Below are 57,671 nucleotides of genomic sequence, written 5' to 3'. Positions count from 1 at the left end.
ACTTTCGCAATCCATGGCTCTTCCCCGCACACGCGGGGGTATTTCCAGGGCCAGGAATTTGCCCGATAATATCAAGTACTCTTCCCCGCACACGCGGGGGTATTTCCGCTAACCCCTCAAATGTTGTAAAAAGGGTGAGCTCTTCCCCGCACACGCGGGGGTATTTCCCCGAGCGTCGCCGTAGACCTCAGCGTTGCCGGCTCTTCCCCGCACACGCGGGGGTATTTCCCCAATACGCACCGGCAGTCATAATAATGACGGCTCTTCCCCGCACACGCGGGGGTATTTCCATCATCAAAACTCCTTATCGTCGGGGTCTGCGCTCTTCCCCGCACACGCGGGGGTATTTCCGGTAGGGAGTCATGGCGGTATATCCCGTCATGCTCTTCCCCGCACACGCGGGGGTATTTCCGGGATAGGGCGAAGCAAGCTGGGTGGCTCCACCTCTTCCCCGCACACGCGGGGGTATTTCCTGCCCGATGGATGGGGCTTACTGGTAGGCGAGCTCTTCCCCGCACACGCGGGGGTATTTCCCAGGCCCCGGTGAGAAGCCTTGCTGTGAAGCTCTCTTCCCCGCACACGCGGGGGTATTTCCTACCAGTACCGCCACGAACCTATCCTCTACGGCTCTTCCCCGCACACGCGGGGGTATTTCCTAGCTTCAAGACCATGCTACAGAAGCTACAGACTCTTCCCCGCACACGCGGGGGTATTTCCACGCTCGCCGCTTCTGCTGAGGCCGCCACCGTCTCTTCCCCGCACACGCGGGGGTATTTCCAGGTTTGTGATCTCAGCAGGGCATACGGCCACCTCTTCCCCGCACACGCGGGGGTATTTCCATGGTGGTGTTGAGTGGCATCTCAGCGTCTACCTCTTCCCCGCACACGCGGGGGTATTTCCAGTGTTTTTCCCGTTGGCTGAGTCCTGGGCCTCTCTTCCCCGCACACGCGGGGGTATTTCCCGTGACCATGCCACGGAAAGGGTTAGCTTCACCTCTTCCCCGCACACGCGGGGGTATTTCCAAGGGCTACGCATCCGGTGCCCCCGTTATCATCTCTTCCCCGCACACGCGGGGGTATTTCCAGGCGGCGGCTAATCGAGATAGCCCCTAGGTTCTCTTCCCCGCACACGCGGGGGTATTTCCAGTGCCCACCGAGAAGCTGACACCAGCGTTCACTCTTCCCCGCACACGCGGGGGTATTTCCCTGGCACCCCTGGTCATCAAGGCCAAGAAGGGCTCTTCCCCGCACACGCGGGGGTATTTCCCTGGTACCGACGAGCCGGAGCATACAAAAACGCTCTTCCCCGCACACGCGGGGGTATTTCCCGCAGAGGACTCTATTGGACGAATCCGCATTTCTCTTCCCCGCACACGCGGGGGTATTTCCTTTTCACCGGCAAGACCGGTAGCATGTTTGGACTCTTCCCCGCACACGCGGGGGTATTTCCGAGCCGGAGACAGTGCACTGCTACGCATGTGGCTCTTCCCCGCACACGCGGGGGTATTTCCGCTATAACCCTGGTTCAAGAAGCAAAGCTGGGCTCTTCCCCGCACACGCGGGGGTATTTCCCTACCTACCCGCCTACCTGCCTACCTACCTACCTCTTCCCCGCACACGCGGGGGTATTTCCTTTCAATAGGGTGTTTGCTATCGGACAAGATGCTCTTCCCCGCACACGCGGGGGTATTTCCGTTTCGGGCTGCAGGTAGCGCTATGTTCGCTACTCTTCCCCGCACACGCGGGGGTATTTCCCTAGAATTTAAAGTAATCCGCGAAAACCCCATCTCTTCCCCGCACACGCGGGGGTATTTCCCACCGCTACATCGTAGAAGTTAAGCTAGACGGCTCTTCCCCGCACACGCGGGGGTATTTCCTATCAGCCCTGGAGCTGAGGAATGGATTTCAGCTCTTCCCCGCACACGCGGGGGTATTTCCATCAGCCCGGCAGGGTTGAAATAAGGAAAAACCTCTTCCCCGCACACGCGGGGGTATTTCCACTCACCTTAAGGATGTTCACACCCTGCTCAGCTCTTCCCCGCACACGCGGGGGTATTTCCAACAGGTCAGTGTTCTTTCCCCTGACAGTGGGCTCTTCCCCGCACACGCGGGGGTATTTCCTATTACCCCTAATGCGAATGTAAGCACGGGTACTCTTCCCCGCACACGCGGGGGTATTTCCCGGGTGGGCATCCGCGTTGCCGCCGTTAGCAACTCTTCCCCGCACACGCGGGGGTATTTCCGGAGGTGATGAGACCCCAGACCCCGTTGAGGACTCTTCCCCGCACACGCGGGGGTATTTCCCATAAAATTCTTGCCTCACCTTCTGGTGGGGCCTCTTCCCCGCACACGCGGGGGTATTTCCATCTGATCACCTGCAATGGGTCCAGGTGTAGGCTCTTCCCCGCACACGCGGGGGTATTTCTACTGATGGGCTCGGGTTCAGTTAGTTTCCATACTCTTCCCCGCACACGCGGGGGTATTTCTAAGAAAGAAGTAAGAAGTAAGAAGTAAGAGGGCTCTTCCCCGCACACGCGGGGGTATTTCCGCGCCGCCAATGTGCTGTACGCGCAGGGTGGGCTCTTCCCCGCACACGCGGGGGTATTTCCCATCAACAACCTACGTGAGCTTGACCGGGCGGCTCTTCCCCGCACACGCGGGGGTATTTCCCCCGTGATATTGAAGGTTCGCGGTGATAGGCGCTCTTCCCCGCACACGCGGGGGTATTTCCTATCCGGCATCCGCACCGGACGCACCGGACACCTCTTCCCCGCACACGCGGGGGTATTTCCCTCATCATCGTCTTGGTGATGATTCTTGCCGTCTCTTCCCCGCACACGCGGGGGTATTTCCGAAGAAATCTTCGTGTGAATCGGTAGCGGTTACTCTTCCCCGCACACGCGGGGGTATTTCCAAGCTACCCAAAGACTTGCCCTGGTGGGTGTACTCTTCCCCGCACACGCGGGGGTATTTCCAGGGTAGACCATGACTGCTCATTCTCACGTTGCTCTTCCCCGCACACGCGGGGGTATTTCCAGGTTGTTTCCGCGGTGCGTGCCGCCCTCATTCTCTTCCCCGCACACGCGGGGGTATTTCCATACCAATAAGCATCCCGTTAGCCGCCTGGCCCTCTTCCCCGCACACGCGGGGGTATTTCCCTGCTGCATCTGCTACCTAGACGGGGAAGGGACTCTTCCCCGCACACGCGGGGGTATTTCCGCAGAAGCGGCGCAATCATCTTTCACTGGAGCCTCTTCCCCGCACACGCGGGGGTATTTCCTTGCAAGAGAAATCACCGAACCACGGAAGACTCTCTTCCCCGCACACGCGGGGGTATTTCCCATAGATAACCTAGTACCTCATCATCGCCGGTCTCTTCCCCGCACACGCGGGGGTATTTCCCCTACCTACCTGCCCACCTGACTCTTCCCCGCACACGCGGGGGTATTTCCACCCAGCGGGCTTTATACCCCGAAGGCACGATCTCTTCCCCGCACACGCGGGGGTATTTCCCTGAACCGGCGCATAATCAGTATTAATCATCTCTCTTCCCCGCACACGCGGGGGTATTTCCGTGTTTTTAGCGCAGGTCTTGGTGAATATCGTCTCTTCCCCGCACACGCGGGGGTATTTCCATCTTGGGCTGATTTCGGCTGAATCATCATTTCTCTTCCCCGCACACGCGAGGGTATTTCCTGGAAGAGGAACGCCGGCCCCCGAATTGACGACTCTTCCCCGCACACGCGGGGGTATTTCCTCAAAGGGTGTGCCTACTGAGTCAGTGGAAATCTCTTCCCCGCACACGCGGGGGTATTTCCCATTCCACCAAATTAGCCGACGCTGATACTGTCTCTTCCCCGCACACGCGGGGGTATTTCCTTGTCCATGTCGCCGCTGGCGGCTTTAGCGGCCTCTTCCCCGCACACGCGGGGGTATTTCCTTCTCAAAAAGCGGTACTCAGGGGTCAGCTCGCTCTTCCCCGCACACGCGGGGGTATTTCCGTGCTGTGTGATGACCCTGTGGTGATCCTGGCCTCTTCCCCGCACACGCGGGGGTATTTCCACCATCGCACTCCAATCTGGCGGTAGCTTGAACTCTTCCCCGCACACGCGGGGGTATTTCCTCGCGGGTGATTTGGATGTAGCGCTTATTCGGCTCTTCCCCGGACACGCGGGGGTATTTCCTCGCGGGTGATTTGGATGTAGCGCTTATTCGGCTCTTCCCCGCACACGCGGGGGTATTTCCGTGAGATTGAGGGCGTGGCTATCCACCATTGGCTCTTCCCCGGACACGCGGGGGTATTTCCAAGCCCAGCTCGCTAAGAGTGCTGGCGCTAAGCTCTTCCCCGCACACGCGGGGGTATTTCCCAGCCAATGGCCCGTGTGCCGGTATAGCTGGCCTCTTCCCCGCACACGCGGGGGTATTTCCTCGGGGTTTCCCTCAGCGTTAAAGCTGGTCACCTCTTCCCCGCACACGCGGGGGTATTTCCCAGGTTTCTAGAACGGCGAGCGCCGCGTGCCCCTCTTCCCCGCACACGCGGGGGTATTTCCCAGGTTTCTAGAACGGCGAGCGCCGCGTGCCCCTCTTCCCCGCACACGCGGGGGTATTTCCGTTGAAACGTTTTCCCACTCGACTTCTGTTGTCTCTTCCCCGCACACGCGGGGGTATTTCCAAGCTCTTAGGCGTATGGGCACTTATCAATACCTCTTCCCCGCACACGCGGGGGTATTTCCAATCACACCCCGCCCCACGCATAGGGGCACAGCTCTTCCCTGCACACGCGGGGGTATTTCCCACAGAGTGCTTTAACTGAAGGTAATAGCATCTCCTCACTAAGTAAGGAAGGTATTCGAGCTTATTTTACAACTTAGATTTTGTGGATATTAACAGCAAAAGACCCCCACCGTGCGTGGAGGTCTTTTTGGAAAATGTGCGCCCCCTCGGACTCGAACCGAGAACCCATTGATTAAGAGTCAATTGCTCTGCCAATTGAGCTAGAGGCGCTTATTTATTTATCATCACCGGCAAGCTTTCGCTCTCTGGCAACGAATAAATACTATACGCACCGATTTGACCCACCGCAACTTGAAAACTGCTTTTGTGAGCACCTACACATGAACCTTTTCAAAGACCGCTCAGTTGCACCCCTAGTAGAGGCCCTCCACGGTCCTTAGTATGAGACCATGACCAAGGAATCACAGCTGCCAGCCAGCATTAATCGCATAGCGTGGCGCACCGTTTTTATCAGCCTCATCATAGCCCTCCTGTTCTTTATAGCCGCTCCGCTGATGCGGGCGTCCAGCTCCCAACAAAACCTTGTTCTGATGTGACCGCTTGCTTTGGTTTGCTCTTCTTGGTCGCGCTCTTCCTCACTGGCATCTACGGCCTCCTACGCCCGGCTCCGCGGCGTCCTGCCCCGGCAGCCCTTCAGGAAGCTTAAGTCATCTAGCTGTTCACGGTATTATGGGTTAGAAACTATGTTCGAAACCGATTGATGAGGTCCCATGGCTCGCCGCACCAAAACCGCGCACGATGACTACCCCGAGGGCATTGTAGAAAACATCGTCGATATTGATGTCTCAAGCGAGATGGAAAACAGTTTCCTCGAGTACTCCTACTCGGTCATCTACTCCCGTGCTCTGCCGGACGCCCGAGACGGACTCAAACCAGTGCAACGTCGCATCCTCTACATGATGCAGCAGATGGGCCTACGCCCAGACAAGGGGCACGTCAAAAGTGCCCGCGTCATCGGTGAGGTCATGGGTAAGCTCCACCCCCACGGCGACAGCGCTATTTACGATGCCATGGTGCGACTCGCCCAGCCGTTTGCGATGCGTCTGCCCATGGTTGATGGGCACGGTAACTTTGGTTCTTTGGACGACGGCCCGGCGGCCTCCCGTTACACCGAGGCCCGCATGGCCCCGGCAGCCCTTGCTATGACAGCTGATCTGGGCGAGGACGTCGTAGACTTCGTGCCCAACTACGATAACCAGTTCATGCAGCCCTCCGTGCTACCGGCTGCCTACCCCAACCTGCTAGTGAACGGTTCAGCCGGTATCGCGGTGGGCATGGCAACTAACATGGCGCCGCACAACCTGCGCGAGATCATCGCCGCTGCCCGCCACCTGTTGGAGAACCCCGACGCCAGTCTCAAGGACATCATGAAGCTGGTGCCCGGCCCCGATCTGCCCAGCGGCGGCACCATTGTGGGCGCCACCGGCATTAAGGACGCCTACGAGAAGGGCCGGGGGATCTTCAAGACCCGCGCCAAGGTATCCATTGAGCAGGTAACTGCCCGCAAGCAGGGCATCGTGGTCACCGAACTGCCTTACATGGTAGGCCCCGAGAAGGTCATTGAAAAAATCAAAGACGGGGTCAATTCTAAGAAGCTACAGGGCATCTCTGACGTGGTTGACCTGACCGACCGCAAAAATGGTCTGCGCATGGTCATTGAAGTCAAGAACGGCTTTAACCCCAAGGCGGTGCTAGCTGCTCTCTACAAGCACACTCCTCTAGAAGACTCCTTCGGCATTAACAACGTTGCCTTGGTCGACGGTCAGCCTCAAACCCTGGGTCTGCTTGACCTCCTGCACGTTTATGTTGATCACCGCCTTGAGGTGGTACGCCGTCGCACCAACCACAGGCTTGGCAAGCGCCAGGACCGTTTGCACCTGGTCGAAGGTTTACTGATTGCCATCGTCGATATCGACGAGGTCATTCAGATTATTCGATCATCAGACGAAACTGCCCAGGCACGCACCCGTCTGATGCAGGTCTTTGATCTAACCGAGGTGCAGGCTAATCACATCCTGGAGCTACGTCTGCGCCAGCTCACCAAGTACTCCCGCATTGAGCTGGAGACCGAGCGCGAGGACTTGCTGCGTGAGATTGCTGAGCTGCAGGAAATCCTGGGGTCAGATGCCAAATTGCGTGCCCTGGTCTCTGCCGAGCTGCAAGCTGTAGCTGACGAGTACGGCACCGACCGTCGCACCAAGATTGTCACCAAGGACGATTTGGCTGATGCTGTCGCAGCGCTCTCTGCCACTGCGTCCAAGGCGAAAAAAGAGGCGGGGATTTCACTAGAAATCGCTAACGACCCCTGCTGGGTTCTGCTCTCTACCTCTGGGCAGGTGGGCCGTACGCGCGGTGAAGCTGGTGGCCGCAGCGAGCTGGTTGAACCAGGTAAGCGCCTGAAACACGACGCACTGACCTCTTGGGTGGCGACCACTGCACGCGGGGAAATTGGGGCGGTTACCTCAACCGGCAGGCTGGTGCGCGTCTCGGTACTGGAACTACCGGTGCTAGAAGATTCAGCGGGCACTCCCCTGCTAGCTTCCGGTGTGAAAGCCGCAGAAATGATCACTCTGGGACGAGGGGAAACCCTGGTTGCTCTGGTGCCACTTGATCAGGTGCTGGCGCTCGCAACTGAACGGGGCGTGGTTAAAAGGGTCAACCCTGATTACCCTCTGAACGCAGGGGACTTTGAGATTATCAAGCTCAAGCCCAAGGACCGCCTGATCGCCGCTACTGCCTGTGACAGCAATGATTTGCTGCTAACTTTCGTGACCGAGCAAGCCAAGCTACTTGTCTTTGATGCAGCCAAGGTTCGCCCGCAGGGCAGGACCGGTGGCGGCATGGCGGGCATGAAGATTGCCGACGATGACCGGCTCATCGCCTTTGGGGTGACTGCCCCTGGCTCCCCCGCCCAGGTGGTAACCATTACCGATGGCGGGGCTGAGGGCGCTTCAGCTAAGGTGACCGAGCTGGCTGACTTCCCACAGAAGGGTAGGGCAACTGCCGGTATGCGCGCCCACCGCTTCCTCAAAGGTGAGTCTTCCCTAGCGCTTGCTTGGGTAGGTATTGGCCCCGCTAAGGCTGTTTCTGCAGCCGGTGTGGCTCGTACCCTGCCCGGTGAGTTTGGGGCACGTGATGGCTCCGGTGTGCCGCTGGCTCAGGCCGTGGACGCAATAGGCCCAGCCTATGCGGTCACCGCGGCAACACCGGTAGCAGCAACCGAAGCTAATCAGTTCGGTGCGTTAGCAGCCGTTGAAACTGAACGTGGCGCTCAGAGTGCAGAGGCAGGTGAGGCGGCCGAAGAAGCACTCTTCTGAGCCGTCTCACACCTCAGTAAATAAAAGTGCCCTGGCAAGCTAGCATGCTTGCCAGGGCACCGCTCTTTTGAGCGGTTTTAGAGTTTGACGACGGTATCGCAGGCAGCAATATCTTCTGCACGGTGCGATACCAGCACAACAGCGGGCAAGGTAGTTTTACCGGACGGTTGATCTGCTGAGGTACGTTTGGTGCCGCGAGCAACCTCATCAATCAGTGCCACAGCGGCTGGAGCGTCCAGATGGGCGGTGGGTTCGTCCATGAGGAGCAGCGGAGAATCCACCAGCAGGGTTCGAGCGATGGCTATGCGCTGGCGCTGACCGCCAGAGACGAAGGAACCTCCAGCGCCCACGGGAGTCTGCAAGCCCGCCGGTAGCTGCCGCACAAAATCTCCGAGCCCCACGCGGTCTAGCACCTCGTACATTTCAGTTTCAGTGGGCCTTTCCTCAGACGAGCGAGCAATTGCCAGGTTGTTGGCGATGGTCGATTCAAAGATGTAGGCAGACTGAGGGCACCAGGCTGCATAGCCCCTGAGCGCCTGGGCATCAAAGACCTGGCCGTTGACCCGAATCTCACCTTCTTCAAGCGGTAGGAAGCCGAGCAGAGTAGCCAGCGCCGTGGTCTTTCCCGCGCCTGATGGGCCGGTGATGCCCAACCATTCGCCGGAAGAAACTGAGGCGCTCAGACCGCTAAAGACCGGTTGCTGCATGTCTGGCCAACGGGTTGCCAAAGATTCAAGCTCAAGGGTGATGGTGCTGTGGGCACTTCGCTGGGAGCAACCAACTCCAGGTTCCCCCAGAATATCGCGCATGTTCTGGCGCTCCTGAGCCTCGCTTTCTTGGTCGCCTTGATCCGCTTCAACGTCAGCCAGGTGCTCGCGGGTACGTTCTACCAGGATTGCAAAGGCTGGCCAGTTGCGTACGGCTTCCACGTGGGCAGCGGTGGTCTCAAAGAGGGCAGTGAGCATCAGAATAACCACTGCAGCGGTGGGGGCAGTAATACCCCCATCACGTACCGAGGGCCACACACAGATGATGGTAGCGAGCGCGGCTCCCCACCAGGTAGCGACCATGAGCCCCTGCCCCACACCGATGGCACGCGAGCTATGGATGCGTGAGCGCACGTTCAGGCCATCCCGGCGAGAAAGTGCTAAGGCAACCGTTTGGTCCAGGTCGTTATTATGTAGGTCGGGGGCAGCGTCGATGGCGGATACACCTAGCCTCAAAAGGCCCGCGGTTTCCCTGCGTGCCGCGGCGTCCGCACGTGCATCAGCACGGACGACCACTGCGGGGATGGTGAAGGTGGCGATGAGTACCGCTAGCCCTACGGGTAGGAGGGCGATAGGGGTAGCTAGCGCAGTCACAATGAGTACGAGGCCCATGACAATGAGGTGGGATGCTACGGGCAGCAGAACGCGGGGGGCGGTGTCTCGCAGCTCATCAACATCACCCACCAGACGGTCTAACACCCGGTCACCGCGCAGGAGGGAGCGCACCGATAGGACGCTACGCCCTGCAGCATCCCAGGCACGTATTCTCAGAGCGTTGGCTACTTTAAGCACGAGGTCATGGGTCTTGAGGCGTTCGGCGTAGCGGCTCACCGCACGGCCCAGGCCAAAGAAACGCACGCCGCTCACCGCTACCAGGAGGTACATCATGGCAGGCTGCTCGGCAGCTCGCACAATCAACCAGCCTGATAGAGCGGTGAGGCTGACGGCAAAGACCACGGTCAGAACCGAGAGGAAGACAGGCAGCAGGGTCTGGTGAGCTTTGATGCCGGTGAGTTTCCGGGCGGTGCCCAGGGTGCTCACGATGCCGGGGATACGGCGGCGATGCGGTGCTCTTGGCTCTTCAGCTTGCGCCGCTGGGGCTGAGTCTTCGAGCTCACCGGTGGCCACCGCTTGGGCTAAGGTGCCCAGGGCATAGCCGCTCAACCCGGTTGTATTTTGAGAGGTCAGCTGCCATGTCACCCCGTGCGGGCGCCGGGTGGCGTCCAGACGGTTGTTGGTAGCAGCAGCGAGCTGGGTGTCGTGGGTGACGATAATGAGGGTGGCGCCCGTTTCTTGGAGGGCAGCGAGCGCTACGTTGATTTTGGCTGCTGAGACAGGGTCAAGGTGGGCAGTAGGTTCATCAATGAGTACGGTGACGCGGTGGTTCTCTGCCTGTAAGGTGGCGACGCGGGCAAGAGCTCGGGCGATAGCTAGGCGGCGCATTTGCCCGGCGGAGAGCGCTTCGGGCGGCAAATCTGCCAGGTCAGCTAGGCCAACAGCGTGCAGATAGCTGGTGAAAAATTCACGGTCTTCTTCGGTAAAAGCAACGGTTTCACCGAGCAGGGTTGAGGCGTAGTGGATGCCTTCAAGGGCCCCTTCACCGCGCGTCACGGCGGCGTAGAGAGCAACCTCTGCCAGAGCTGTGGGGGCGATGAAGGCTGGAGACTGGCTGATCCATACGGTGGAGCCGGTGCCGCTAACCAGCCCGTTAACCTTGACCGGTTCTGTGGTGCCGGTGGGAACCAGCCCCTGACGCAGGGAGCCGCCCAGCACACCCAGCAGGGTAGATTTGCCGCAGCCTGAGGGGCCGGTGATGGCGGTGGTGGTGCCGTGCTTTAGATTGAAACTCACACCGGTGAGGACGCGATCACGCCCGGGGTAGCTCAGTGAAAGGTCTCGTACCGAGATATAGTCCCCGCCGGGGGCAACCGTGGGTTTGGGTACCGGTTGATCAATAATTGCTTGGGCACGGCGCTGGGCGGCAACTCCCTCTTCTGACTGGTGGTAGGCGGTACCAACGTCCCGCAGTGGCTGGTAGCATTCAGGGGCCAGTAAGAGGGCGAGCAGGGCGACGTCCAGACCCATGTCTCCCTCCACCAGACGTAAACCGATGAAGACAGCTACCAGTGCGATAGAGATGGTGGTAATGAGCTCTAGGGCAAGCGAAGAGAGGAAGGCACTACGCAGGGTGTACATCGTAGCTTTTCGGTAGCGTTCGCCCAGCTCCCCCAGCGCTTTAGACTGTGCGCGCGAGCGCCCCAACCCTACCAGAACCGGTAGCCCTTTAACCAGCTCCACGATGTGGTCAGATAGACGCAGCAGATCCTTTTGGGCACGCGCTGTATCTTCACGGGTGGTGCGGCCAATCAGTACCATGAACACCGGGACCAGGGGCAAGGTGAGCACGATAATGAGCGCTGATACCCAGTCATAGAACGCTATCACCAGCAGCAAAATGCTGGGGATAACAGCAGTGGACACAAAGGCTGTTAGTGTCTTGGTGTAGTAGTGATCCAGTGAATCAAGGCCGCGTGAGAGCAGTACAGCGGTAGCGCCGGTACCGTCAGGTGTATCGATGCCTCCGGTAGCTAGCACTCGCCGGATCACCTGACGGCGAAGAGTAGTTTTAGCACCGGTAGCAGCTTTTTGTGCGTAGTAGGTGAGATACCAGTCCGCTGCTGCCCGCACAGTGAGGGCTAGGGTACCTGTCAGGGCGAGTGACAGGACGCTGGGCTCCACAAAAGGGCTGGCAAAAAAGATGCCCTCAACCTCTGCTCGCCCGTTGCCTGCGAAGAACGCACGCTGAGCCTCCACCGCGCTGGCGTAGGTCGCCCCTTCATGGAAGACAGCGAAGGTCAGCCGCGCAAGATAGGTGATAGCAGTACCGAGGACGGCAGCGAAGACTACCAGTGCCAAAGTTTTGATGGCAATCAGCAGGGAAAAAACCGCGAGGTTTTTCTTGGCATCGGGCCCCAAGGGTGGCCTGCTGTTCTTAGGGTTCGCCATGAAGGTTTCTGCCTTTGCTGCCGCGAATAGTTTGTTCACCATTGTAGTAGCATCTCTACCGGTCTGCCGAACCGGGACTCGTGCTTCGGCCTCTCAGAAAATCACGGCCTTACTTGCTGATTCTGCGAGCAAGCTCCGTGACATCATGGGCTGTGGGTATATGATCAACGGTCAGGCGCTGACGGAAGACCCAGTAGGTCCAGCTCTGATAGATCAGTAGAATTGGCACTCCAAAGATAGCCACCCAGCTCATGACAGTTAGGGTGTAGTCAGAGCTTGATGCGCTGGAAATCGTGAGGTGATGTGCTTCATTCAGGGTCGAGGGCAGGACGTTGGGGTAGAGCGCCAGGAAGATAGCACTGACCCCAAAGACCGTGAAACTGGCCAGGGCTGCAAAGCCCTTCCCCTCGTGGCCGGCTTTGAGCAGTGTCCAGGCCCCGACCGCAGCAATGGCCGCAACTACGGTAAAGGCCCAAGAGAGGGCTTTACCCGAGGTGAACTGCAAGTAGAGAACCCAACCGGTCACCGGCAGAAGTAGCAGCGGCAACAGCCTCAGTAACAGCGTATGTGCGCGGTGGCGTATCTCGCCGTCGGTCTTGAGGGCGACGAAGGCCAAACCCATGACCAGGGACAGCCCCACCATTGCCAGACCACCCATCAGCACTGCGGGAGTTACCCAGGCAAAGGCGCCGCCCACTCGGTCTCCGTTGGCGTTGAGAGGAAGGCCGGTGCTGGTGAGGGCCAGCAGGGCACCAATCATAAAAGCAATCACTAGTGAGCCCAGAGAAATGGCTAGGTTCCAGCCCGCAATCCACCGAGCGCTGTCTTTTTTGCCTCTGTATTCAATACCCACTGCACGGAAGATGAGGGCTATCAGAGTAAGGGTCAGCGGAATATAGAGGGCAGAGAACAGCGAGGCGTACCAGAGCGGGAAGGCTGCAAAAGTCGCGGCACCAGCCGTCACCAGCCACACCTCGTTACCGTCCCATACAGGGCCAATGGTGTTCAGCAGTAGGCGGCGTTCCTTCTCGTTCTTAGCGAAAAGGCGACTCATGAGCATGCCCACCCCGAGATCAAAACCGTCTAGAGTGATATAACCAATCCAGAAGAAGCCAACAACGGCAAACCAGATGGTGGGTAGGAGGGGCTGGTCGGCAAAGAAATCAAACATTGTTCTACCCTTCTCTAGTAAGCAAACGCGAGAACGTCGCGGTCATCGTGGTCATCCTGGTGAGGGTCTTCAACCAATTCAGGCATGGCGGCTACCACCCCGGCCTTGACGTATTTTGCGAGCAGGTAAATTTCAACCACCATCAGTGCGGCATATACCAGTGCTAGGGAGACCAGTGAGAAGAGAATCTCAAACCCAGAAACCCCGGGCGATACCGCGGCTGCAGTGAACATCAGAATAGCGGGGTTGCCATCCGGATTGGGAGCCACCACGAAAGGTTGCCTGCCCATTTCAGTGAAGACCCAGCCCAGGATATTAGCGCCAAAGGGTGCCAGAATACCTGCTATCGCCAGGTTAGAGATCCACTTCGCTTCTGGCACGGTACCCTCACCCTTTTTGCGGGTCACCCACAAAACGTAAAGGAAGGACAGGGCACTTACCCCACCCAGGGTAATCATGCCGCGGAAACCGTAGTAGGTGACCTCCATCAGCGGCAGATAGTCGATTTCTGAACCGGCGCGCTCGCCGTAGAGTTCGGGGTCATCGGGCAGGTGGGTGCCGTAGGTTTCTTCGTAGATGGGCATCAGAGTGGTGATGCCGGCGACGTTGGTGGTGAAGTCCTCATAGGCAAGGAAGGAGAGGAGACCGGGAATCTCAAGGATCGCTTGAACCTCATCGCAGTTCTGGGCTCCGGGTGAAGACAGCGATAGGACCGAAAAACCTGTGCCGTCGTGGCAGGCAGCCTCAGCTGCTGCCATTTTCATGGGCTGCTGTTCTATCATGAGCTGTGCCTGGGAATGGCCGGTGAAGGCGGTACCCAAGAAGCCGATGAGACCTACCATCGCACCAATACGCAGGGACTTGAACCAGACCGTGAAGTCAGTGGTATCACGTGCGCCTTCTACCTGCTGACCAACGACTACTTTGCCGTTCTCACCGATAGTATCTACGCCATCGCGGCGACGCTTCCAGAGCTTGTACCAGGCGATACCCACTAAGAAACCGCCCGCGACCTGAACGGCACCTGCAAGAGCGTGGGGGTAGGCAACCATGGCAGTGTTGTTGGTCAGCACAGCCCAGACGTCATTGAGGACGGGGCGTCCGTCCACCATCTCAACGCCAACGGGGTGTTGCATCCAGGAGTTCGCCACAATAATGAAGTAGGCACTGAGCCAGGATGCTGCAACCGCCATGAAGAGGCAGGCTGCATGGATTTTGGGTTTGAGTTTGTCCCAACCAAAAATCCAGAGACCTAAAAAGGTAGATTCTACGAAGAAGGCAAGAAGACCTTCCATGGCAAGAGGGGCACCGAAAACGTCCCCAACGAAGCGGGAGTACTCGCTCCAGGCCATACCAAACTGGAATTCCTGCACCAGACCGGTGGCCACGCCCATGATGAAGTTAATGAGGTAGAGCTTGCCCCAAAACTTGGTCATGCGCTTGTATTCGGGCTTGTTGGTGCGGATGTAGGCGATATAGAAACCTGTCACAACGGCGCCAAGCCCCAGAGTGAGGGGGACCATCATGAAGTGGTAGACAGTGGTGATACCAAACTGCCACCGGGCAATTTCTAGGGGATCCATCGGTGTCCTTGTGAAGTGCGAAGGGGTGAGCAAGCGGCGCTACCGATGCCCGGTAGCCTGGCGTTGCTCTGGTGATTTCGCACCATGGTACACACCCAAAATTGGAAGTCACTTAAGGTCACTTACACCCTGTCAGAGCAGGATTTGACGCATGACTAAAGGTGCCTTAAACGCTAAGACCCGCTGTGACCTTCAGATGCACAGCGGGTCTCTATAAGGCTTCTCCCTGCGCATTCACAGGTGTGGGTAGAGCCCGAGGTCAGAAAGGTTAACGCTGACCTAGCAAGCCCAGCTGGGCCACAGCCTCACGCTCGTCAGCAAGCTCAGCCACCGACGCAGCAATCTTGTACCGCGAGAAATCTGAGTGCTCAAAAGAATGAATAATCTCATATTTTCCTCCCGCACAGCGCACTGGGAAAGAGCTAACGAGGCCTTCAGGCACCCCGTAAGATCCATCCGAGGGGACAGCCATGGAGGTCCACCGCTCCCCTGTACCCAGCGTCCAATCATGCACGTGCATCAAAGCTGCATGAGCGGCAGAAGCAACTGACGAGCCGCCTCGCACCGCGATGATTTCGGCACCGCGATTAGCAACCGTTGGGATAAAGGTTTCCTCTATCCAGCTCTGGTCCAGACCCTTTTCAGCCAAAACATCGAGAGCCACACGCCCACCCACCGTGGCATGGAAGAGGTCGGGGTACTGGCTGGCGGAGTGATTACCCCAGATAGTGACCCCATCGATGTCCTGCACTGCCGCCCCGGTTGCTAGGGCTAGCTGGCCGACAGCCCGGTGGTGATCCAAACGGGTCAGGGCAGTAAAGCGCTCTAGCGGGACGTCAGGTGCGTGCGAGGCTGCAATGAGGGCGTTGGTATTGGCAGGGTTTCCCACCACTGCCACCCGCACGTCATCAGCCGCACGGTCGTTAATCGCCTTACCCTGCACCGAGAAAATACCGCCGTTGGCTTCCAGCAAATCGGCGCGTTCCATGCCCTTGGTGCGGGGTCGTGAACCGATCAACAGAGCAACATTGGCACCCTCAAACCCAATAGTGGGATCATCAGTAACCTCCACCGACTGCAAAAGCGGGAAGGCGCCGTCAGTCAGTTCCATAGCGGTTCCTTCGGCTCCCTTGAGCCCTTGAGGGATTTCGAGGAGTCGCAGGCGAACTGGGGTGTCAGCTCCTAACATCTCACCGGCGGCAATGCGAAAGACCGAGGCGTAACCAATTTGACCGGCAGCACCGGTAACGGTGACCGTAACAGGATTCTTTTTTGTAGGTGTCATGGACAACATTATATAGTGACTTGCGTAACTCTTACCGGTTGGACTCCCGGTGTTTAGGAAGCGAGTAATAGGTCCTTAAACGTCGATAGCAGCAGCATCGAGCTTGTGGGCGCCTCGAATAATAAAGTCCTTGCGGGGGGCGACCTCTGATCCCATCAAGAGGGTAAAGGCACGCTCAGCTGCCTCGGCATCTGAGACCCGCACCCGGCGGAGCATGCGGTGGCGGGGGTCCATGGTGGTTTCAGCCAGCTGATCTGCATCCATTTCACCCAAGCCCTTGTAACGCTGGATGGGCTCTTTGTAGCTCTTACCCTCAGCTTCAAGGCTAGCCAGCAACTGGTGTAACTCTTGTTCGGTGTAGGTGTAGACCATTTCGTTGGGTTTACCGCGGTGCACCACCTCAACCCGGTGCAGGGGCGGCACAGCAGCGTAGACCTTACCTGCCTCAACGAGGGGTCGCATGTAACGGTAGAAGAGGGTCAGCAGAAGCGTGCGAATGTGGGCACCATCCACGTCCGCGTCGGTCATCATCACGATTTTGTCGTAGCGGCGGGAGTCCAGGTCAAAGCTTCTGCCTGATCCTGCACCAATGACCTGAATAATGGCGGCGCATTCGGTATTGGCCAGCATATCGGTAATAGAGGCCTTCTGAACGTTCAGAATTTTGCCACGAATGGGCAGCAGCGCCTGGTAGGTGGATGACCGCGCCAGGCGGGCTGTTCCGAGCGCAGAGTCGCCCTCCACAATAAAAAGCTCAGACTTCTCAACGTCCGTGGTGCGGCAGTCCACCAGCTTGGTGGGCATGGACGAGGTCTCTAGCGCGTTCTTGCGCCGCTGGGTTTCCTTGTGCACCCGTGCCGAGACACGGGATTTCATCTCGGCAACAACCTTTTCGGACAGCTGGGTGGCCTGGGTCTTATCGGCCCGTGACGTGGCTTTCAGCTTGTCAGCTAGCTGTTTGGCAACCACCTTAGAAACAATCTGGCGCACCGCTGGAGTGCCCAAGATTTCCTTGGTTTGGCCTTCAAACTGCGGTTCGGCCAGCCGCACGGTCAGCACCGCGGTAAGGCCTGCCAGCACGTCGTCCTTCTCAATTTTCTCGTTGACCCCCACCTTGAATTTGCGGGCATTATCGGTCAGGTGTTTACGGAAGGTCTTCAGCAGACCCTGTTCAAAGCCGGTCTGGTGGGTGCCTCCCTTAGGGGTGGCAATGATATTGACGAAGGTGCGCAGGGTGGTCTCATAACCAATCCCCCAGCGCAGGGCAATATCGACTTCGCATTCACGCTCAACTTCGGTGAGTTTGGAGTGGCCCTTACCATCGAGCACGGGCACCGTTTCGGTGAAAGTTTCCCTGCCGGTAAAGCGCCAGATGTCGGTCACGGAGGTATCGTGTGCCAGGTATTCGACGAACTCGCCGATACCACCATCGTGCTGGAAGACCTCTTCAAAGCTCTCGTTCTCACCCGGGGTGCCGGGCAAGCGGCGGTCATCGCGGATAGCAATACGTAAGCCCGGGATCAGGAAAGCTGTCTGGCGGGCGCGAGCGGTCAGGTCAGCGTAGCTGAATTTGGCGTCCGGGGTGAAAATCATGGGGTCAGCCCAGTAGCGCACCCGGGTTCCGGTGACACCGCGTTTAGCTTTACCTACGATCTGCAGAGGATCGCCTGCGGTAGTGAAAGCGTTATCGGGTTTTGGGGTGCGGCCATCTTCAAAGATGCCAGGGACGCCGTGGCGGAAGCTCATCTGGTAGGTCTTACCGCCGCGGTCCACGTGTACGTCCAGGCGGGAGGACAGCGCATTAACCACCGATGCACCTACACCGTGCAGACCGCCGGAAGCCGTGTAGGAGCCACCACCGAACTTACCGCCGGCGTGTAGCTTGGTGTAGACCACTTCAACACCTGAGAGGCCGGTGCGCGGTTCGATATCGGTGGGCACGCCTCGGCCGTCATCTTGTACTTCTACCGAGCCGTCTTTATGCAGGATGATTTGGATGTTCTGCCCGTACCCTGCCAGCGCCTCGTCCACGGAGTTATCAATGATTTCCCAGAGGCAGTGCATCAGACCGCGAGAATCGGTTGAGCCGATGTACATGCCGGGGCGTTTACGCACGGCTTCAAGACCTTCGAGGACTGATAGGTTGCTCGCGGTGTAGTTGCTGGCGGCCACGGGGTCTCCTTGGGGCTGGCTTGCTTATCGACTCTCTAGTTTAGTACATGTGTTCGGGTTATGCGGCTGATGCCTTCACTCTTAGAGCCCTCGCTGGGTTTTGCGCTGCCTCCGGCTGGCTTGGTGCCCAGAGCGAAAGCCAGTGCAGCGCGGTCTGTCAGATGGTTGTATGGGGGTAGACCTTAAAGTTCAGAGAAGGAGAGTAGATGATGAGTGCAACTCTTGAAGCTCACGAGCTGACCGCCCTTGATCGTTGTGATGCCTGTGGGGCGCAGGCCTATGTACGCGTGGTTTTTGCCAGCGGTAATGATTTGGTCTTCTGTGGCCACCATGCCCGCAAGAATGAGCAGCAGCTGCGTGAGGTTGCTACTGAGTGGGACGACCAGACCGGCCGTATTTAGTAGCTAACTTCCCGAACCCTTGTACAAGGAGCCCCGCAACCTTAGGGTTGCGGGGCTCCTTTGTGTTGGTGTCAAAGGTCGGTCATCAGGCATGAGTTGTGCCTGGTCCGACTGCCTTCACTGGATCTGAGCTAACGAGAGGGCGCGGAATGGTGACCCGCGCCCTTACTCATTGTGTTCAGTTTTAGTCGAGGTAGTCTCGCAACACCTGGCTGCGTGAGGGGTGACGCAGCTTAGACATGGTCTTGGACTCAATCTGACGGATACGTTCGCGAGATGGAGCGCCCGGTTGCGAGCGCGCGAGCAAACGAGAGGGCGCGGAATGGTGACCCGCGCCCTTACTCATTGTGTTCAGTTTTAGTCGAGGTAGTCTCGCAGCACCTGGCTACGTGAGGGGTGACGGAGCTTAGACATGGTCTTGGACTCAATCTGGCGGATACGTTCGCGGGTAACCCCGTAAACCTTTCCAATTTCGTCCAGGGTCTTGGGCTGGCCATCGGTCATACCGAAGCGCATGGCCACCACGCCTGCCTCTCGTTCGGAGAGGGTGTCAAGGACGCTGTGTAGCTGTTCCTGGAGCAGGGTGAAGGAGACTGCGTCGGCGGGGACTACTGCCTCGGAGTCTTCGATGAGGTCACCGAATTCTGAGTCACCGTCTTCGCCTAGGGGGGTGTGCAGTGAGATGGGTTCACGGCCGTACTTCTGAACCTCAATGACCTTTTCGGGGGTCATGTCGAGTTCTTTAGCGAGCTCTTCGGGGGTAGGTTCACGGCCTAGGTCCTGAAGCATCTGGCGCTGCACGCGGGCAAGCTTGTTGATGACTTCAACCATGTGCACGGGGATGCGGATGGTACGGGCCTGGTCTGCCATAGCGCGGGTGATGGCCTGGCGGATCCACCAGGTGGCGTAGGTTGAGAACTTGAAGCCCTTGGAGTAGTCGAACTTCTCTACTGCACGAATCAGACCTAGGTTACCTTCCTGGATGAGGTCCAGGAAGAGCATGCCGCGGCCGGTGTAGCGCTTAGCCAGTGAAACGACCAGACGTAGGTTAGCTTCGAGCAGGTGGTTCTTGGCGCGGCGTCCGTCATGAATGACCCAGCGGAGCTCTTTTTTGAGTTCGGGGCTCATATCGGGGTTGTCTTTGAGCTTGTGCTCGGCGTAGAGGCCAGCTTCGATGCGCATGGCCAAGTCGACTTCTTGCTCTGCGTTGAGCAGGGCAACCTTGCCGATTTGCTTGAGGTAGTCCTTAACCGGGTCTGCGGTGGCACCGGGGGTGACAACGCGGACGGCGGGAGCGTCATCCTCGTCGTTGGTAGTGAGAACGAAGCCGGAGCCTTTAGCCGCTACGGCTTCTGCTTCTTTCTTTTCTTCCTTGGTGACTGACTCAGTTTCATCGCCGTCTTCCTCGTCAGCTTCTTCATCGTCAAGTTCGAGGTCTTCGGGCTCAAGTTCTGGGTCTTCAGTCTCAATTTCGGCGCCGTCTTTAGCTTTGCGTCCCTTTCTGGGCGCTGCTTTTTTAGCGGTGGTTTTCTTGGGCGCAGCGGCGGGTGTTTCGTCCTCGTCTGCTTCTAGGGCGTCAGCTACCTCATCCGCCTTTTTGGCTTTGGCACGGGTGGAGGTTTTTTTGGCAGTTGTTTTGGCTGCAGCGGTATCGCTGGTTGCTTTCTTGCGTGCGGCTGGTGACACAGAAAACCTTTCTGATTAGCTGACCGTGTGCGATGGTGCGCGGTGTTCGCGGTCAAAACACCTAAGACCCTGTCAAGTCTGCGTTCTTTGAAAATCGCTGTTTGAATCAGGGTTTCTATGTGGGATAACACCTGGTTGCAAAACTTTATTCCCTGGAAAGGGTGCAGATTTCACGCAGTACTGTGAGCGGGGTCAGTAGTCAAGTATGACATGTTTTTCGGTCTTTACCTACTTTGCACAACCCTAGGTCGACCGTTCTTCATTAAGTTAGATACCGGGTTGCGGCCTGGCAGATAGCCAGACGGGTAGAACTCCGGCATCGAGGACTCGATGTAAAACGGTGGGCTCATTGCCGTGGTGAAGCGGCTCCACCGTCCTCAGTAGGTAATCTGCGAGAGTTGATTTACCCTGCAACCAGTAAGCCCAGGCCTGAGCTAATTTGAGCAGGCTTTCAGGTTTATGGTGGGCAGCTTCTTCAAGAATCGTGGCGATAGCGCCCAGTGCAGCTAGTCTGTCCCAGTTGGGGGCTAGGGTGTCGTGCCCGCAGAGTTTTGATGCCATGGACGCGATTGCCGCGCCGTCAGCATGTTCCCTAGTTTCAACCGGGTTCAGGAGCCTCTGTCGGTCAAGGCCGTACCTATTGAGGCTACTGTTTTGAGGTAACACCGGTTTGGTCTGGCTCTTATCTAGACCTATCGTGCCAGCTTCTTCTAGGCGGCAGCTAATATTTTCAAGGGCAGCCAGCGCCTCCTGCAGCCCGGTGCATGCAAGGTAGATCACCAGTTGCACGGTGGCAGTGCTGTTGAGGGAAGCTATCAGATAAGCTCCAACATCTCGGTTGAGCACGGCACGCAGGAGGTCAGCTGGTGCTGGGCTCTCCGTATTACCGTGAGGTGATCCTGCTGAATCCTTGGAGCTATCAACCCCTAAAGAGTGGTACCCCAGCATCATCTCAACAGCGCATTGCAAGGCAGCGTCCCACACCATAAGTTCAGCCCGTATTTGCTGGTACTCACCCACATCTTTTTCAGCTTTCTGGGTGAGATACCCCAGCGCAGCAAACTCAGTTTGGGCAAGCCAGCTATCGCGTCGGCTCGCGTCCGTTGTTTCCATGGGATCCCAGAGGTATCTTTCTAAGAACTCCTCATAACTTCTCGCTACGTCAGAACCCTGTTCGACCATCTCGCGGTAAATGGGACTGCCCGCCACGCTAGCGGTTGGGGCAGCGGGCAGCAGGGTGAGCTCTGGCAGGTGAAGTGCCCAGAGAAACCTATGCCCCACCGCTATTATGTCTACAAGGTCTATGGACCGGTCAACCAGGCAGCGGTGGAAGGGCGGAATGAGGGCTTGCACCCCATCAATAAAGTCATTGTCTGAAGGCTCTGAATAGTCCAGAGAATACGGCGCTGCTGACTCTCTGCCCTCATCCATCTCATCTGCAGTGTTCCCAAAGAAAACTGCGAAGACGCGATTGTAGGGGTGGGCGTCCGCACCGGACTGGAGTAGCTGTGAGAGGAAGAAATCAAAATATTCCCCGTAGTCCTCTCCCCCTGCAACGGGTAAATCGATGCGGAGCAAAGGCCCTACCCCCGGTGGCCCCACGGTCATTAAAACCAGAGAATTTCGCGGCCAGAACCCTAGGGTGTGCACACACACCGCTACGACATCGGCTTCTTGCCGCACGGGGGTGTTAATCTCTGGTGGGCAATCAGCGGTGGATGGCACCAAACCGGTCGGATAAAAAGAAGTAAAAGGGTGTCGGCTATTCATGCACCTAGCCTGCCCGGCCAGAGCGGCCAGCTTCAATGCCAGGAGCCGCTGTGGATAAGCTCGTCTTGAAAACAACCGAAAAATCCGCGGAATCTGGCTCTCAATAAACCTCAGATAGTGGGCCAACGGCAGAAAATGACGCTTAGCTGCCTAGCTCTGCACACCCCTAGTTCACGGCTTGAGCCCGGGCCAGTTCAGTGGTCTAGCTAAAGACAGCTCGGGGCCTAGTCCTGATCCCCGTCATTCACTTGAGCCAGATAGGCCTCAATTTCAGCGCCGATTTCATCCCGTGAAGGCACCACTCCTGCAGCCCGTTGAGACAGCGGGATACCAACGTAGCCGTCATGACCCGCATTGGCATCGTAGGAGGCTTCGAGACGTGAAATCATCATTTGAATTTCAGGGTTGGCGGTAGCCTGCTCATTGATTTGCAGCTGGACGTTCTCTGACATCTCCCTCAGACGATCAGAAGGCAGGCTCAACTTGGCAGCCATTGACAGGTGTTCCATGGCGATCAGTGCTGTTTGAGGTAACTCTGACTCAGAAAGGTATTGCGGAACGTTCACCGCAAACCCTGCGGTACCGATCCCAGCTTCACCCAGAGCAATTTCAAGCAGACTACTTACTGAGCCCTGAACGATTGCCTCCGGCTTCCAGGCAGAAATACCGCCCGTGAGATCTTTGCGGGATCCGTGGGCTGTCACGGGCAAGGGGCGGGTATGGGGAACCGGCATGGGGAACCCCGAAATTAGGAGTACCACAGAGGTGTCAAGACGCTGCGCCAGTTCGACGACCGAGGCGGTAAAACGCTGCCAGAGCAGGTCAGGTTCAGCTCCTGCCAGCAGTAGGAATGACTTACCCAGGCGGTCTTCAACGGCATACAGTTTTAGTTCTGGCAGTACCGGGTCTGTGTAGTGATCACGCTTGAAGGTCACTCGGGGCCTGCGCACGCGGTAATCGTGCAACCGGTCAGCGTCAAATTCAACTAGAGGAACGTTATTGAGTTCGTGCAAAAGTACCTCACCCAAGTGCCCGGCCGTTCCACCAGCGTCCTGGGGGTGAGAAAGCGCAATAACCAGAGGCAGGCCCTGCAATCTTTGGTTCTCAAAGATACCCGAGTGAGCAATATACAGTTGCTCCGAGTTATCCATATTCATCATTGCAAGCCCCTTTCTGCCGTAGCCCACTCATCTCTTAATCCTTGATGTGAGTAACCATAGTACTCCAGCAAGCTCGATCATCGAATGGGTCGTAACGGTTCTAACACCGATTATCCTCTTTTTATTCCAGGCCCTGACCCATGATGGGGTTTCGCTGTGCGGTGATTTCCACCGTGAGCACGGTGCCTAGTACACATTTATTCAAAACCCACCTACTCTTGAGTAGTGAATCACAGTGGGCCGCCTCATCTATGAACGGCCTCAGCCCTCACCTCGCGGGTGCATTTCTCACCCCAACGCTTTGTAAGGAGCACGTACATGAGCGAATCTCAAGACCTTTCCTTCTCAGTTTCAGCTGCTGAACTTGAGCACCTGGACGCCGGAGTACTGGTAATTGGTGTCCATTCAGCCGATGAAGGCCCCGTCCTAGCGCACAACCCCCTGGACACAGAAACAGCTGAGGGTCTCGAAGCTATCCTGGAGGATTTGGGAGTTACCGGTGCAGCCGACGAGCTCACCCGGTTGCCCGGAATCGATGGAGCCGGTGCAGACATCATCGCCCTCATTGGGTTGGGCAAGCAGACTGAGGACGCCGCGGCCCACCTCAATAATCTGCGATACTCCGCAGGATCAGCCATCCGCCAGCTGGCCGGAGTAGAGAGCGTTGCGCTAGCGCTGGGCACCGATAGCCTTGAAGAAGTAGCCGCGCTTGCTGAGGGCGCAGCTTTTGGCGCTTTTAGTGACAAGCAGCTTCGCGCTAAGACCGCTGATAGCATCAAGGCCCCGGTTTCTGACATCACCATTATCACCGAGGTCGCTGCAGCAGAAGCTGAGCCAGCGCTCACCCGCGCCCTGATTGTAGGCGAGGCTGTGGACCACACCCGACGCCTCGTAAACACTCCCCCTTCGCATCTCTACCCCGAAACTTTCGCAGCCGAGGCGGTTGAGCGCGTCGCCGGTCTTGAGAAGGTAGAGGCCCGAGTGTGGGACTTCGACCAGCTTGTTGAAGAAGGCTTCGGCGGCATCGTTGGCGTGGGTAAGGGTTCAGATCGCAAGCCCCGTTTTGTAGAGGTTAAATACACCCCCGCCGGCGCTACTAAGACGGTCGCAATTGTTGGCAAGGGCATTACTTTCGATACCGGCGGAATTTCACTGAAGCCCGGAAACGCCATGGGGACCATGAAATCAGATATGGCAGGCGCGGCCACCGTACTGAACGTCGTAGCTGCAGCAGCTGAGCTGGAAATCCCCGTAGCCGTGACAGGCTACCTCTGCCTGGCTGAGAACATGCCCTCAAGCACTGCCACCAAGCCCGAGGACGTCCTCACCATGCGCGGCGGTCGCACCGTTGAAGTCATGAATACCGACGCCGAAGGTCGGCTCGTTATGGCTGACGGTCTTGCCTACGCCTCAGAAGCAGAGCCAGATGTCATCCTGGATATCGCCACGCTAACCGGAGCCCAGCTCATTGCGCTCGGTGTTCGTACCGCAGCGGTCATGGGTGATCAAAAAATCCGTGAAAAGGTCGCAGAGATTTCACAAGAAACTGGCGAAATCTACTGGCCTATGCCCCTGCCCGAGCACCTGCGTTCCTCGCTCAAGTCCCCCGTTGCTGACCTGCAGAATATTGGCTCCCGTTACGGAGGCATGCTGGTGGCAGGGCTCTTCCTGGAAGAATTCGTCGGAGAAAAGGACGGGGCAAAGATCCCCTGGGCTCACCTTGACTTCGCCGGCCCCTCCTTCAATGAGGAGGGCGCCTACGGTTACACTCCCAAGGAAGGCACCGGTCACTCGGTTGCAACTCTGCTCAAGTTCATTGAGACATACGCCTAAGATCTAGCTCGCTAGAGATTGAGTACACCCCGCACCCCTCTAGAGGGGTGCGGGGTGTAACTTTTTTCACCATGAACCGTGGTGTTTGCCATAGAAAACAACGCAGATAGGGTCAATCAGCACCAAAGGCCGCCCTACAGGTGCTGCCTGATAGAACCTCAGTCACCCCATAAACTGCCTAAAAGCCACGCCACCAGCATTAACTCTGCCCACCGCATACGCGGCAGGTCTGTAGAGGTTGCTACCAAGGGCCGAGTAACAAAACGCCGCTGAATAGTGGAGGTGTGCCCCTGCAAGCGATAAGCTATGGGGGACAGTACATAAGGGGGCTTATACCCCGCAACCCATGCAAGGGAGCGTCAACGTGGCCGATTCGGCAACAACAGAATTCGATATCCTCATCCTCGGTGGTGGCAGCGCTGGTTACTCAGCCGCTCTACGAGCAGTGCAGCTTGGCTTCACCGTTGGTCTCGTCGAAAAGAGCAACCTTGGTGGCACTTGCCTGCACACCGGTTGTATCCCTACCAAGGCTTACCTGCACGCAGCAGAACTCGCTTCTGAAGCACGCGAAGCTTCGAAGTACGGCGTGAACACCACCCTCGATTCCATCGACATGGCTAAGGTTCGTAGCTACAAGGACGGCATCGTTGCCGGCAAGTTCAAGGGCCTGACCGGTCTTCTCAAAATGAAGAAGGTTACCGTCATTGAGGGTGAAGGCAAGCTCACCGGCACCGACACCATCACCGTAGACGGCACCGCCTACAAGGGTAAGCACATCATCCTTGCATCGGGTTCAGTCTCCAAGACCTTTGGCATCGAAATCGGCGGCAAGGTTCTCACCTCAACCGAAGCCCTACAGATGGACTACCTCCCCAAGAGCGCTATCGTGCTCGGCGGCGGCGTCATTGGCTCAGAGTTCGCTTCCATGTGGAACTCCATGGGCGTAGACGTCACCATCATTGAGGGTCTACCCCACCTGGTACCCAACGAAGACCCCGCCATCATCAAGGTGCTCGAACGCGAATTCAAGAAGCGCGGCATCAAGTCCTCGCTGGGCAAGTTCTTCAAGACCGTTGAGCAGGACGCCAATGGCGCCAAGGTTACCCTTGAAGACGGCACCGTCTTCGAAGCTGAGATTGTTTTGGTAGCAGTGGGCCGTGGCCCCAACACCGAAGGTTTTGGCTACGATGAGCAGGGTCTGACCATGGATCGCGGCTTCGTTATCACCAACGAGCGCCTGCACACCGGCGTAGCTAACATCTACGCTATCGGCGACATCGTCCCCGGCGTACAGCTCGCTCACCGCAGCTACCAGCAGGGCCGCTTCGTCGTCGAAGACATCGCAGGTCTGAACCCCCATGTCGTTGAAGATATCAACATCCCCAAGGTCACCTACTCCGAACCTGAAATCGCTTCTATCGGTTACTCCCAGCCCAAGGCTGAAGAGAAGTTCGGCAAGGAAAATGTTCAGGTTGCTGAATACAACCTGGCAGGCAACGGCAAGTCCTCCATCCTGGGCACCGGCGGTCTGGTCAAGGTTGTCCGCGAGAAGGATGGCCCCATCATCGGTGTTCACGCCGTTGGCAAGCGTATGGGCGAGCAGATTGGCGAGGCTCAGATGTGGGTTGTCTGGGAAGCTTTCCCCGAGGACGTTGCACAGTTCATCCACGCTCACCCCACTCAGAACGAGTCACTGGGTGAAGCAGCTATGGCACTGGCCGGCGCTCCTTTGCACGGCTAATCATCAGCTTTTTAGTAGGTGGCGGGTCTCAGCCCGCCACCTACCCTCATAAATTTTCATCACTCACAAGGAGATACGAAGGACTATGTCCACTACCGTAGAACTGCCCGCACTGGGCGAATCCGTCACCGAGGGTACCATCACCCGCTGGCTCGTAGAGGTTGGTGAGACCGTTTCGGTTGACCAGCCCATCGTTGAAGTTTCCACTGACAAGGTTGACACCGAGGTTCCCTCACCCGTCGCCGGCGTTATCGAAGAAATCCTCGTTGAAGAAGACGAGGACATCGAGGTTGGTGCTCCTCTCGTTGTTATCGGCGACGGTTCAGGTTCAGCTTCAAAGGAAGAAGCTGCTGAGGCTCCCGCTGAAGAAGCAGAGGAAGAGACCGAAGAGGCTCCCGCTGAGGAAGCTCCTGCAGCTGAAGAAGCACCCGCTGAAGAGAAGAAGGAAGAAGCTCCTGCTGCTTCAGCCGGTTCTTCTGAGGGCACCGAGGTCACCCTGCCTGCACTCGGCGAGTCCGTCACCGAAGGCACCATCACCCGCTGGCTCAAGGAGATTGGCGAAGAAGTCGCTGTCGACGAGCCCCTGGTTGAGGTTTCAACCGACAAGGTCGACACCGAGGTTCCCTCACCCGTCGCCGGTACCCTGCTTGAAATCCGTATCCAGGAAGATGAGGACGCCGAGGTAGGCCAGGTTCTGGCTGTTATCGGTTCAGCCTCCGCTGCTTCTTCTGCTCCCGCTGAAAAGGCTCCCGAGACTCCCGCAGCTGAGGAGAAGAAGGAAGAGGCACCTGCCGCTCCCGCTGAAGAAGCGAAGAAGGAAGAAGCTCCTGCGGCTGACTCCGCATCCGCTTCTGAGAACAGCGGTGAGGCATACGTGACTCCCCTGGTTCGCAAGCTGGCAAAGCAGGAAGGCGTCGACCTCTCCACTATCAAGGGCACCGGTGTTGGTGGCCGCATCCGCAAGCAGGATGTCCAGGCAGCTGCTGAGGCAAAGAAGTCCTCAGCTCCTGCTGTAGAGTCCAAGACTGCTTCAGAGGCTCCTGCAACCAATGATGCTCCTGCTCAGAAGGCTGCGGCTCCTGTTGTTGAAAAGTCTTCTAAGCGCGGCACCACCGAGAAGGCCCCCCGCATTCGCCAGGTTGTTGCTAAGCGTATGGTTGAGTCACTGGCTATCTCAGCTCAGCTGACCACCGTTCAGGAAATCGACCTGACCCGTCTGATGGCTCTGCGCAACAAGGCTAAGGATGGCTTCGCAGCTCGCGAGGGCGCCAAGCTGACCGTTCTGCCCTTCTTCGTCAAGGCAGTGACCGAAGCTCTGCAGCAGTTCCCCCAGTTCAACTCATCCATGAGCGAAGACTTCAAGGAAATCACCTACCACGGCTCCGAAAACATCGGCCTGGCAGTTGATACTCCCCGCGGTCTGATGGTTCCCGTCCTCAAGGATGCCGGTGACCTGAACATCTCGGGTATTGCTAAGAAGATTGGTGACGTTGCTGGCCGTGCCCGCGACGGCCAGGTCAGCCCTGAGGAACTCTCAGGCTCAACTTTCACCATCTCTTCAACCGGCCAGACCGGCGGTGTCTTCTTCACCCCGATCATCAACCAGCCCAACGTTGCTATCCTGGGTATCGGTTCAACCAACAAGCGCCCCGCCATCGTTCAGGACGCTGAAGGTAACGATGTCATTGCTGTACGCAGCCTGGCATACTTCTCACTGACCTACGATCACCGCGTAGTAGACGGTGCGGATGCCGGCCGCTTCCTCAACTTCCTCAAGACCCGTCTTGAAGAAGCAGCTTTCGACGCTGAGCTCGGCCTCTAAGGCTCAGAGCCTTTCAAGAAGTTAGGGGCGTTACCCGGGTTTTCCGGGTAACGCCCCCCCTTTTTTTCTAGGGAACACGTGCCTAGTCCCACACCTGTTTTAGCGTCATAGTGTCGATATGAAAATGTGTCTTCAGTAGACTGGTGCTTATGTCTATCGCGTTTTCAATTCTTCTTGCTCTTCACCTTATCGGTGCTTCCCTGGTCTTCGGTATCTGGGTAGCCAATCTTAAGAAGGGCATCGTTGTGCCCGGCCAGTTCCATGCGGCTCTGCTACAGCTCATCACCGGCTTTGCCATGTATTTCTGGCAGATGAGCCAGGGAATGGTGCTCAACCACATGATGATTGGCATCAAGATGCTTCTTGCTTTGATCATCGCAATCGCTGCTTTCATGGGTCAGAAGAAATACAAGGCAGCCCTGGCAGTAGGCCGACCTGAAGACGCCAAGAACATCGCTCTTGCTCACACCGTTGGTGGCCTGGCACTGGTGAATATTCTGATTGCAGTTTTCATGAACACTCACATCTAAAAATTTTGTTGAGACGGCGCTGGTCATCCACCGGCGCCGTTTTTGTTTATTCTTTTAGAGTTTTGGGCTCTGCGGATACCAGCAATAGTTGGCCGTCTTGTACACGAGCACTAACATTCACCTGCTGAAAGACCTTACCTTCTGCGCTATAGATTCCTGCTCTTTCCAGTTCTTCCTTGCTCCCCTCAGGCTCATAACCTTGAGCTTCAATGAGCGTCAGGGCTCTGATGGCATCGCCCTGAACCTCAATATTTTTGATTTCTGCTAGCCGAGTTGTCATCGAGGCCAACTGACGATCGCTATCAGCTGCGATCAGTGCTGCATCAGCGCGATACAACTCTGACTCTGCCAGTGCGTAACGGGTAATCTCGCCGGTTTTACCCGAGGTTAGAACCTGGCTGCGTGTATCGATGAGAGTTGATAGGTTCTCGGCATAGTCTAGAGAAGCCTCGCCACCATCAGCAGATGGCTCTGAGGCGGTTTCTGGAGGTTGTGCGGGTAGGCTTTGCTGCGCTGGGGCACTGGATGTCTCTGCTGTTAAGGCGCTCTCTGTGGAGCGATAAGAGGACTCTTGCGAGGTGAGCAGAATTCCTGCGCCCACGAGCACAGCCAACACGGTAAGTGCGCCGATGATGAGCGGTGACCGTCTATCCCATTTTTTGCCAGCTAACTTTTTCTGTGGGGTAGCCTGAGGCGCGCTGAGATCCTGAACCTCGCCCAGCAGCGGCGGTTTACGCCTAAATCGCTCTTTAGGCACAGAATCAAAGCGGGTTGGCCTAATAGCTGGCAGGCGGGAAACCACGCTTTCATGAGCACTCAAATGCAGCTCTAAAGGCTCAGGATCCTTTGAAAGCTCAAAGAGGGCAGCTATTTGTTGAAACCCAGGTTGGTCCGAGCGGCGATCAATGGCGTCCTCAAGGGTGCGAGCAAGAGCCTCCCCTGCTTCTGGGACGCTAAGTGATAACGGCTTACGAAAACGCTGAGCTGCAGCCTTTTCACCGGTGAGGCAGAGCCATAACAAAGCTGCGAGAGCAGAAATATCATCTGCCCGGTGTTTCTTGAGCACCTCATCTGGAGCATCCCTCAAATCAAGATGGGGAACCAGAAGCTTAAGCTCCCCAGCCACGGTAAACACCACCTGCTGACCGGTGAGCTGGCTGAAGGAGAGATGGTTTTCGTGCAGATAGGTCATCGCCGCACACAGATCGTGCGCTAGACGGCTGACCTGTTCGAGGGGTAACCGGCCTTTAGCCGCACAGTAATCAGCTAGCGTGCCAGCTTCAGCAGCCTGGCACCAAATCTGATCGTTTTCCCCGCTGCTGGTCACAGCAACCACCGTGAGCACATTGGGGTGAGAGACCAACGCGCAGAGACGTTCGGCTGCTTTCAAGTACTGATTCTGACCAGCATCAAGCTGTATCAGTGTGTAGGTTCCTGCTGGCATTTCAAGACTCGCGGCGGTGTGTTCCCCGCACTCCACAATCCAGGTGCTGTGCCTGTAGCCGTTTTCCAGCGGGTAGCGGACACTCACATCGTTAGGAGCCCTCAGGGTGGATTGTTGATTTAGGGTTTCTGCAGTGCTCATAGAAACAGTGATACACCTATCGAGCAATCTCCGCTGATGCTCTCCACAGGGAGTAGAAAAGCACTGGTCAACGCGGTGAAGGTCTGCTGTGGATAGAAAGACACACAGACTCATCAAGAGCCGGTCAATGCTCTAACTCTCCACAACACAGCTGAAAGCTGCTGTTGGCAAAAACATAGTCAACCACACAGGGTCACCGCCCTCTTGGTTTTCTCACTGCAGGGTAAAAACGATAGTCTAGAGGCTATGGCTCTAAAGTTTGAACGGGTAGGTTTAGCCCCCGATTACGTGGACTACTCCTCGGCACTTGAACTGCAGCAGGCGACCCACCAAAAAGTAGCTGCCAAGCAGCAGCAAAATACTGTGCTCCTCCTTGAGCACCAAGCAGTGATCACCGCCGGCAAACGCACCGAAAGCCACGAATACCCCACCGACCAGAGCACCCCCGTCATCAAAATTGACCGCGGCGGCAAGCTTACCTGGCACGGCCCGGGTCAGCTAGTGGGTTACCCCATCGTCCGCCTCCCCGAACCCATTGATGTAGTGAAGTTTGTGCGGGACCTCGAAGAAATCCTCATCAACCTCCTGACTGACATGGGTATCATCTGCCAGCGCATCGAAGGGCGCTCAGGTGTATGGGTACTAGGCGACGGCGCTCTGCTGCAAGACAAGAAAATTGCAGCTATCGGTCTGCGCGTCTCAAAAAACACCACCATGCACGGCTTCTCCATCAACTGCAATAACCCCGTGGATGTTTTTGAACCCTTTATTCCCTGCGGTATCACCGACGCCGGAGTAACCACCATCAGCGAACAGCTGGGGCGGAATGTAAACCCGGCAGATATTGTTGATGCACTAGAAGCACATATGCTGCGGTACACAGATACTCTGGCTGAAAATTTCACGCCCGAGCCCTAAACCTACGGGCACAACCTCCGTTACCCCAGCCCGCACCCAAGATTTAAACAACCAACGGTAATGACCCCAAAGGAGCACCGTTAATGAGCGCCACCTCAGAAGGCCGCAAGCTACTGCGCGTTGAAGCACGCAACGCCGAAGTACCCATCGAGAAAAAACCCTCCTGGATCAAAACCACCGCTAAGGTTGGCCCCGAGTACAAGGAAATGATCGACCTGGCCCGCGGCTCAGGCCTGCACACCGTCTGCGAAGAAGCAGGCTGCCCCAACATCTTCGAGTGCTGGGAAGACCGTGAAGCAACCTACCTCATCGGCGGCTCGGAATGCACCCGCCGTTGCGACTTCTGCATGATCGATACCGGCAAGCCCGTTGCCATCGACCGCACCGAACCCATCAAGGTAGCCCTCAACGTCAAGAAAATGGGTCTGCGCTACGCCACCGTCACCGGCGTCGCCCGCGATGACCTAGAAGACGGCGGCGCCTGGCTCTACGCCGAAACCATCCGCCAAATTCACCGCGTCTCCCCCAACACCGGCGTTGAAATTCTCATCCCCGACTTCAAGGGCAAGGAAGAAGACGTACAGCAGGTCATCGATGCCAAGCCCGAGGTCTTTGCCCACAACCTCGAAACCGTGCCCCGTATCTTTAAGCAGATCCGCCCCGCCTTCCGCTACGAACGTTCACTCGACGTCATCACCCAGGGCAAAGAAGCTGGCATGATCACTAAGTCCAACCTCATCCTGGGCATGGGCGAAACCAACGACGAGGTCTATGAGGCTCTCTGCGACCTGCACGACGCAGGCACCGATCTGATCACCCTCACGCAGTACCTGCGCCCCGGCCCCCTCTTCCACCCCATCGAACGTTGGGTCAAGCCCCAAGAATTCGTAGAGCTCTCAGCCATGGCTGAAGAAATCGGCTTCGCCGGCGTCATGGCCGGCCCCATGGTTCGCTCCTCCTACCGTGCCGGACGCCTCTGGGCACGCGCCATGAAAAAGAACGGCCGTGAAATCCCCGAGCACCTAGCGCACATCTCCGATGAAGGATACGCCGCGCAGGAAGCAAGCTCACTGGTAGCAGCCGGCCGCTAAGCCTGAAGAGGCTCTGGTGAGTTCTCTGGGGGCTGTGAAGCGCGCGCTCATAGCCGACTGGCTGGGTCTGGCATGAATCGCTAGCGAGCTCTGCGAGCCTGCGAGAAGGTTGGTCGGCGAGAGCGTGCGCTTCTTAGCCCCGAAAGTTCCATTATCAGCACAATCTTAGGTATAAGTGCCCGCCGGTTTTCCCGGCGGGCACTGCCCGTATAGAATGGGAAAGTTACGGCGTTGCCCCTCACCTAGCGGCGCGCCCAAAATCGACACACGAAGGATTACCCAGTGGCTGAATCTCGTGGCAGCACCCGCGCACAGACTCGTGAAGAAAAGAAGCAGGCTCGCGCCGAGCGCCGCGCTAAGCGTGGCCCCGGAATGTTTGCTCAGATGAAGCAGGTCTATAAAATGACCCGCGAGCAGGACCCCAACATCCCCTGGATTCTCGCTCTCATCTTCTTCGGCACGGTACTGGTCTTCCTCCTCATCGGTCTGCTCCTGAACAACTGGATTACCTTCCTGCTCATCGGTATCCCCCTGGGCATCCTCTTTGCAGTGATGGTGCTTTCACGCCGCGCAGAAAAGGCAGCGTTTGCCCAGCTTGATGGACAGCCCGGCCGCTCGGGGGCCGCACTTTCTACCCTGCGCCGCGGCTGGATCTTTGAGCAGCAGCCCGTTGCCGCAAACAAATCCCAGGACGTCATCTTCCGCGCCATTGGCCGCCCCGGCATCGTGCTCGTCACCGAAGGCCCCACCAACCGTGTTGCCCCCCTGGTTCAGAAGGAAAAGCTGAAGTACAAGAAGATTGTGCCCACTGTTCCCGTTCACGTGGTTAACTCAGGCACCGATGAGGGCCAGGTTGAGCTCAAGAAGCTCACCAAGACCCTCAACAAGCTTCCCAAGCAGCTCACCCAGCAGGAAATGCACCAGGTAGCTAACCGCATTGATTCTTTGGGCAAGCACAACAACATCATGAACGCGCTGCCCAAGGGTATCGACCCCATGCGTATGCGCCCCGACCGCAAGGGCATGCGCTAAATCATTTGTCCCATAGCCCCTCCTGCTAGAGATTGCCAGACAATCTGTAGCGGGAGGGGCTTTTTGCATGTTGGATTAGCAAGAGCTAGCAGCTGTGGTGGATAGGTACCGGTAGTCTTAGAGAAAACTAAGCGAACTAAGGAGTTTTGATGCAGAAAATTGTTCCCGTCATCTGGTCTGCGGGCAAGGCTAAGCAAATGGTTGAGCTCTACTCAACAGCCTTCGGTGCGACCGTCACCTCCAGCCAGACCTATCCCGATGACATGCCTGCTAAGAGGGCTGATTTCGCCGGCCAGTTGATGTCAGTAGAACTAGATGTCAAGGGCTTGATGCTCAGTATTATCAACGCCGATGACACCTATACTCCCAACCCCTCCATCAGTTTGATGATGAACTTTGACCCGTCGGCAGGTGGGGACGCTCGCCAAGAGCTAGAAGCCGCTCATGCGGCTCTTATGACTGCAGGGGCTACAGAGCTCATGCCTCTGGACTCCTACGATTTCTCTGACTATTTCGCCTGGGTTCAGGACCCCTTTGGAGTGAGCTGGCAGCTCATGCTCACTAACCCCGCCGGTGAGCCGCGCCCCGCCGTCCTACCAGCCATCATGTTTACCCGAGGCAACCACGCCATGGCATTTACCGAAAAACTCTTGGAGCTCTTCCCCGGCTCCGAGCTGGGAAACCGTATGCTCATGCCCGGCACTGACGATCAGGTGCTCTTCTCTGACGCCAACATTGCCGGTGACTGGATCATGATTACCGACGGCGGGTCTGGCCACGAGTTCACCTTTAGCGGTGGAGTTTCCCTCTTAGTACGTGCTGCTGACCAGCAGGAGATTGACCGTCTCTGGGAGACCCTGTCAGCTGTTCCCGAGGCGGAGCGTTGTGGCTGGTGCATCGATGAATACGGTATTAGCTGGCAGGTCATTCCCCAGAACCTGGGTGAACTGATGGCTTCCCCTGCTGCTCATCAAAAGCTGATGCGCATGGGCAAGATCAATATCGCGGAGCTAGCGCACAGCTAAGCCCAGCACACCAAACAAAAACACCCGCTGGTTGGTCTCTCGCGGCGAGAGCGCTAAACCAGCGGGTGTTCTTACTTCTATCCTAAGATTTCTTGCGGTTTTTGAACCAAATCACCAAGAACATATAGGCCATCAATGCCAGGGTTGCCTGCATCATGTAGCGGTCAATGGTCATCAGCACCGGCTTAATCTCTTCACCAAAAGTAACTCCCAGGTAAAGATATAAACACTTGAGCAAAAGAGCCAGTAGAAAAACGTAGCCTGCAATAGCCCAGCCCTTGAGCCTGCGAATCCCTGCTATGGCGACCAGAATGGTGGCAGGTATCGGCGAAAAGGGCAGAAAGGCGAGGAAGAGGCAGAAATAGATGTGTCTCTGCACGAAACCTTCAAGTTTGCGATACCAGAGCGGGGTGTGGCTGGAAAAGATCCAGTCAAGGAAGGCCTGCCCCCAGTACTTGCCCATGAAGAAGTACACCACTAGGAACTTCACTGCGCTGAGAGCAGCAACTGTCACCAGCCCGGCCCAGAGCAGGGGCTGATAGGGGGTACGGGCTGCAATGCTGAGAACTGAAAGACTGGAGCCGGTCAGAAGCGTGTAAAGGAAGGTGTGGTTGAGTAGCAGATAGGCTCGCAGGGGAATGAGCGCTAGCGAATAGACCGTGATGAGGCCCAAGGCTGTCAGCAACCAGCGGTCTACCTTCCCGGGGTGGGTGAGGAAGCTGGGCAGGGCAGGGTCACTGTTTGCAGGGCTGACCGGCTCTGAGGACGAGTCGATATGGCCGGCGTCTGAGTGCTCATTGGGCTCTGAGATTTTCTCTGATGTCATATCAGCTTCCTTAACGGATAACCGCAAGCACGGTGTGGCGTACCTGATCGTGCAGACCTCGCTGATTAGCGTCCATAATAACCACGGGGAGGATTAGCATCACCATACTTTGCCGGATTAAGGCAGTAAGCCAGCCAGCAGGCTGCCCGTCCAACCGCTGAACCTGCATGCCCATCACCAAATGCCCCAGTGTATGGCCCATGAACCCGACAGCGGATACGAGGTAGAGCCAAAAAATAACCAATTGGACGCTATCAACTAGAGCAGTGTTGACGCCGGAAAGCGGACCTTGGGCTAGCACCCAAAAAATACCCTCAATAAGGAACCAATCCAGGCAAAAAGCAATCAGACGCGGCAAAGGGCGCGCGATAGCGCCCTTACCGTACTGAGGTCTACCCATACCCTGACCGGGGTACTCCATCCAGGTGGGAGCACCCTCGATCCATGAACCTAAATCTTTTCTTGATACCACCACACCAGTGTAGCTTCCCCGGCGTCATACTCCCAGATAGATGCTGCCTTACCGGTTGATGTCCCACGATCAGGCTCTGAATTTTCCTAAGATAGAAGGGTTAGCACACACCGGCTGATGTTTACCTCACGCTCACACTGGGTTCATCCTGTTACATGAGTGAAACAAAGCTGATACTCGCGGGCAAAAGAGCCAGCCTAGGCTGGTACCAACACGGGGCGCAGCATTAGCGCACCTTTTAGCGGTCGACACACGTCAAGGAGAACAACCGACTATGTTCACTACTGCTCAGGAAGTCCTAGACTTCATCAAAAATGAAGAAATCCGTTTCGTGGATATCCGTTTCTGCGATATGCCCGGCGTTCAGCAGCACTTCAATCTGCCCGCTAAGGCGGTTGATGAGGACTTCTTCATTACCGGTCAGATGTTTGACGGCTCCTCGATTCGCGGCTTCCAGGGCATCGCTGAGTCAGACATGCAGCTGATTCCTGATCCCAAGAGCGCTTATGTTGACCCCTACCGTCTTGAAAAGACCCTGATTATTACCGGTTCAATTGTGAACCCCCGTACCGGTGAGTCCTACCACCGCGACCCCCGCGGCGTCGCTGAACGCGCTGAAGAATACTTGAAGTCAACCGGTATCGCTGACACCGCTTTCTTCGCCTCAGAAGCTGAATTCTTCGTCTTTGAGGACGTCCGCTACGAAATCACCCCCCAGTCCACCTTCTTCAAGATTGACTCTGACGAAGCTCCGTGGAACTCAGGCCGTAAGGAAGAGGGCGGCAACCTGGGTAACAAGACCCTCACCAAGGGGGGCTACTTCCCCGTTTCCCCCGTGGACAAGCAGGCTGACCTGCGCGATGCTATGTGCGTTGCTCTGGATGAGGTAGGTCTCGAAGTCGAGCGTTCCCACCACGAGGTAGGTGCTGCTGGTCAGGCTGAGATCAACTACAAGTTCTCAACCCTTACCCAGGCAGCCGATGACCTGCTCAAATTCAAGTACGTCATCAAAAACACCGCTGACCAGTGGGGCAAGTCTGTTACCTTCATGCCTAAGCCTGTCTTCGGTGATAACGGTTCCGGCATGCACTGCCATCAGTCCCTGTGGCAGGACGGCGAGCCCCTCTTCTACGATGAGCGCGGCTATGCAGGTCTGTCAGATATCGCCCGCTGGTACATTGGCGGTCTGATTGAGCACTCCTCATCGGTTCTAGCTTTCACTAACCCCACCGTGAACTCCTACAAGCGTCTGGTTCCCGGTTACGAAGCACCCATCAACATGGTCTACTCGCAGGGTAACCGCTCCGCTGGTATCCGCATCCCCATCACCGGTACCAACCCCAAGGCTAAGCGTCTTGAATTCCGTGCGCCGGACCCCTCGTCCAACCCCTACCTGGCCTTTGCTGCTCAGCTGATGGCAGGCTTGGACGGTATCCGTAACCGCATAGAACCCCCCGCACCCATCGACAAGGACCTCTACGAGCTACCCGCCGAAGAAGCAGCAGACATCAAGAAGGCACCTGCCAACCTTGAAGAAGCTCTCGTAGCCCTGGAAGCCGACCACGACTTCCTGCTGGCTGGCGACGTCTTCACCCAGGATCTCATCCAAGCTTGGATTGACTACAAGCGCACCAATGAGCTTGCTCCCCTGTTGCTAGTCCCCCACCCCCTGGAATACCAGATGTACTACGGCGTCTAAAACCGCCTAGTTTCGTCTTGAATAACCACGCCCCGCACCGCTAATGAATCCGGCGCGGGGCGTGGTTTTAACCCTCTCAGGCGGGGTAGACGGTACCGTAGAAAACGTAGTTACCACTCCCACTGAAAGAAGAGAATACCGTGGCTTACTCCCCCACCCAGCTCAACGGCGAAACCGTTTACCGCAATGAGGTCTTCCAGACTGGGCTGATGTCCCAGTTGCTTGACGGTATCTACGACGGCGAAATGACCATCGGTGAACTCCTGGGCCACGGCAACTTTGGTGTGGGCACCTTCAACGGGTTGGACGGGGAGATGGTGGTGCTGGACGGTAACTGCTACCAGATGCGCCACGACGGCAGCGTAGAGCCAGCTAGCCTGGATCAGAAGACACCCTTTGCCGTGGTGATGAATTTTGTACCCACCATCCGCAGAGGCTTGCCCAACAACATCATTCGTACATCGGCTTCTCAGGTTCTTGACGATTTCACGGTCTCAAAGAATTACATGTACGCCATCAAGATTGTGGGCGACTTCGAATGGATCCGCACCCGCACCGTGCAGAAGCAAGAAAAGCCCTACCCCAAGATGGTAGACGCCACCGAGAATGATGACATCGTGCAGTTCAACCAGGTACGAGGAACCATTGTCGGGTTCCGTACGCCCATCTATGAGCAGGGAATCGGGGTGCCCGGCTGCCACGCGCATTTTATTGATGACGACCATGAGCGCGGCGGGCACGTCATCGACTTCAAACTGGATAACGCCTACGTTGAAATCTGTATCGGCACCGATCTAAGCCTGCACCTGCCACTGACTGCAGAGTTCTCAGCAGCGGATCTTTCGCCCGAAGACCTTGCCGAGCAGATTTCTAAGGCAGAAAAACACGCATAGCAAAGAATGCACCTGCACCAAGACCACATCAACGAAAGCTCGTTACAAAGGAAGCACTAATGACCGCCGAAACTACCAGCAACATCACCATCACACCGCTTGATTTTAGTCAGGACGAGGTGCTGGCCGACTACTACCGCGTCCTCAAGGCATCTGCGTCCCACGGCAGAGACAACCCTAGTGTCTGGACCCTCGACGGCCTACGCAACTACTTCGGATCCATCGAAGACCCAGACGCCACTAAGCTTTACGGGGCCTACCTCGACGGTGAGCTCCTTGGTGTGGCGTCAGCTGAACTCTCAGATGACGAAGTCCAAAAGAATCTAGAACTCAACATTGAGGTTCTACCGGACTACCGCCGTCAGGGAATAGGTAGCGCTATTTACCGCCATTGTGAGGATGAACTGCTCTCAACGCCGTATTTAGTATCTGGCGAGGCCTACCCACCTTTCGGACAAGCAAAAACCTGGCCTGGCTACCTCTTTGCTCAGTCGCTGGGGTTTTCGCTAGTCCACGAAGAAGAGCACATGCAACTGACGCGTGGGGCCTTGCAGGACGGTCTCGGCAGTTCCCCGGCTAGCGGCTTGCCTGAAGGCTTCAATCTCATCAGCTGGCAGGGGGCTACACCCGCGGAGTATCTTGAAGAATTTGCTCAGCTACGGACCAATATGGAAGTGGACGTGCCCACCGGGCAATCGGTCAAAACGCCCAAGGTGTGGTCGGTTCAGGAAGTCCGTTCCCATGACCAACGGGTGAGCGCTAGAGGCAACGGCCAGTGGGTTTCAGCAGTTCAAGCACCTGATGGTGCTCTAGCTGGCTACACCCTGATCTATAGTTCTAGCGATTCGACGGAGCTGGAACAGGATGACACCTATGTCTTGCGAAAGTACCGTGGGTTGGGTCTGGGGCTACCCCTGAAACTGCACAATCACTGGCAGGTCCTTGAAGGCGTGAGTAACTTTTCAGCGGTCACCAGCTGGGTGGATGCTCAGAACCTTGCCATGTGTGCCGTGAACAGGGCGCTAGGTTACCAGGGCCTTGAGCTGTGTCAGATGCTCGAAAAACAGGGTTAGAGCACGCCCTTAAGGCGTGGCGGGATAAAACAGTCTCTCGTAGACTGCCCGCGCCTGGCGGGTGGCCCGTAGATAGTCCTCTTCTAGGTCACGTGCACTCAGGGGCGGGTAGCCGCACCAGCGAGCAATAGCTTCAAGGTCTGACCGCACCGTGGTGAGGGTGTCCGATGCCCGGCCGGTGCGTAGCACGTTGAGACCACGAATCTTGGTTGCCAGCTCCCAGGCGGTGCGCAATACCTCAGCGTCCTCTGCCGACACCAAACCAGCCTCCACCATCGCCATCAAAGCAGTGATAGTGCCGGTGGTTTGCAGTTCGGGGTGGGAGGCAGCGTGCTGAAGTTGCAGGAGCTGCACCAGCCATTCAACATCCGTAAGCCCACCGCGCCCCAGCTTAAGCTGGCGGTTCTTATCAGCCCCACGGGGCATACGCTCGGTTTCAACGCGGGCTTTCATGCGGCGAATCTCCGTTACTTTGGCTGCATCAAAGGACGCAGGGTAGCGGTAGGGCGCGATGAGCTGGACGAAGGCCTGCCCCACGCGCTCGCTGCCCGCGATAGGCCGTGCCCGCAAGAGTGCTTGGAACTCCCAGGTATCAGCCCAACGCTCGTAGTATTCGCGGTAGGACTCCAGCGAGCGCGCCATGGCTCCCTGTTTGCCCTCGGGGCGGAGGTCAGCATCAATCTCCAGGACCTTCTCAGCACGTATTGCTGGGGTGCAGGGTTGTTTGAGCAGGGCAACCATTCGGGTCACCAGTTCCACTGCCTGGGTTTGCGCCTGCCTCTCGTCAGTGCCCTGCCGGGGCTGGTGCACATACATCAGGTCAGCATCTGAACCGTAGCCGATTTCGGCTCCACCCTGCCGGCCCATAGCAATGACGGCTACATCGGTCAACTGTTCGGTGCCGGTGTTGGCCAGTTCCCGCTCTGCCAGGGTCAGGGCTGCTTGAATAGCGGCACGGTCAATGTCGGCTAGCCCACGGGCCACCTGATGAATATCGTTGAGCCCCAGCGCTTCACCCATAGCTATGCGCAGTATTTCGCGGCGGCGCGCCATACGAACCGCACGAATGGCTTCGCTGACCTGGGTGTGGCGGGTGAGCTGTGAGGTCATTTCACCGCTGATGGCCTCTGCTGATCTGGGATTGAGGTCATCCTTTTTGTCCAACCAGGCGATGGGCTCTGGAGTGTCTTCTAGCAGGTCGGTAATGAACCGGGAGCTGGACAGCAGGGCGCAGAGCCGTTCAGCTGCGGCCGGTGAGTCGCGGAGCATACGCAGGTACCAGGGGGTGCCGCCCAGAGATTCGCTGACTCGACGGAACCCCAAAAGCCCGGCGTCCGGGTCTACCCCAGCAGCAAACCAGCCGAGCAACACTGGCATGAGGGTGCGCTGAATTTCGGCTGAACGACGTAGTCCCTTGGTCAGTGCCTCAATATGAGTCATGGCCCGCTTGGGGTCCTTGTAGCCCAGGGCGGCCAGGCGGTCGGCAGCTGCCTGGGGGCTGAGAGCGACCTCGTCCGTCGACAGGTTGGCAACGGCTGCCAGGAGGGGGCGGAAGAAGAGGCGTTCGTGCAGGCCTTTGACGGTGCGCTTGATGCTCTGCCAGTTTTTGAGCATCTTCTCTTCAGTCAGGTTGCCCACGGCTACCGGTGAGCTGAGGCTACGCGCCAGCACTCGCCGGTCGCTCTCCTTAGCGGGCATGAGGTGGGTGCGTCGCATGTAGAGCAACTGGATGCGGTGCTCCATAACGCGCAGGGCGGCGTAGGTTTCTGCGAAGTCGTGGCCGTCAGTGCGGCCAATATAGCTGGCACGTGCCAGTGCCGCGATGGAGTCTGTGGTGGTTTGGGTGCGAACGGTTTCATCGGTCCGGCCGTGCACCAGTTGCAGCAACTGCACGGTGAACTCGACGTCACGCAATCCACCGGGGCCTAGCTTGATTTGCCGGTCAACTTCAGCTGCGGGAATGTTATCGGTAACCCTCCCGCGCATGCTTTGCACCGATTGCACAAAGGATTCTCGGCCGGCCGATTCCCAGACAAAAGGACGCATCGCGCGGGCCCAGCGGACGCCCAGCTCGGGGGTACCAGCGATGGGGCGGGCCTTGAGCAGCGCCTGAAACTCCCAGTTTTCTGCCCACCTCTTGTAGTAGGTCACGTAAGACTCCACGGTGCGTACCAGCGCGCCGTCCTTACCTTCGGGGCGTAAGTTGGCGTCAACTTCCCAGAGCGCGGGTTCTGGAGCCGGTGCCATAATGGCTTTGCTCAGTGCCTGGACCAATTCTGAGCCGATGGTGGTTAGCTCATTTTCGGTCAGCGGCGTGAAGTTCTCCGGCAGGTCGCTCAGCGGCGCATGAGCCACGGTATAGACCACATCAACATCTGAAATGTAGTTGAGTTCCCTAGCCCCGCATTTACCCATACCGATAATGGCTAGCTCAACGGCGGCCACGGTTTGGGCCCCGCGACTTTCAGCAACTTCAGCTCGAGCAATCGCCAGTGCCGCGTCTAAGGCAGCTGCCGCCAAATCTGCCAGGCTTCTGCCCACGGTGGGCATGAACTGTTCCGGTGCGTAGGCGGTCAAATCAGCGATGGCGAGCGCGGTCAGATGGCGTCTATAAGCGGATCTGAGGGCGATGTAGGCGTCCTTGCCGGTCAGCTGCGCGACCGGGGTTGCTGCCTCGGGGTCAGCGCCAACGGCCTGCAACAGGTGATTTCGGTGAACCGTATCCAGGGGTGCGATGGGGGTCAGGAACTCCCCGTCTGTTTCAGACAGCAGGGACGGCGGCGCTTCGGCCGCTTCAAGGCCAACAGTCTCAGGAATCTCGGATGATGACAGAAGGAGGTCTGTGTGCTCTGGGCGGCGGATCAGAAATTCACCCAGTGCCTCCGATCCTCCCAGTAACCGGTACAGCGGAGCGGCCTCAGCTCCCTGATTAGCCAGAGAAACTACTTGCGGGGCGCGCTCAATGAGTCGTACCAAGGCGGGGAGAGCGATATCGGGTGAGGGAGAAAGGCGCAGCCCCTCAAAGAGTTTTTGCTGGTCCACTGTTTCTAGTTCCCTAGACCCCAGCCAGCGTTCACTCTTCCCAGCATCGTAGAAACCCACTGAGGTCATTTCGCGCAAGAGGCGTAGGTGCGCCTTGCGTTCTTGGTCAGCTCGGCGGGCTGCTTCTTCAGGTGTTTCTGCTACTTCTGGCATCTTCGGGGCGGTCACCGGTACTGGACTCCTTTGGGCCGGGCTGCTGAGGATAAAGGTGAGGTGCAGCCCTGGGCAGGGATGCACCCAGCGGGGTTAGAGAATCCCCAGGTTGTTTTTGAGTTCGTAGGGGGTGACTTCAGCGCGGAAGGCGTTCCAGTCCTGGCGTTTGTTGCGCAAGAACTGTTCAAAGACCTGCTCACCGAGGGTTTCGGCCATGAACTCAGATTCTTCGGTGCGCAGGATGGCATCGTGCAGGGAGGTGGGCAGGGCATGGTAGCCCATGGCACGGCGCTCAGCGCTGGTCATTGCGGCGATGTCCTCGGTGACTGCCCCGCCCAGCTCGTATTCGTTCTCGATGCCCTTCAAACCTGCGGCAAGAATTACGGCGTAGGCGAGGTAGGGGTTGGCAGCAGAATCGATACCGCGGTACTCCATACGGGCTGACTGCATCTTGTTGGGCTTGTAGAGGGGCACGCGCACCAGGGCTGAGCGGTTGTTATGGCCCCATGAAACGTAGGAGGGAGCTTCGCCGCCGCCCCAGAGACGCTTGTAGGAGTTCACGAACTGGTTGGTAACCGAGGTGAACTCTGGGGCGTGCTTGAGTACGCCGGCGATGAAGTGCTTTGCGGTGCGGGAGAGCTGGAATTCGGCACCTGCTTCAAAGAAGGCGTTGGTGTCGCCCTCAAAGAGGGAGAAGTGGGTGTGCATGCCCGAGCCTGCGTGTTCGGTGAAGGGCTTGGGCATGAAGGTCGCGTAGATTCCCTGGGACAGCGCCACTTCTTTGATGACGGTGCGGAAGCTCATGATGTTATCGGCGGTTTGTAAAGCATCGGCATGGCGCAGGTCAATTTCGTTTTGCCCAGGCCCGGTTTCGTGGTGGGAGAACTCCACCGAGATACCGATTTCTTCTAGGGTAGTTACTGCCTTACGGCGAAAGTCCTGCACCACACCGCCCGGGGTGTGGTCGAAGTAGCTTTCGGAGTCAACGGGTTCCGGGAAACCGCTGGCACCCAGGTCCTTGGATTTGAGCAGGTAGAACTCAATTTCCGGGGAGGTGTAGCAGGTAAAGCCCATGCCAGCAGCTTTAGACAGCACATTCTTCAGCACACCGCGGGTATCTGACGCGCTGGGTTCGCCATCCGGTGTGAGAATGTCGCAGAACATGCGGCTGGTGGGCTCCTCATCACCGCGCCAGGGCAACACCTGGAAGGTAGAGGGGTCAGGCTGCAGGAGCATGTCGGACTCGTAGATACGGGACAGGCCCTCAATAGAAGAACCATCAAAGCCAATGCCCTCATCAAAGGCACTCTCAACCTCAGCAGGGGCGATAGCAACCGATTTGAGCTGCCCCACGACGTCCGTAAACCACAGGCGAACGAACCTCACGTTGCGCTCTTCAATGGTGCGCAAAACAAACTCTTGCTGACGATCCATACACTGTCCTTTTTCTCGCGGACGGCAGCGTCTAGCCACCGTGATACGGAAGATACATCCTGCCCTTAACTGTACGCCAGAGCATAGGGCATAGCGGCAAGGCCCAGGGCGCCGTAACCTGCTTTAAACAAAACTTTCACCGTTCGAGATATTGCTCGAGGGTCAGGCTTGCACGGGGCGCAGGGGTCTATACAGTAGATAGTATGTCTAACGAAGAAACCGCCCCCTACAGCGCCGGAGCTCCGGTAGCTGCCGCCGCTACAGTAGCTGAAGAGAGCAGCGTGCTAGCCGTCAAAAAAGTGCGCACCGTGCACCTGCAGCAGGCTAAGGACGCCGGCGAAAAGTTTGCTATGCTCACCAGCTATGATGCTCTGACCGCCACTATTTTTGACCGGGCTGGCATCGATATTCTGCTGATTGGTGATTCAGCGGGCAACAATGTGCTGGGGCATGAATCGACCCTCACCATCACCGTTGATGAAATGATTCCGCTGGTCAAGGCGGTCTCTACCGCAGCTCAGCGCGCTATGGTGGTAGCGGATCTTCCCTTTGGCTCCTACGAACAAAGCCCGGCTCAGGCGGTCGCCACCGCGGTTCGCTTTATGAAAGAGGGCGGGGCGCACGCCATCAAGATGGAAGCAACCGCCCACCACGTGGACCATGTGCGAGCTATCGTAGCCGCCGGCGTCCCCGTGATGGCTCATATTGGCTTCACTCCCCAGTCCGAGCATGCCCTGGGCGGCTTCCGCGTGCAGGGGCGCACCGGTGGGGATATCCTGCAAGAAACCGCACTGGCTCTCGAAGAAGCGGGCGCTTTTTGTCTGCTCATGGAGATGACCCGCAGCGATGTCACAGCTTCTATCAACAGTGCAGTTCGTATTCCCATTATCGGCATCGGTGCCGGTGGCGATACTTCGGGCCAGGTACTGGTCTGGCAGGACGCCTTCGGTCTGCGAGACGGCAAAATGGCCCGCTTCGTGAAGCAGTACGCCAACCTCTTTGAAACCCTCACCGACGGCGCTAAAGCCTACCGGGAGGACGTCCGCTCAGGCGCCTACCCTGCCCCAGAGCACCGTTTCGACAGCTAAAACCAGCGGAACAAATTTCAACAGTGCTGTAGGTGTCTTTTCGCCGGCTGACCCTCTTGGGACTCGCGCGGGGCGCTCGCCCCAATTCACGCCAGCCCCGAGCCAGCCGGCGAAAAGATATCTACAGCACTTCTGACGTTTGGGCCAGTTAGTTTAGAACCAGCCATCCTTTTGGGCGTCTAGTTCTTCGTTGCGCTTACGGGCGGACTCCATAGCGTTGGCGGCTTCTTCGCGGGTCTTGAAGGGACCCCAAAGATCCTTAACGGGGGATTGCTGGCCTTCTTCTACCTGCCCAGTTTTGAGGTTGTAGTAGAACTCTGTGGCGTGGGGGCCGGGGGTGAGACCGTCGAGCGGCATTGCTCCTCCTAAAAGTAATCGGCGCTTGCGTGAGCGAGCTTACCCTAGCAGTCTACTCCCCCGGTAAGTCACCCAGCCAGGGGCGAATCACAGGGCAGACCGGTATCGCTCGGTCACGGTGGCAAAAAATACAGTTTCTGCACATGCGCCGGGCGGACACTGTTGGGCAGGTGGAGCGGCTGGCGACTACCATAGAAACCATGTCGACTATCACTTCCTCCCACAATCTACCTGCAGAGCCGGGTAAAGCTCCGGTTGGTGCTCTCACCCCCGGTGTTGTTGCACCCCAGCGCCCGGTGCCAGCCCATATCGTCCGCCCCGAATACGTGGGTAAGGCTGAAGCCAACGAGGGCCAGGGCTCTAACTTCTACACCCCCGAAGAAGTTGAGCTAGTACGTGCAGCTGGCAAGATTGCTGCCGGTGCCATCGTGGAGGCTGAAAAAATTGCCGTCCCCGGCACCACCACCAACGAGATTGACGTGCTGGTGCACGAATACATCTGCGATCACGGCGCCTACCCCTCTACCGTGGATTACCGGGGTTTCACTAAGAGCGTCTGCACCTCCCTCAATGAGGTTATCTGCCACGGTATTCCTGACTCCACCGTGCTAGAGGACGGGGATATTCTCAACCTGGACGTCACCGCCTACCTAAACGATATGCACGGCGATACCAACCGCACCTTGCTCGTGGGCAACGTGGACGAAGAGTCCCGCCTCCTGGTTGAACGTACCGAAGAAGCTTTGAACCGCGCCATGAAGGCCGTTAAGCCTGGCCGAGAAATCAACATTATTGGCCGCGTCATTGAGAAGTACGCCGCCCGTTTCGGTTACGGCGTAGTGCGAGACTTCACCGGCCACGGGGTGGGCCGCGAGTTCCATTCCGGGCTCATCATCCCCCACTACGACGCCGCACCCGCCTACAACACCGTCATCGAAGAGGGCATGATCTTCACCATCGAACCCATGCTCACCCTGGGCACCATTGAATGGGACATGTGGGAGGACGACTGGACCGTGGTGACCCGTGACCGCAAGCGTTCAGCTCAGTTCGAGCACACCATGGTGGTCACCGCCGACGGCGTGGACATCCTCACCCTCCCCCTAAATAGCTAGACCTTTATCAGAAAAACCCGCCCCAAGGAGCGCTCATGAGCGAAACAATCACCGCTGAAATCCCTGCACCAAACCCCAACGACCTGGCCATCGGCATCGATATTGGTGGCACCGGCATGAAGGGCGGTGTGGTGGATACCCGTACCGGCAATCTGGTGGGCGAACGCTTCCGCATTCCCACCCCGCAGCCCGCCACTCCTGAGGCCTGTGCGACTGTGGTACGCGAAATTGTGGACGAGTTGCAGGGCAGGGAGCTAGCCCCAGCACCCGATTCAGCAATCGGCATTGATTTCCCAGCCGTGGTGAAGAACGGCGTCACCCTCTCAGCGGCCAACGTTGATGAGTCCTGGGTCGGCGCTGACCTTGAGGGTATTATGAGCGCCGCGCTGGACGGGCGCAAGGTGTACGCCCTCAATGACGCGGACGCCGCTGGTCTGGCTGAGGCTATCTACGGCCAGGGCCGCGACAAGCCAGGTCTGATTGCTGTTATCACCCTGGGTACCGGTATCGGTTCAGCGCTCATTATCAATGGCCAGCTGGTTCCCAACACCGAGCTGGGTCACCTGGAAATCGATGGGCATGATGCTGAAACCCAGGCGTCCGCCCGTGCTCGTGAAACTCACGAACTGTCGTGGAAGAAGTACGGCAAGCGCCTGCGCCGCTACTTCACCCACGTAGAAATGCTCTTCACCCCCGATCTCTTCATCATCGGTGGCGGTATCTCGAAGAACCCCGAGAAATTCCTGCCATATTTTGAAGAAGATGTTCGCACTCCTATCGTGATGGCCGAGTTGCGTAACAACGCTGGAATCGTTGGTGCTGCGGTGTGGGCAGCGGGCATGCCGTCCGAACAGGCACGCCGCGCAGCCTAGAGCACACCCTGCCGGCCCCGCCTTTGTTACACCCCCGCCGTCCACCCCTTGAACGCGGGGGAGATCTATACCACACATGCTGTCCGCAGAGGTAACTCAGCCCACAAACACGACACATGAAGGATGTAAACCAACAAGTTTCACCTTTAATCGGAGTAAAAAAAGCAACAATGCCGCGGCTCGGTGAAATGCCTTATGAATAAGAAAATTGAAGAAATAGGATAAACGTATGTCAGAACACACAAGCCTAGAACCATCAGTAGCTAGCTTCCGCTCAGCACTCTTGAAGCACCTCCAGTTCACTGCGGGCAAAGACCCCAAGCATTCAACAGTTTTCGACTGGAGAATCGCCCTGTCGCACACCCTGCGAGATCATGCAGTGGCCCCCTGGTTTGCCTCAACTCGACGCACCTGGGACGAAGACCGCAAGCGCGTCTACTACCTCTCCATGGAATTCCTCATCGGTCGCCTCACCGAAGACCTTGCTATCAACCTGGGTCTGCGCGATATTGCAGCTGAGGCCCTTGAGGGTTTAGGTGTCGACTTTAAGACCGTTGCCAGTGAAGAGCCGGATGCCGCCCTGGGTAACGGTGGTCTGGGCCGTTTGGCAGCCTGCTACCTCGAGTCAATGGCAACCGTGGGCTGCCCCGCCTACGGTTATGGTCTGCGCTACGAACACGGTCTTTTTGAGCAGAGCTTCAAGGACGGTCGCCAGCAGGAAAACCCCGAAAACTGGCTTGCCCACGGCAACCCCTGGGACTTTGACCGCCCCGAATCTGTCTACGGTGTTGGTTTCGGCGGTGATGTCTACGAAGAAAACGGTGTTCTGCGCTGGGAGCCCGGCACCCACGTCCAGGCTCAAGCTTTTGACAGCCCCGTGGTGGGCTACGGCGGCAAGTGGGCTAATACCCTCCGCCTCTGGGCAGCTACCCCTAACGCTGACCTCTTTGACCTGGGCAGGTTCAACTCCGGCGACTTCGCAGCGGCTGCAGAACCTGAAGCTCTGGCTCGCAGCCTCAGCCGAGTGCTCTACCCCAATGACACCACCGATGGCGGTAAGCAGCTTCGCCTCTCGCAGGAATACTTCCTTACCTCAGCATCCGTGCAGGACATCGTGCGCCGCCACCTGGTGAACCACGACTCCCTGGAAAACCTGGATGCCCACGTCGCTATTCAGATGAACGATACTCACCCCGCTATTGCCGGGCCGGAGCTTATTCGTGTTCTGGTCGATGAATACGGCTTTGATTTTGACCGGGCAGCCGACCTGTCCACCCGCGTGCTGGGCTACACCAACCACACCCTGCTACCTGAGGCTCTAGAACGCTGGACCGTGGGCCTCATGCGTAACGTGCTCCCGCGCCACCTGCAGATCATCGAGCGTCTGGACCAAAAGTTTGTTGAGCTGCAGGCAGGTTCACCCCACCCGGCACGCCTGATTTCAGGCGACCAGGTGAACATGGGCGACCTTGCCTTCACCACTAGCCACCGCGTCAATGGCGTCTCAGCGCTCCACACTGACCTGGTCAGGACCGAGCTCTTCCCGGTTCATGATGCCCTCTACCCCGAGCGCATCGTCAACATTACCAACGGCATCACCCCCCGCCGCTGGCTCAAGCTAGCCAACCCCGCACTTGCTGCTCTCATCACCAAGACCATCGGTGAAGGCTGGGAAACCGACCTTGAGCGTCTGCGCGAACTTGAGGCCCATGCAGAAGACCCAGCATTCCTGGATGCTTTCGGCCAGACCAAGCTGGCTGCCAAAGAGCGCTTCTCAGAGTGGCTGAAGGAAGAGCACGGCCTGGATCTACCCACCAACGCTCTGGTTGATTCACAGGTCAAGCGCATGCACGAGTACAAGCGTCAGCTACTGAACATCCTCTGGACTATCGCTCACTACCAGCGCATCAAGAGGGATCCCAACGCAGGCTGGGTGCCCCGCGTCAAGATCTTTGCTGGCAAGGCAGCCCCCAGCTACCACACCGCCAAAGACATCATTAAGTTAATTAACGACGTGGCAGAGGTCGTCAATAACGACCCCGAAACCAAGCACTTGCTGCGCATCGTATTCCCTCCCAACTACAACGTCACCATGGCTGAGAAGTTGATCCCTGCCTCGGATCTCTCCGAGCAGATCTCAACCGCTGGTATGGAGGCCTCCGGCACCGGCAACATGAAGTTTGCTCTTAACGGTGCATTAACTATCGGTACACTCGACGGCGCTAACGTTGAGATACGTGAGCATGTTGGTGCAGATAATTTCTTCCTCTTTGGTCTTACCACCGAAGAAGTGGCCCAGCGCCGAAGCCAACAGGGGCACTCCCGTGCAGCCATCGAGAAGAGCCAGGCTCTTCGAGACATCTTGCAGGCGGTCGCAGAAGGCACCTTCAGCCCTGATGAGCCCTATAGGTTTGGTCAGCTCGTTGACAATATGTGGAACAGCGACTGGTTCCTCGTTGCGTCAGATTTCGATGACTACGACCGCGCTCAGAAAGAGGTTGAAGAAGCCTACCGCGACACGGCCCGTTGGAACCGTATGGCCGTGCTGAACATAGCCCGCATGGGGTATTTCAGTTCGGACCGGTCGGTACGGGAATACATGACCGAAGTCTGGGGAATTGACTCAGCCCTTTAGGCTACATCCTTAAAACTTTAAGGAGACTGGAGAAATAATCATGGCAATCACCCACGAAGAAGCCCGCGTCCTCGCTGCAGGAAAACACCGGGACCCGTTCAAGGTTCTGGGACCAAGCGCGGACGGCACCGAAGTTGTGGCGCTTCTTCCCGGCGCTCATCGAGTGTGGGCCGTCAATGCAACGGACCAGCGAGAACTGGTGCAGCGCTGGGGTGATGTGCCAGTCTTTGTTGGTGAATCACTCCCCTACTACCGCCTGCGCATCGAATGGAATGGCGGATATGTTGAGGAGAAGGAGGACCCTTATCGGTTCACCCCGGTCTTAGGGTCCCTCGATGAACATCTCTTCAGCGAGGGCCGGCATGAGTCTCTATGGCGGGTGCTCGGTGCCCACCCCATGCAACATGAAAATGTACCGGGTGTACATTTCGCTGTGTGGGCACCGAATGCTAGCCGCGTTTCTGTGGTGGGCGCCTTCAACGCATGGAATGGCATTGCCCACCCCATGCGACTGCGTGGCTCCAGCGGTATTTGGGAGCTCTTCATTCCCGGTCTCACCGAGGGGGAAACCTACAAGTACGAGATTCTCACAGCCGAGGGCGAGCTCATGCCCCTCAAAGCCGACCCAGTGGGGTTCGGGTCAGAAATGCCTCCGGCGAACGCCTCGGTGGTACGCGCTCTTGGCAAGCACTCCTGGCAGGATGGCGCTTGGCTGAAAAAACGTGCTGAGGTGGACGCGCTGACCACCCCAGTAAGCGTCTATGAGGTTCACCTCGGCTCGTGGCGGCGTGAAGGATGGCATGATCTTATCGACTACGTCGCTGATCTTGGCTTCACCCACATCGAGGTTTTACCTATCACTGAACACCCCTTTGACGGTTCCTGGGGTTATCAGCCCATCGGCATGTACGCTCCCACCATTCGCTACGGCCTGCCCGAGGATTTTCAGGCCTTCGTTGATCGGGCTCATCAAAAGGGCATCGGGGTTATTGCCGACTGGGTACCGGGGCACTTCCCCACCGACGCCCACGGGCTAGGCAACTTTGACGGGACCGCGCTCTATGAGCACCAGAACCCGCAAGAAGGCTTCCACCCCGACTGGAACACCCTCATCTATAACTATGGCCGACCCGAGGTGGCCGGTCACCTGCGGTCTAACGCGCTCTACTGGTTGCAGGAATATCACCTGGACGGTCTGCGCGTCGACGCCGTTGCCTCTATCATTCACCGCAACTATTCCCGCAAGGATGGCGAGTGGGTGCCCAATAAGGACGGCGGGCCCGAGAACTACGAAGCCATCGACTTCTTGAAAACCACCAACGACGCCGTTGAGCGCACCGTTGAAGGTGCCATGATGATCGCTGAGGAGTCCACCACCTTCCCAGGAGTCACCCGCACCACCGAGCACGGTGGCCTGGGGTTTGAATTCAAATGGAACCTTGGCTGGATGAATGACTCACTGCGCTACTTTGGGCTAGACCCGATTTACCGTAAGTATCACTCTGATTTGTTAACCTTTGGCATCACCTACATCTTCAGTGAACGTTTCATGCTACCCATTAGCCACGACGAGGTTGTGCACGGCAAGGGTTCCCTCTACGAGCGAATGCCCGGGGATCACGCAGCCAAGCTGGGTAATCTCAAAGCCTTCCTGGCCTACATGTGGGCCTACCCCGGCAAGAAGCTTCTCTTCATGGGGCAAGAATTTGGCCAGCCCAGTGAGTGGAACTACGAAAGCGAACTTGACTGGCACGTCCTAGAAGACAAGGGCCACGCCGGCGTCCTGTCGTTGGTACGAGACCTCAATAGCCTATACCGGCAACAACCTGCCCTACACCGCAGCGACTCTGACCCTCACGGCTTTCAGTGGCTACTGGTCGATGCCGTCGATGAGCAGGTCTACGCCTGGCTGAGACGCGGCTGGGCGGGTGACCGGCACGTAGTGGTAGTCATGAACCTAAACCCGATTGAACGCGATGGCTACCGCGTGCCCTTCCCGCTGGCCGGTCGCTGGATTGAAGCCCTCAATACCGATGCTGCCCACTACCACGGCGGAAATCGTGGCCACGGTGGTGCTATTGAAACCGAACCTGTGCCCATGGGTAACGAAGCCCAGTCAGCCCTCCTCAAACTTCCACCCTTGTCAGTCATCTATTTTGTAGAGGAACAATCATGATTCACCTCAGCTCAACCACCACTCATAGGGACAGCACCCACCGACTATCGAATCAAGCTATGGCTTTTGTCCTCGCAGGCGGCCGTGGTAGCCGCCTCGAAGAGCTCACTGACCGCAGAGCTAAGCCAGCAGTTCACTTTGGTGGCAAGGCCCGAATTATCGACTTTCCCCTTTCGAATGCCTACAACTCAGGTATTCGTAAGATTGCTGTAGCAACCCAGTACAAGGCACACTCTCTCATCCGCCACCTGCAGCGTGGCTGGAGCTTCTTCCGCGCAGAACGCAACGAATACCTCGATATTCTGCCTGCCAGCCAGCGCGTGTCAGAACACCAGTGGTACATGGGCACTGCCGACGCCATCTACCAGAACATTGACATCGTTGATGACTACCAGGTGGAGTACATTGTAGTCCTAGCCGGCGATCACATTTACAAGATGGACTACGAAATCATGTTGCAGCACCACGTGGAGAAGGGCGCTGATGTAACTGTCGGCTGCCTGACCGTCGCACGTGATGAGGCAAGTGCCTTTGGTGTTATGGCAGTGGATGAGAACAGCCAGATTGTCGACTTCCTCGAAAAGCCAGACGTCCCCCCGGCAAGCCCCAATAACCCCGATGAGTCCCTGGTCTCCATGGGTATCTACGTTTTCGACTGGTCCTACCTCAGGGAAATCCTGATCGCTGATGCTGAGAACCCCGAGTCCTCCCACGATTTCGGGCACGATATTATTCCCCAGATTGTGAAGGACGGCGGCGCTTACGCCCACCGCTTCAGCGATTCTTGCGTCATGAGCGGCTTGGAAACCAGGCCCTACTGGCGAGATGTCGGTACCATTGATTCCTTCTGGCAGGCCAACCTTGACCTGACCTCAATGATTCCTCCCCTGGACTTCTACGACCGTTCATGGCCGATTTGGACCTACTCAGAAATTACTCCTCCCGCCAAGTTTGTTCACAACGAGGAGGGGCGGGTTGGTCAGGCCATTCAGTCCCTGATCGCCGGTGACTGCATCATTTCAGGTGCCACTGTTTCTAACTCGCTGCTCTACACCGGCACCCGCGTGCACTCGTACGCTCAGCTGGATCAGTCCGTGGTGCTTCCCAAGGTTGATATTGGCCGTTCAGCGCGTCTGACCCGTTGCGTGGTGGACAGTGACGTAACCATCCCTGAAGGTCTAGTAGTGGGTGAAGATCCAGAAGAGGACGCCAAGTGGTTCAGCGTGACCGCCACCGGGGTAACTCTGATTACCCAGAAAATGATTGATCGCCGCTCAGCTGCACAAGAAGGGTAAATTTCCTCATGGCTCGTCGTATAAAACGCGTTCTATCGGTAGCATCTGAATGTGCACCTCTCATCAAAACTGGTGGTCTGGCAGATGTGGTGGGCGCTCTGCCTGCCGCGTTAGAACCGCTAGGTTGGAAAACCAAGGTACTGCTCCCCGCTTACCCCGGTCTGCTCCAAAAAATTGGACGCGGCACCCGCGTGTGGGGCGATGAAAACCTTTTCGGCGGCCCCGCTGCGGTGGTTCGCGGCAAGATTGATGGGCTTAACGTCCTGTTGCTGGATGCCCCGCACCTCTTTGACCGTGACGGCGGGCCTTACTCCGCTCACGGTCACGACTTCCACGATAACCACGTGCGTTTCGCGGCTCTCAGCTGGGTGGGCGCCCAGATCGCTCTGCACGGAACCAAGGATAAGTGGAAGCCCGATCTGGTGCATGCCCATGACTGGCAGGCAGGTTTGGTTCCTTCTTACCTGCGCTATGCCGGTTCTACGACACCGACCGTGATGACCGTGCATAACATCGCCTTCCAGGGCATCGTGGGTGCCGACCAGCTAGACTACCTGCGTCTGCCCTCCTGGGATTTCACACCTGAATCCCTGGAATACCACGGGCTGCTATCCACCCTTAAGGCGGGTATGGTGCATGCCTCCCGCCTCACCACGGTGAGCCCCAGCTATGCCCAAGAGCTGACCGAGGCTCACTTCGGTTTTGGTCTTGAAGGGGTCGTCAAGGCTCGCCGGGACCGCGGTGAACTAGCAGGCTTTATTAACGGTGTTGACGTCTCGGTCTGGGACCCGGCAACTGACCCCGAGGTTGTGCCCTACTCAGCTCTAGATACTTCTGGAAAAGCTGAAAATCGTCAGCGCCTACTGCAAGAATTCAGTCTGGCTGAACCCACTGGCCCTCTCGCCGTTGTGGTGACCCGCTTGACTTATCAGAAGGGCATTGATCTGATGGTTGAAGCACTACCGGGCTTTTTGGAGCACGGTGGAGCTGTAGCTATTCTGGGCTCTGGCGACGCTGATTATGAGGCTGCACTCGGCGATTTAGCTGCCCGTTACCCGGGCCAGGTGGGCCTGCGCATTGGCTACGACGAGGCTCTGAGCCACCGCTTGTACGCCGGTGGCGATATCGTACTGGTTCCTTCACGGTTCGAACCCAGCGGTCTGACTCAGCTCTACGGCATGCGCTACGGCACCATACCGGTTGTCGCCGCCACCGGCGGGCTGCGTGATACCGTCTGCGATGCTACCCCTGAGAATCTGGCTGCAGGCATTGCCACCGGCTTTACCTTCGGGGACGCTTACCTGGGCGGAACCATCGATGCCGGAGGGCTCAGTTTCGCTCTCGGCCGTGCCATAGATCTCTACGGTGATGCCGAGGCGTGGTCTCAGCTACGCCACACAGCGATGAACGCACCTGTTGGCTGGGAACAGTCGGCTGCGCAGTATGCAGCGATGTTTGATAATCTCATTGAATGAAAATAGAGGTTTGGGCCCCAGAAGCCACGAATGTTTGGTTGTGTCTTTTCGATGACAACGATTGCGAAACTCGGCATGAGCTAACTCGCCGTGACGGCGAATATTGGATTGGCGATATTGCCGGTGTGCACGCAGGTGACCGGTACGGTCTTCGTGCCACCGGCAATGACCCAAACTTCAACCCTGAAAAACTTCTCATTGATCCCTGGGCACAGGAGCTAGAAGCCCCTTTGCGCTGGAACCCGATGATGGCGGGGGACGCTGCCGGCGACAGCGCACCTGTTGTACCTAAGTGCGTGGTACCGGCGGCACCTGATACCGCCCTTGACCCCGCCAGCAACCGCCCACATCATTCCTGGGCGGATTTAGTGATTCTTGAGGCCCACGTTAAAGGCCTGACACAAAAGCACCCAGACATCCCTGAACAAATCCGAGGCTCCTACGCAGCTCTGGGCGATTCCGCCGTGCTCGACTATCTCAAAGGTCTGGGCGTCAATGCCTTGGAACTACTGCCCGTTCAGGCCTTCTTAGATGACCAGTACATCACTGAGCGCGGCCTCATCAACTACTGGGGCTACCAGCCCATCGGTTTTTCAGCCTTAGAACCCCGTTATTCCTCCGGGGATAAAACCGGGGCGCAAGCCGATATCGAATTTAGGCAGGCAGTGCACGCTCTGCACGAGAACGGTATCGAGGTCATTCTGGATGTGGTGTTCAATCACAGCGGTGAGGGTGACCAGGGCGGCCCTACCCTTTCAATGCGCGGCCTCAACGACCACCACTACTATATGCGCAACGCCGATAGGTCCTACGCTAATCACAGCGGCACCGGTAATACCCTAGCTGTGCGTAGCCCCCACGTCCTGCGGCTTGTGCTCGATTCTTTGCGTCACTTTGCCCAGCGCTACGGTGTGGACGGTTTCCGCTTCGACCTTGCCAGCACTTTAGGGCGTTCCCACACCGGTTTTGACTATCGTTCAGCCTTCTTCCAAGCAGTCTCACAAGACCCTGTTCTCAGAAATCTCAAGATGATCGCTGAGCCCTGGGATATTGGCCGAGGGGGTTACCAGCTGGGCCACTTCCCCCACCCCTGGCGCGAATGGAACGACACCTTCAGAGATGGCGTGCGCCAGGCTTGGCGTGGTGATGCTGAAGGTATGGGTAAGCTTGCCTCTGCCCTGCTGGGCAGCGCCGAGCACTTTGACCACAGCAGCAGACCCGCTAGTGCGTCCATCAACTTCATTACAGCCCACGACGGTTTCACCCTCCATGATGTGGTGAGCTACTCCCAGCGGCACAATGAAGCTAACGGTGAGGATAATAGGGACGGTCACGGCGAAAACTTTAGCGATAACTGCGGCGTTGAAGGCCCCAGCGATGACACACAGATCACCCTGGTGAGAAAACGTCGTATCAAAGCTATGCTGGCAACTCTCATGTTCTCTCAGGGAGTGCCCATGCTACTGGCTGGCGATGAGCGGGGGAACACCCAGCTAGGCAATAACAATGCCTACTGCCAGGACAACGACATTACCTGGCTTGATTGGGAATCTGCTGACCAGGAGCTATCGGCTTACGTTGCAGAGCTCATCACGCTACGCCGCCGCTTCCCCCAGCTACACCAGCAAGAATTTCTACACGGGGACGAAGCTCTCTGGTGGCGGGCCGACGGGCAACATACACAGGACCACGACTGGCATGACCCTGCCTTCAGATGCTTCCAACTGCAGCTAGACGGTCTCTTGCTGGTCTTCAATACCGGTGGTGACGTGAATCTTCAGCTACCTTCGCACCCCGAGGGCAGGCAGTGGAACCTTGAGTTCGCCTCCGATGAAGGTCTCCCCCAGTCGGTACGGCTCTATAGTTAAAAGCCAAGAGGCAGTGCCCACCAGGGTACTGCCTCTCAGCTTTTGTGGGGTAGCCACCCCACACCTGCGGGTGCGGCTATCCTAGATGAGTGTTGGTTGCTCGCCGTCCTCTGCCCCACTGTCACGCAAGGCTGCGATAGCTCGCTCAAAATCAGCCAGGGATTCAAAGGCCTGGTAGACGCTGGCGAAGCGAAGATAGGCTACGGTGTCTAGACGTGAGAGCGGCTCTAGGATGCTCAGGCCCACTTCATGGGCATCGATTTCTGCCAGCCCCTTAGCGCGGATTGACTCTTCGACCTCCTGGGCCAGCTTAGCCAGGTCGTCCTCACCGACCGGGCGCCCCTGGCAGGCTTTACGCACACCCGAGATAATTTTTGCTCGGTTGAAGGGTTCGGTGACCCCGGAGCGCTTAATGACCGCAACGGCGGTGGTTTCCACGGTGGTGAAACGCTTACCGCACTCAGTGCACTGACGGCGGCGGCGGATCGCGCCACCGTCATCGGTGGTGCG

Annotated in this window: 37 protein-coding genes, 1 tRNA gene and 1 CRISPR repeat array (2 of these 39 running past the window's edge); of the genes, 21 read left to right on the top strand and 17 right to left on the bottom strand. The window is 57.4% G+C overall.

Annotation, left to right across the window (positions count from 1 at the left end; all coding sequences use genetic code 11):
• A CRISPR array of direct repeats spans window positions 1-4,793; the repeat unit is 29 nt; unit sequence CTCTTCCCCGCACACGCGGGGGTATTTCC; it reaches 1,325 nt to the left of the window's first position.
• A gap of 137 nt (window positions 4,794-4,930) precedes the next feature.
• A tRNA-Lys gene (locus L6990_RS02810) sits at window positions 4,931-5,003 on the bottom strand.
• A gap of 500 nt (window positions 5,004-5,503) precedes the next feature.
• Here L6990_RS02810 and L6990_RS02805 point away from each other — a divergent pair.
• Window positions 5,504-8,110, top strand: coding sequence for a DNA gyrase/topoisomerase IV subunit A (locus L6990_RS02805; protein ID WP_237202555.1), 2,607 nt, complete (start codon window positions 5,504-5,506; stop codon window positions 8,108-8,110).
• 77 nt (window positions 8,111-8,187) lie between these two features.
• Here the strand turns inward: L6990_RS02805 and cydC are convergent, their stop codons facing one another.
• The 5 genes from cydC to L6990_RS02780 form a co-directional block, all read right to left on the bottom strand.
• The gene (gene cydC / locus L6990_RS02800) at window positions 8,188-11,925 is read right to left on the bottom strand and encodes a thiol reductant ABC exporter subunit CydC (protein WP_237202554.1); all 3,738 of its coding nucleotides are present in this window, start codon (window positions 11,923-11,925) and stop codon (window positions 8,188-8,190) included.
• Window positions 11,926-11,992: 67 nt separating this feature from the next.
• Window positions 11,993-13,054: a cytochrome d ubiquinol oxidase subunit II gene (gene cydB / locus L6990_RS02795; RefSeq protein ID WP_237202553.1), complete on the bottom strand. Its 1,062-nt coding sequence runs from the start codon at window positions 13,052-13,054 to the stop codon at window positions 11,993-11,995.
• 14 nt (window positions 13,055-13,068) lie between these two features.
• Entirely contained in the window at window positions 13,069-14,637 is a 1,569-nt protein-coding gene (locus tag L6990_RS02790) for a cytochrome ubiquinol oxidase subunit I (RefSeq protein ID WP_237202552.1), read from the bottom strand.
• A 268-nt stretch (window positions 14,638-14,905) separates the two neighbouring features.
• Window positions 14,906-15,922, bottom strand: coding sequence for a malate dehydrogenase (locus L6990_RS02785; protein WP_237202551.1), 1,017 nt, complete (start codon window positions 15,920-15,922; stop codon window positions 14,906-14,908).
• A 75-nt stretch (window positions 15,923-15,997) separates the two neighbouring features.
• Window positions 15,998-18,094 carry a DNA gyrase/topoisomerase IV subunit B gene (locus L6990_RS02780; protein WP_237202550.1) on the bottom strand — a complete coding sequence of 699 codons (2,097 nt, stop codon included), beginning with the start codon at window positions 18,092-18,094 and terminating at the stop codon, window positions 15,998-16,000.
• A 209-nt stretch (window positions 18,095-18,303) separates the two neighbouring features.
• On the opposite strand from L6990_RS02780, the gene L6990_RS02775 reads away from it, so the two are divergent.
• Window positions 18,304-18,495, top strand: a complete 192-nt coding sequence (locus L6990_RS02775) for a DUF7455 domain-containing protein (protein ID WP_237202757.1) — start codon at window positions 18,304-18,306, stop codon at window positions 18,493-18,495.
• Between the two features lie 184 nt (window positions 18,496-18,679).
• Here the strand turns inward: L6990_RS02775 and L6990_RS02770 are convergent, their stop codons facing one another.
• From L6990_RS02770 to L6990_RS02755, 4 genes are all read right to left on the bottom strand, one after another.
• Window positions 18,680-18,841 (bottom strand): hypothetical protein, encoded by a 162-nt coding sequence (locus L6990_RS02770; RefSeq protein ID WP_237202549.1) that lies wholly within the window; start codon window positions 18,839-18,841, stop codon window positions 18,680-18,682.
• An 11-nt stretch (window positions 18,842-18,852) separates the two neighbouring features.
• Window positions 18,853-20,181, bottom strand: a complete 1,329-nt coding sequence (locus tag L6990_RS02765) for an RNA polymerase sigma factor (RefSeq protein ID WP_237202548.1) — start codon at window positions 20,179-20,181, stop codon at window positions 18,853-18,855.
• Between the two features lie 267 nt (window positions 20,182-20,448).
• Window positions 20,449-21,906, bottom strand: coding sequence for a DUF4192 family protein (locus L6990_RS02760; RefSeq protein WP_237202547.1), 1,458 nt, complete (start codon window positions 21,904-21,906; stop codon window positions 20,449-20,451).
• Between the two features lie 269 nt (window positions 21,907-22,175).
• Complete coding sequence (locus tag L6990_RS02755; RefSeq protein ID WP_237202546.1) at window positions 22,176-23,111, bottom strand: PAC2 family protein; 936 nt, start codon at window positions 23,109-23,111, stop codon at window positions 22,176-22,178.
• A 318-nt stretch (window positions 23,112-23,429) separates the two neighbouring features.
• On the opposite strand from L6990_RS02755, the gene L6990_RS02750 reads away from it, so the two are divergent.
• From L6990_RS02750 to L6990_RS02735, 4 genes are all read left to right on the top strand, one after another.
• Window positions 23,430-24,944, top strand: a complete 1,515-nt coding sequence (locus L6990_RS02750; protein ID WP_237202545.1) for a leucyl aminopeptidase — start codon at window positions 23,430-23,432, stop codon at window positions 24,942-24,944.
• A gap of 346 nt (window positions 24,945-25,290) precedes the next feature.
• A complete protein-coding gene (lpdA, locus tag L6990_RS02745) occupies window positions 25,291-26,685 on the top strand; it encodes a dihydrolipoyl dehydrogenase (protein WP_237202544.1) in 1,395 nt (464 codons plus the stop codon).
• 85 nt (window positions 26,686-26,770) lie between these two features.
• Window positions 26,771-28,507: a 2-oxoglutarate dehydrogenase, E2 component, dihydrolipoamide succinyltransferase gene (gene sucB / locus L6990_RS02740; RefSeq protein WP_237202543.1), complete on the top strand. Its 1,737-nt coding sequence runs from the start codon at window positions 26,771-26,773 to the stop codon at window positions 28,505-28,507.
• A gap of 149 nt (window positions 28,508-28,656) precedes the next feature.
• A complete protein-coding gene (locus tag L6990_RS02735; RefSeq protein ID WP_237202542.1) occupies window positions 28,657-29,037 on the top strand; it encodes a hypothetical protein in 381 nt (126 codons plus the stop codon).
• Window positions 29,038-29,083: 46 nt separating this feature from the next.
• On the opposite strand, the gene L6990_RS02730 is transcribed toward L6990_RS02735, so the two are convergent.
• Window positions 29,084-30,622, bottom strand: coding sequence for a protein kinase (locus L6990_RS02730; RefSeq protein WP_237202541.1), 1,539 nt, complete (start codon window positions 30,620-30,622; stop codon window positions 29,084-29,086).
• Between the two features lie 246 nt (window positions 30,623-30,868).
• Here L6990_RS02730 and lipB point away from each other — a divergent pair, with 246 nt between their 5' ends.
• From lipB to L6990_RS02710, 4 genes are all read left to right on the top strand, one after another.
• A complete protein-coding gene (gene lipB, locus L6990_RS02725; protein WP_237202540.1) occupies window positions 30,869-31,540 on the top strand; it encodes a lipoyl(octanoyl) transferase LipB in 672 nt (223 codons plus the stop codon).
• Between the two features lie 83 nt (window positions 31,541-31,623).
• Complete coding sequence (lipA, locus tag L6990_RS02720; RefSeq protein WP_237202539.1) at window positions 31,624-32,631, top strand: lipoyl synthase; 1,008 nt, start codon at window positions 31,624-31,626, stop codon at window positions 32,629-32,631.
• Between the two features lie 282 nt (window positions 32,632-32,913).
• Window positions 32,914-33,663, top strand: a complete 750-nt coding sequence (locus L6990_RS02715; protein WP_237202538.1) for a DUF4191 domain-containing protein — start codon at window positions 32,914-32,916, stop codon at window positions 33,661-33,663.
• Between the two features lie 149 nt (window positions 33,664-33,812).
• On the top strand, window positions 33,813-34,688 hold the full coding sequence (locus tag L6990_RS02710) for a VOC family protein (RefSeq protein ID WP_237202537.1): 876 nt from the start codon (window positions 33,813-33,815) through the stop codon (window positions 34,686-34,688).
• 82 nt (window positions 34,689-34,770) lie between these two features.
• Here L6990_RS02710 and L6990_RS02705 read toward each other — a convergent pair whose 3' ends face one another.
• Both L6990_RS02705 and L6990_RS02700 read right to left on the bottom strand, forming a co-directional pair.
• The gene (locus L6990_RS02705) at window positions 34,771-35,514 is read right to left on the bottom strand and encodes a hypothetical protein (protein WP_237202536.1); all 744 of its coding nucleotides are present in this window, start codon (window positions 35,512-35,514) and stop codon (window positions 34,771-34,773) included.
• Between the two features lie 10 nt (window positions 35,515-35,524).
• Entirely contained in the window at window positions 35,525-35,986 is a 462-nt protein-coding gene (locus L6990_RS02700) for an RDD family protein (protein ID WP_237202535.1), read from the bottom strand.
• 274 nt (window positions 35,987-36,260) lie between these two features.
• Here L6990_RS02700 and glnA (L6990_RS02695) point away from each other — a divergent pair, with 274 nt between their 5' ends.
• From glnA (L6990_RS02695) to L6990_RS02685, 3 genes are all read left to right on the top strand, one after another.
• Entirely contained in the window at window positions 36,261-37,685 is a 1,425-nt protein-coding gene (gene glnA / locus L6990_RS02695) for a type I glutamate--ammonia ligase (protein ID WP_237202534.1), read from the top strand.
• Between the two features lie 140 nt (window positions 37,686-37,825).
• Window positions 37,826-38,578, top strand: a complete 753-nt coding sequence (gene budA, locus L6990_RS02690) for an acetolactate decarboxylase (protein WP_237202533.1) — start codon at window positions 37,826-37,828, stop codon at window positions 38,576-38,578.
• Between the two features lie 59 nt (window positions 38,579-38,637).
• Window positions 38,638-39,651, top strand: coding sequence for a GNAT family N-acetyltransferase (locus L6990_RS02685; RefSeq protein WP_237202532.1), 1,014 nt, complete (start codon window positions 38,638-38,640; stop codon window positions 39,649-39,651).
• Between the two features lie 9 nt (window positions 39,652-39,660).
• On the opposite strand, the gene L6990_RS02680 is transcribed toward L6990_RS02685, so the two are convergent.
• Together L6990_RS02680 and glnA (L6990_RS02675) are read right to left on the bottom strand one after the other, a co-directional pair.
• On the bottom strand, window positions 39,661-42,846 hold the full coding sequence (locus L6990_RS02680; protein WP_237202756.1) for a bifunctional [glutamine synthetase] adenylyltransferase/[glutamine synthetase]-adenylyl-L-tyrosine phosphorylase: 3,186 nt from the start codon (window positions 42,844-42,846) through the stop codon (window positions 39,661-39,663).
• Between the two features lie 93 nt (window positions 42,847-42,939).
• Entirely contained in the window at window positions 42,940-44,280 is a 1,341-nt protein-coding gene (gene glnA / locus L6990_RS02675) for a type I glutamate--ammonia ligase (protein WP_237202531.1), read from the bottom strand.
• A gap of 203 nt (window positions 44,281-44,483) precedes the next feature.
• Here glnA (L6990_RS02675) and panB point away from each other — a divergent pair, with 203 nt between their 5' ends.
• Entirely contained in the window at window positions 44,484-45,368 is an 885-nt protein-coding gene (gene panB / locus L6990_RS02670) for a 3-methyl-2-oxobutanoate hydroxymethyltransferase (RefSeq protein WP_237202530.1), read from the top strand.
• 153 nt (window positions 45,369-45,521) lie between these two features.
• Here panB and L6990_RS02665 read toward each other — a convergent pair whose 3' ends face one another.
• Window positions 45,522-45,725 carry an SPOR domain-containing protein gene (locus tag L6990_RS02665; RefSeq protein ID WP_237202529.1) on the bottom strand — a complete coding sequence of 68 codons (204 nt, stop codon included), beginning with the start codon at window positions 45,723-45,725 and terminating at the stop codon, window positions 45,522-45,524.
• A gap of 200 nt (window positions 45,726-45,925) precedes the next feature.
• Here L6990_RS02665 and map point away from each other — a divergent pair, with 200 nt between their 5' ends.
• From map to glgX, 7 genes are all read left to right on the top strand, one after another.
• The gene (map, locus tag L6990_RS02660; RefSeq protein ID WP_237202755.1) at window positions 45,926-46,840 is read left to right on the top strand and encodes a type I methionyl aminopeptidase; all 915 of its coding nucleotides are present in this window, start codon (window positions 45,926-45,928) and stop codon (window positions 46,838-46,840) included.
• 35 nt (window positions 46,841-46,875) lie between these two features.
• The gene (ppgK, locus tag L6990_RS02655) at window positions 46,876-47,712 is read left to right on the top strand and encodes a polyphosphate--glucose phosphotransferase (RefSeq protein WP_237202528.1); all 837 of its coding nucleotides are present in this window, start codon (window positions 46,876-46,878) and stop codon (window positions 47,710-47,712) included.
• A 229-nt stretch (window positions 47,713-47,941) separates the two neighbouring features.
• Window positions 47,942-50,347, top strand: coding sequence for a glycogen/starch/alpha-glucan phosphorylase (locus tag L6990_RS02650; RefSeq protein ID WP_237202527.1), 2,406 nt, complete (start codon window positions 47,942-47,944; stop codon window positions 50,345-50,347).
• 40 nt (window positions 50,348-50,387) lie between these two features.
• Window positions 50,388-52,523 carry a 1,4-alpha-glucan branching protein GlgB gene (gene glgB / locus L6990_RS02645; protein ID WP_237202526.1) on the top strand — a complete coding sequence of 712 codons (2,136 nt, stop codon included), beginning with the start codon at window positions 50,388-50,390 and terminating at the stop codon, window positions 52,521-52,523.
• Window positions 52,520-53,818, top strand: coding sequence for a glucose-1-phosphate adenylyltransferase (gene glgC / locus L6990_RS02640; RefSeq protein ID WP_237202525.1), 1,299 nt, complete (start codon window positions 52,520-52,522; stop codon window positions 53,816-53,818). Before glgB ends, glgC begins: the two co-directional genes overlap by 4 nt.
• A gap of 8 nt (window positions 53,819-53,826) precedes the next feature.
• On the top strand, window positions 53,827-55,293 hold the full coding sequence (gene glgA / locus L6990_RS02635) for a glycogen synthase GlgA (RefSeq protein WP_237202524.1): 1,467 nt from the start codon (window positions 53,827-53,829) through the stop codon (window positions 55,291-55,293).
• Window positions 55,290-57,161 (top strand): glycogen debranching protein GlgX, encoded by a 1,872-nt coding sequence (gene glgX / locus L6990_RS02630; protein ID WP_272879258.1) that lies wholly within the window; start codon window positions 55,290-55,292, stop codon window positions 57,159-57,161. Before glgA ends, glgX begins: the two co-directional genes overlap by 4 nt.
• Before the next feature lie 81 nt (window positions 57,162-57,242).
• Here glgX and nrdR read toward each other — a convergent pair whose 3' ends face one another.
• Window positions 57,243-57,671 carry the 3' portion of a transcriptional regulator NrdR gene (gene nrdR, locus L6990_RS02625; protein WP_237202522.1) on the bottom strand. Its footprint extends 48 nt past the window's final position, so only the last 429 of its 477 coding nucleotides appear in the window; its start codon lies off the right edge, out of view; it ends in the stop codon at window positions 57,243-57,245.

The sequence above is a fragment of the Rothia endophytica genome, from assembly GCF_928381505.1.
In the GTDB taxonomy this organism is placed as follows: domain Bacteria; phylum Actinomycetota; class Actinomycetes; order Actinomycetales; family Micrococcaceae; genus Rothia; species Rothia endophytica_A.
The sequence above is the reverse complement of the archived record's forward strand: the minus strand, read 5'-3'. Positions and strand labels throughout refer to the sequence as shown.

Bases quoted from the DNA above. Each gene is read 5' to 3' on its own strand.
- cydB (WP_237202553.1), bottom strand. From the start codon at position 13,054: ATGTTTGATTTCTTTGCCGACCAGCCCCTCCTACCCACCATCTGGTTT.
- ppgK (WP_237202528.1), top strand. From the start codon at position 46,876: ATGAGCGAAACAATCACCGCTGAAATCCCTGCACCAAACCCCAACGAC.
- cydC (WP_237202554.1), bottom strand. From the start codon at position 11,925: ATGGTGAACAAACTATTCGCGGCAGCAAAGGCAGAAACCTTCATGGCG.
- lipB (WP_237202540.1), top strand. From the start codon at position 30,869: ATGGCTCTAAAGTTTGAACGGGTAGGTTTAGCCCCCGATTACGTGGAC.
- L6990_RS02770 (WP_237202549.1), bottom strand. From the start codon at position 18,841: ATGAGTAAGGGCGCGGGTCACCATTCCGCGCCCTCTCGTTTGCTCGCG.
- L6990_RS02730 (WP_237202541.1), bottom strand. From the start codon at position 30,622: ATGAGCACTGCAGAAACCCTAAATCAACAATCCACCCTGAGGGCTCCT.
- glnA (WP_237202531.1), bottom strand. From the start codon at position 44,280: ATGGATCGTCAGCAAGAGTTTGTTTTGCGCACCATTGAAGAGCGCAAC.
- L6990_RS02705 (WP_237202536.1), bottom strand. From the start codon at position 35,514: ATGACATCAGAGAAAATCTCAGAGCCCAATGAGCACTCAGACGCCGGC.
- L6990_RS02805 (WP_237202555.1), top strand. From the start codon at position 5,504: ATGGCTCGCCGCACCAAAACCGCGCACGATGACTACCCCGAGGGCATT.
- L6990_RS02710 (WP_237202537.1), top strand. From the start codon at position 33,813: ATGCAGAAAATTGTTCCCGTCATCTGGTCTGCGGGCAAGGCTAAGCAA.
- L6990_RS02755 (WP_237202546.1), bottom strand. From the start codon at position 23,111: ATGATGAATATGGATAACTCGGAGCAACTGTATATTGCTCACTCGGGT.
- L6990_RS02665 (WP_237202529.1), bottom strand. From the start codon at position 45,725: ATGCCGCTCGACGGTCTCACCCCCGGCCCCCACGCCACAGAGTTCTAC.
- glgB (WP_237202526.1), top strand. From the start codon at position 50,388: ATGGCAATCACCCACGAAGAAGCCCGCGTCCTCGCTGCAGGAAAACAC.
- L6990_RS02775 (WP_237202757.1), top strand. From the start codon at position 18,304: ATGAGTGCAACTCTTGAAGCTCACGAGCTGACCGCCCTTGATCGTTGT.
- lpdA (WP_237202544.1), top strand. From the start codon at position 25,291: ATGCAAGGGAGCGTCAACGTGGCCGATTCGGCAACAACAGAATTCGAT.
- L6990_RS02785 (WP_237202551.1), bottom strand. From the start codon at position 15,922: ATGACACCTACAAAAAAGAATCCTGTTACGGTCACCGTTACCGGTGCT.
- L6990_RS02680 (WP_237202756.1), bottom strand. From the start codon at position 42,846: ATGCCAGAAGTAGCAGAAACACCTGAAGAAGCAGCCCGCCGAGCTGAC.
- glgA (WP_237202524.1), top strand. From the start codon at position 53,827: ATGGCTCGTCGTATAAAACGCGTTCTATCGGTAGCATCTGAATGTGCA.
- panB (WP_237202530.1), top strand. From the start codon at position 44,484: ATGTCTAACGAAGAAACCGCCCCCTACAGCGCCGGAGCTCCGGTAGCT.
- glnA (WP_237202534.1), top strand. From the start codon at position 36,261: ATGTTCACTACTGCTCAGGAAGTCCTAGACTTCATCAAAAATGAAGAA.
- map (WP_237202755.1), top strand. From the start codon at position 45,926: ATGTCGACTATCACTTCCTCCCACAATCTACCTGCAGAGCCGGGTAAA.
- L6990_RS02685 (WP_237202532.1), top strand. From the start codon at position 38,638: ATGACCGCCGAAACTACCAGCAACATCACCATCACACCGCTTGATTTT.
- glgC (WP_237202525.1), top strand. From the start codon at position 52,520: ATGATTCACCTCAGCTCAACCACCACTCATAGGGACAGCACCCACCGA.
- L6990_RS02650 (WP_237202527.1), top strand. From the start codon at position 47,942: ATGTCAGAACACACAAGCCTAGAACCATCAGTAGCTAGCTTCCGCTCA.
- lipA (WP_237202539.1), top strand. From the start codon at position 31,624: ATGAGCGCCACCTCAGAAGGCCGCAAGCTACTGCGCGTTGAAGCACGC.
- L6990_RS02750 (WP_237202545.1), top strand. From the start codon at position 23,430: ATGAGCGAATCTCAAGACCTTTCCTTCTCAGTTTCAGCTGCTGAACTT.
- glgX (WP_272879258.1), top strand. From the start codon at position 55,290: ATGAAAATAGAGGTTTGGGCCCCAGAAGCCACGAATGTTTGGTTGTGT.
- L6990_RS02790 (WP_237202552.1), bottom strand. From the start codon at position 14,637: ATGGATCCCCTAGAAATTGCCCGGTGGCAGTTTGGTATCACCACTGTC.
- sucB (WP_237202543.1), top strand. From the start codon at position 26,771: ATGTCCACTACCGTAGAACTGCCCGCACTGGGCGAATCCGTCACCGAG.
- L6990_RS02735 (WP_237202542.1), top strand. From the start codon at position 28,657: ATGTCTATCGCGTTTTCAATTCTTCTTGCTCTTCACCTTATCGGTGCT.